Origin of the sequence: Novosphingopyxis sp. YJ-S2-01 (assembly GCF_016093175.1) — a bacterium.
GTDB classification, from domain to species: Bacteria; Pseudomonadota; Alphaproteobacteria; order Sphingomonadales; family Sphingomonadaceae; genus Novosphingopyxis; species Novosphingopyxis iocasae.
Map to the genome: position 1 here is coordinate 2,637,030 of NZ_JAEDAI010000001.1, position 54,985 is coordinate 2,692,014.

Consider the following 54,985-nt stretch of genomic DNA (forward strand, 5'->3'; position numbering starts at 1 on the left):
TTGCTCCGGCCACCCTGCCCGCCGCAGCAGTCCCCACAATTCGAACGAGAGAGCAAATTTCACCCGACGCGGCCACACTGCCAGGCTCGCCCACCCTCCCGGGAGCTCAGGCAAATGGCGCCGCAGCCCTTGCCTCGAACAGCAACGGCGCATCCATTCCCACGAGCGGCCATATGCCAATCGCTCCCCTCGCCGGTGGCAACGAGCCTGCACCCGATAATCAGGTTGCGCGCTCCCCGATCGATGGGCGCGCATCGGCCCCCGCGGCGACTGAGAGCGCCGAAACCGCACCGCCGTCGGTGCGAACAGCGCGTCCGATGCTCGCGGCTACAGCAGATAAGCCTGCCAATATCGCAGCCATGGGCAGCGCCGCCAAGGCACAAAGCACGCAAGTGCTGCAAAGCGCAGATGCTCCCCGCATTCTTGAGACGAATTCTCCGACGGAAGAGCCTGCTGCTAACCGTGGGGCAGAACAAATCGATTCCGCTACGACACCGACAGCCCACGCGCGGCAAACCGGCCAATTCGGCAGCGAACGCCCCGTCGCTGCGCAGCCGGTTTCAATCCCTGCCGCAACCAACGCGACGGAAGCCTTAAGCAGCGCCAGCGTTCTCAACCCGGCCGTTCAGCCCGCAACCGAAAGCGCAGATCCGATCGTCCAAGCAACGCCATCGGCCATCGAGGCAACCGATCCTGTTCGAAAAGAGGAGCAGCGCGGCGACGCGCTCCGGGATGCGAATTCGATGCTGGACAGCAAGGCTTCCGAACGTCCGGTTCAACCGGTGCTCAAGAGCTCCTCCCTTGGCGAAAACGGCCTGCCCCATCGCACGGTGCATTCGGCCCAAGCGCTGGAAACACCCCAGCCGGCAGCTGTCTTTCAGGTCCCGCCCCCGGCGCAGAACGGACCGCAACAGGCCGCTGCCAACGCCCCGACCATCTTCACCGCACCGGCACCCGTTCCGTTCGATGCGCAGTTCGGCCAGCGCGTCAGCGCGGCGATCGGCGCGGCGATGAACGCGATGACGGTGCAGGACGGCACGTTGATGCTACAGATCAGTCCGGACCGCCTCGGCCGGATCGAAATCGCGATCGACCGGGCCAGCGAGCGGCTGCACATCACGACTGAGAACGAGAGTGTTCGCGGTGCCATTGCGCAGGCGCATAGCCGGATCGAGCAGGAACTGCGCGCCGCGGGTCAGCGCATCGGCACCATCGATGTGGCGACGCGCGATCCCTCAACGGGCACCGGCCAGGGCCAGAGCCAAAATCAGGCGCAAGCCGGTACCGACCAGCAGCGCGGACAGCAAAATGCTGCGCAGCAATCCTTCGGTCGTATGGGGATCGACGGCCGCCGCGCCGCGCCTGAGATCGATACTTCCAGCCGGCCTAACGGCCGTCCCTCTTCCAATATTCTTTACGCCTGACACCAGCGCGGAAACCCGGAGACCTGAACAATGTCCGATGAGAAAAAGCCCAAGAAAAAGGGCAAGATGAAGAAGCTGCTGCTTCCGCTCGCCGCGATCGTCATCATCGGCGGCGCGGGCGGCGCGGGGGGCTATTTCTATGCCGATATGTTCGGCGAGCACGAACAAAGCCATGTGGATCCCGATCTGCCCAAGCTCGTCCTGAAGGACGGCACGAAGGTGGATGGGCCCAAGGATGGGAAGGTCCACGACATCAGCATGTACAAGTCGACCTATTTCCCGATCGAGGAAAGCTTCACCACCAACCTGCGTGGCGGGTCCGGCTTTGCTCAGGCGCAGATGGCGGTTTCCACCTTTTACGACGAGAGCGTGGTCGAAGCGCTGACCGAGCATGACATTGCGGTGCGCAATGCCATCGTGATGCAGCTGGCCGATACCGACGCGCTCGAGCTGGAAACGATTCAGGGCAAGGAGCAGCTGGCCGCACGCCTTCGCGACAGCATCAACGATGTACTGAAGCAGAAGACCGGCTTCGGCGGCATCGACGAGGTCTATTTCACCAAGCTGGTGCTGCAGTAATTCCATGACCGACGCCGCCGCCTCCGAAACTTCCGAAGAAAAGAGCGCCGCCATGCCCGCGAGCGCCGCGCACCACTTCCCGCGCCGCGACAGCAGCGAAGCGGATGTAATGCCGATCGCCCGGCGCACAGCGAAACGCCTTGCCAGCGGTCTGCGCACTGCGCTGCAACCTTTGGCCAATGAGCGGCTCAACGTGACCCCCGATCAAGCGCGGCTGGAGATCCATCGCGACTGGCTTTCCGCGCAGGGCAGCTCGATGGGGCTCGCCTTTTACCAGTTGCCGCCGATGAAGGGCCGTATGGCGCTGCGTCTGCCGCACGATCTGATCGCGGCTCTGGTCGATGCGTTCTTCGGCGGGTCGATCGCGCGCGGCAAATCCAAGAAAGCCGATTACAGCGCCACCGACATGCGTCTGATGCACCGCATTGCCGGAGCCATCGCTCCGCAGCTTGGCGCGGCCTGGGCCGAGTTCGGTCCGTTCCGTTGTCTTTCGGCAGGACTGACCGACGATCCGGATGAAGCCAGGCTGGCCAAGCGCGATGAGGACGAACTGCTGATTCAGCCGTTCGAGCTTTCCTATCCCGGCAATGTCCGTTTCATCATCGACCTCGTCTACCCGGTCGACATGATCCAGTCGGCGCGTGAGGAACTGGCCGGTGCGCCGTCTGCCGAGACTATGCCCGCCGACCCCATGTGGCGGCAGGACCTGGGCCGCGCGCTGAACGAGGTTTTCCTGCCTGTCCGATCAGTCCTTGCCCGCCCGACCATGACCCTACCCGAGCTTGCCAATCTGAAGCCCGGCGACATCATTCCCATTCCCCCCGCGCGCAACCTGCCACTGCTGATCGGGGATCGCACCTTCGCGCGCGGAAGCCTCGGCGAACAGAACGGTCTCGCCGCCTTCCGCATCGACACTATCGAGAAAGGATCATTCCATGAATGACATGACAGAGGCAGCCGGCCTCGCCGATGCAGCCCGGCAGGGCGGCGGCAACGGGGCGGCAATTTCTTGCCGCGACGGTAACCATAGTTTTGCCGACGAAAGCGCGGAGCACTACCGCTTCCTTGCGGACATTCCGGTCCGACTTTCGGTGGAAGTCGGTGCGGTATCGTTAAAGCTCTGTGAAATCATGGATTTGGCCGAAGGATCGGTCGTCGAACTGGGTCGCCAGGCGAACGAACTTCTCGATATCAACGTAAATGGCACGCTGGTTGCAAAGGGTGAGGTCGTAACCATCGACGGCCGTTTCGGCATCCGCGTGGCGGAAGTCGTTTCCAAGAACGTCGGAGGTGCGAAAGTTGAAAGGCGTGCCTAGTGACCTACTATATCCTCAAGCTGGTGATCATGCTGCCGCTGATGGCGGGCATGATCGTGGGGGCCTTGTGGTTATACCGTAAATATCAGCCGGGCCTCGCCCAGGGCGCGCGCCAGCAGGATCTCCGGCTGGTCGAGACGCTCTCCATGGGCACGTCCGGCAAGCTCGCGGTCGTCGAATTCGGCGATCAGCGCATTCTGCTCTCGGCGACGCGCGGCAAGATCGATCCAATCTTCTCCCGCCCGATGAGCGAGGAGGAGAAATCCGCCGCCGCATCGCGCGCGCCTGCCAATAGCGACGATGCGGGCGTGTCCGGTGGAGACAGCGGCTTTGCATCGATCATGAACAAGGCGCTCTCCGCGCGCTCCTCCTCCAAGCGGGCCTGATCCGATGCCCGCATTTTTCCGCACATCGGCGCTACGCGCCGCCATCAAACCGGTTTTGGCCGCGTTGCTGCTGGCAATCCCCACGCAGCTGGCCGCACAGGCAGCGGTACCCGCCCCCACCGCGCCCGCCGCGCAGGAGGCCCCGGCGCAGCAAACTCAACAGACCGCACCGGCCGCGCCAGCCAACACGCCCAACGCATCGCAGGCGCTGACCCGCGCGCTCGACGATGTGTCGGGTGACGGCGCACCGCTGACGCTCAGCCTTCAGATCCTTATCCTGATGGGGCTGCTGACGATCCTGCCCTCGCTGGTGCTGATGATGACCAGCTTCACGCGGATCATCATCGTCCTGTCGATCCTGCGCCAGGCACTCGGCCTGCAGCAGACCCCGCCGAACCAGGTGCTGATCGGCCTGTCGCTGTTTCTCTCGCTGTTCGTGATGGCTCCATCGATCGAACAGATCAACACGCGCGCAATCGAGCCTTATGGCGCCGATCAGGTGACGCTGGAACAGGCGGTCGCGACGTCGGGCGAGGTCTTCCACGCCTTCATGGTGAAGCAGACGCGTCAAACCGATCTCAAGCTGTTCATGGATCTGGCCAAGGTGGACGCGGTCGCCAGCCCGCAGGATATCCCCTTCTCGATCCTGCTGCCGGCCTTCGTCACCAGCGAATTGAAAACCGCCTTCCAGATCGGCTTCATGATCTTCCTGCCCTTCCTGATCATCGATCTGGTCGTTGCCTCCACGCTGATGGCGCTGGGCATGATGATGCTTTCACCCACCATCATATCGATGCCGTTCAAGCTTCTCCTTTTCGTCCTGGTCGACGGCTGGGCGCTCACCATGGGCTCGCTCGCCGGCTCTTTCGTCACCTGAGGATCGCTAAATGGAACAGACGGATTTCTTCATCGGCATCGCGCAGCAGACGCTGTGGGTCACCGCCCTCGCCGCCGCGCCGCTCCTGATCCCCGCGCTTGTGGTCGGCATCCTCTTGGGGATGGTACAGGCCGCCACCTCGATCAACGAGGCGACCTTGAGCTTCGTACCCAAGCTGATCGTGGTCGGAATGATGCTGGCCCTGTTCGGCGGGTCGATCCTCTATCTGATCGCCGATTTCACGATCGACACCTTCAACCGTATCCCGGAGCTGCTGGTGTGATCGCCCCCGCCTTCGCCGGTGCAGAAGATCAGCTGTGGCAATGGGCCATGGCGATGATCCGCCCCGGTGCCGCGCTGATCGCCGCGCCGATTTTCGGCGCGCAGCAGGTGCCGCTTCCGCTGCGCATCATCCTGGCGCTGATGATCGGCATCGCCGCCACCGGCCCTGCCGGCGCGACGATGCCGACGGAAACGCTGGCAAGCTTCGCCGGCTTCCTGTTTCTGGCCGGTGAAGTCGTCACCGGGCTGGCCATGGGCTTTGCCGTTCAGATCGGTTTTTCCGCGGCCTTTGTCGCCGGTGAGACGCTCGGCAACGCCATGGGCCTTGGCTTTGCCACCATGAATAATCCGCAGATGGGCGGATCGACCCCGGTGCTCGGCCAGTTCCTCTCGATCATCGCGACGCTCCTGCTGCTCGCGATGGACGGCCATCTCATGCTGATCTCGATCATCGTCGACAGCTATCGCACGCTGCCGCCGGGCAACGCCTTTCCTGGTTTCGCGGCGATCGACGGGCTGGTTCAGTTCGGCGGATCGCTGTTTTCCATGGGTCTCCTGATCGCTCTTCCGGTCGGCGCGGCGCTGATCCTGATCCAGGTGGTCATGGCCATGCTCGCCCGCTCCGCCCCGGCGCTCAATCTGTTCGCGGTCGGCCTGCCGGTCGCGCTGCTATCCGGCCTCGTCCTCCTCGCCATGGCCGCACCGGTGATTGCCGATGGCATCATGCGCGCGCTGGGCGAGGGCCTGGACCAGTCCAGCATGGTAGCGGGGATAGGCTGATATGAGCGGCTCCCCTCCCGGTGGCGGTGAAAAAACCGAAGCCCCAACCGACAAGCGGCTGAAGGACAGCGCCAAGAAGGGCGATGTCCTCCAGTCCAAGGAACTCGGCGTCGCGCTCGTCATGATTGGCGGCGCGGCGATGTTTTCGCTGTTCGGCGGGGAACTGCTCGGCGCCACATCGGACGTTGTACGCTCCGGACTGATGTTCAGCCCGAGCGACATCGAACAGTTCGATATGAGCGAGCGGACGCTCAAGCTGATCGCGCCGCTGGCCCTTCCCTTTGGCGGTCTGGCGCTGCTGCTGCTGATTGCGGCGGTCGGCACGCCCGCCATGCTCGGCTCGCTGGGCTTTCGCTGGTCCGCAATGGCACCCAAACCCTCCAAGATGAACCCCGCATCGGGCCTCAAGCGCATGTTCGGCACGCATGCGCTGATCGAACTCACCAAGGCGCTGGCGAAAGTCGGCGTGATGGGTGCAGTCGGTGCCGTCATCATCTTCAACTCGATCCGGCAGATGGTGCAATTGGGGCTGGGCGATATCCGCGAAAGCCTGTTCGCCTTCGGATCGCTGTTCACCTGGACGCTGCTCGTAATGGCGGGATGCCTGGTCTTCATCGCGATGATCGACGTGCCGGCGCAGATGTTCCAGCGCTCGCAGAAGCTGAAGATGACCAAGCAAGAGGTGAAGGACGAGCACAAGGATAGCGAAGGCTCGCCCGAGGTCAAGCAGGCGATCCGCCAGCGCCAGCACGCGTTGATGAGCGGATCGGCGCGCAAGGCGGTGGAAGATGCCACCGTACTGCTCGTCAACCCGACCCATTTCGCCGTCGCCCTCCGGTACGATCAGGAGCGGGACGCGGCGCCCGTCGTATTGTTCCGCGGGCGCGGCGAGCTCGCGCTCGTCATGCGTTCGCTGGCCGAGGAGGCGAAGGTGCCCGTGCTCCATTATCCGGAGCTGACGCGCGCCATCTACTACACGTCCAAGCCCAACCATATCGTCGACGAGCGGCTGTACATGGCCGTTGCCGCCCTGCTCGCCTTCCTGTTCCGCCTCGACGGAGAGATCGCCCGCGCCGACAAGCCGGACATCGCCGTCCCCGACGAATTGCGCTTCGACGCAGACGGTCGACTTTCGCCCTAAAGTTTCACCGCGAGCTGCCGTTACCCATTCCAAGAAAGGGCGCCCATGCTTTCCAGTATCTCCAATCTCATCAGCGGCCAGTCGGGTATCAACTCGGCCCAGTTGGTCAACGACCTGGTCAACGCAACGCGCCAGCCGCGCGAGGCGCAGATCAATCAGAAGCAGCAGCTGAACAGCGCGCGCATCTCTGCACTCGCTTCGGCCTCCTCTTCGCTGAACACCTTTTCCGACGCCTTGAGCGCGATCCTGGACGGCAAGCGCTTTCTGGGAGACCTCGTCTCCAGCAATGGCGGCGTGGCCACGGCAAGCTTCATCGACGGAAAAACCCCGAGCGGCCTGCCCGTTACCATGGAAGTGAAGCAGCTGGCGTCCGAGCAGCGTCTGCTCTCACGCAATTTTGCGACATCGGCGGATGCGGTAGGCACGGGCACGCTCACTTTGGCAACGAGCAAGGGCTCGTTCGACATCACGATCGACGACAGCAACAACAGCCTCACCGGACTGCGCGATGCGATCAATAATGCGGAAACCGGCGTTACCGCGCGGATCATGACCGACAATCGCGGCACGCGGCTGGTGCTGGAAGGAACCAAGGGTGCCGATCAGGGCTACACCATCTCGGCGACCGCGGGCGGATTGGAGGATTTCGCCTACGCGGACGGCGCGACGACCGGCCTGACGAAGCTCTCCGGTGCCACCGACAGCATCGTGGTCGTCAACGGCGTAGAGCTCATAAACAGCGGCAACCAGATTGAAAACGCGATCGAGGGCGTGCGCCTAAGCCTGCTGGCCGCCAAGCCAGGCGAAGAAATCACGATCTCCAGCGACAAGCCGAAGGCGACGACGCGCGATCTCGTTACCGAATTTATCGATGCCTTCAACACCCTGAAGCGGGGCCTCAACTCCGCCACCGCTCCCGGTGTGGACGGAGAGGCCGGCGGGCCGCTGGCCGGCAACAGCGCCATTCGCGACATGGCCGCGCGGCTTGGCCGGATGAGCTCCACGATGCTTTCGACCGACGGGCCGTTCCGCACGCTGGCCGATATCGGCGTTCGTACCGAGCGCGACGGCACGCTGACACTGGATAGCGCCACGTTCGACAAGGCAATGGCGACCGATGCCGGGGCCGTGGCCTCGATGCTCGATCCGCTGAAGCCCGACGCCAATAATCGCGGGATCGCGGGCGTGCTGGAAGACGTCAAAACCGCGCTGCAAGACAAGAACAGCCCACTGACCCTCGCCAAGGCACGGTTCGAGGCGGTGAGCAAGCAGCTCACCGAAATGCGCGAGAAGCTGAATAGTGACATCGAGCGCTATCAGACCAGCCTTCAGCAGACCTTCTCCAACATGGACCGCCAGCTCGCGGTGCTGAAGCAGACCCAGCAATATGTCGAGCAGCAGACCAAAATCTGGAATGGTAATTACGACTGAGCGCCGTCCGACCGATTGAAAGTACGGCAGTTAATTAGAAGCACGGGAAACCACGACCATGTATTATTCACCCAGCCGCGCCATGGCCCAAACTTACGGAGCGGTGGACAAGAACAGCCGGATTGCAGCGGCCAGCCCGCACGAGCTGGTCTCGATCCTGTTCGAGCAGCTTCTCCTGCGGATCGACCGCGCGGCGCGCTGCGTGGACCGGGGCGACATGGCGGGCATGTTCGAATCGCGCGCCAAGGCCATGGATATCCTGAACGCGCTGGACGAAAGCCTGGATTTCGAGCGTGGCGGAGAGATCGCGACCACCCTCGCCATCGTCTACCGCGAGGCATCCAACCGTCTTGCCAACGCGCATGGCGAGCAGACCGCGGAGCGACTGGCTGCCGCGCGTGAGATCGTCGTGGAAATCGCGGACGCCTGGAACCAGATCGGCAAGCGCTGAGAAGCGCTTGCCGGCAGGGCAAGGACGGGCGCGCTCAGCTGAAGAGCATCATCCGGGCGCGCGGACAGGGCCGATCGATCCGGAGCGGAAAGGACATGGTGTCCGCTGCCGAATATCGGGATTGCCGTGCAGCTTGTCTCGATGAAATTATAATGAAAGTAGGCGGCCAGCTAGCGGAACGTGCGGCCGCAATAGCTTTTACGCTGCCTGCTGGTCTTCGCGGCTGATGCCGTGTCGGCGCATCTTTTCCACGAAGGTGGTGCGCTGAACATCGACGAGGCGCGCAGCCTTGGCGATCACGCCGCCGCATTCGATCAGCGCCTCGATCATCAGGCGGCGCTCTTCCTGCTGCAGGTGGTTCTGCAGCGAGAAACCGTCCGACAGGCTGACCTTGGGAGCCGCTTCCGCAGCAGCGGGAGCAGCGACCGGCTGGTGAACGGCACCAACGCTGCGATGCGTGAGGAGAAGCTCTGCTTCTTCATGGCCGATGGTCTGGCCGGGAAAGAAAATCGCAGCCCGTTCGATCACATTGCGCAGCTCGCGCACATTGCCGGGCCAGCCATAAGCTTCCAGCCGGGCGATGGCTTCGTCGGCGATCACCGGACGCTCAGCGCCGCTATCGATCTTGCCGAGGAAATGGTCGACCAGCGAACGGATGTCTTCGGGGCGCTCGGCGAGCGACGGAATGCAGATCGGAATGACGCAGAGGCGATAGAACAGGTCTTCGCGGAACTCGCCGCAGGCGATCTGGTGATGCAGATCGCGGTTGGTCGCCGCGACGATGCGGACATCGACCGGAATCTGCTTGGTGCCGCCGACGCGGCGGATCGAGCGTTCCTCGATGACGCGCAGCAGCTTTACCTGCAGCGCGAGCGGCATTTCGCCGATTTCGTCCAGGAACAGCGTGCCGCCGTTCGCCTGTTCGAACAGGCCGATATGGCGGCTGGAAGCACCGGTGAAGCTGCCGCCTTCATGGCCGAACAGCTCGGATTCGATCAGTTCGGTCGGGATCGCACCGCTGTTGATGGCGACGAAGGGTCCGTCCTTGCGCTGCGAGGCGTGATGGATGGCGCGGGCGACGACTTCCTTGCCGCAACCCGACGGGCCGGTGATCAGAACCGAGGCGGACGCGTTCACCGAAAAACGGATCATGGTGCGCACCGATGCAATCGCGTCGCTGCTGCCCACCACCATTTCGGAGATCATCTGTTCCGGCATGTTCAAACTACCCTGTCCTCGTTCCTGCCCCTGGCGGATCGGCGCCGGGCATTTCCGCCGCGCCGCTCCGTCGAAACCGTTTTGCGGCAATATGGTTAACAAAACCCTGCGATCCGTTGCCGGGCGGCAATCGCCTGCCGCTTTCGCATTGGGCACCGCGCTTCGATACGCAGTATTTCCGCCATTTAGCAGGACAGGCCCCAAATAAATTGCTTCCGAAAAGGGTTAACAATTTCGTTTCGGCTTGCCGGCGGTACCGTTCCGTCGATCGGTTGCATTGCGCCACGGGCTTTGGTGCCCCACATGACCGGCCTTACCGAACAACCTTCAGGGAGAGACCGAATGAGTGACCATCAGGGCTTGGAACTGCGTTCCACCATTACCGAAGACGGCAAGCTGAAACTGAACCTGGAGCAGGTGGATGTCGGCGCCCCCGCGGCGGACGAAGTCGTCGTGCGCGTGGAGGCGGCGCCGATCAATCCGTCGGACCTCGGCCTGCTGCTAGGCCCGGCCAAGCTTTCGACCATGGAAGCGGGCGGCAGCGACGATCGTCCCGAAGTGACCGCGGACCTGATCGAGGGCGGCAAGAGCGGCGTGAAGGCACGCATCGGCCAGTCCATGCCCGTCGGCAATGAAGGCGCCGGAACCGTGGTCGCCGCGGGCGAAGACGTGCAGGACATGATGGGCAAGCAGGTCGGCATGATGGGCGGCGCGATGTATGCGCAGTACCGCAAGGTGAAGGCCCGCGAATGCATCGTCCTCCCTGAAGATGCGAGCGCGGAGGACGGCGCGTCCATGTTCGTGAACCCGCTCACTTCGCTCGCCTTTACCGAGCAGATGAAAATGGACGGGTTCAAGGCGCTGGTCCACACCGCCGCCGCCTCCAATCTCGGCCAGATGCTCAACAAGATCTGCCTCGCCGACGGCATCCCGCTGGTGAATATTGTGCGCAAGGAAGAGCAGGTGAAGATCCTGAAGGACATCGGCGCGCCGATCGTGATCAACTCGAGCGAGCCGGATTTCATGGCCAAGCTGACCGACGCGATCGCGGAAACCGAAGCCTATCTCGCCTTCGACGCGGTGGGCGGCGGCAAGCTGGCCGGTCACATCCTGAACGCCATGGAAGCAGCCTCGCAGCGCTCGATGAGCGAATATAGCCGCTACGGTTCCGATCAGGCCAAGCAGGTCTATCTCTACGGCGTGCTGGACACGAGCCCCACGGTGCTGGAGCGCGGCTTCGGCATGGCCTGGAGCATCGGCGGCTGGCTGCTCCCACACTTCCTCGGCCGCGCAGGTCAGGAGACCGCGAAGCGCATGCGCCAACGCGTGAAGGACGAGCTGAAGACCACCTTCGCGAGCCACTACACCCAGCGCATCTCGCTCGCCGAAGCGCTGCAGCCCGACACCATTCGCGCTTATCAGAGCAAATCGACGGGCGAGAAATATCTGATCGTGCCGACGAAGTAAGCCGCCGGGCATAACATCGTCATTGCGAGCCGCAGGCGAAGCAATCCAGAGCCGGTGCAGCGCTGCATTCGCCCTGGATTGCTTCGTCGCCTGCGGCTCCTCGCAATGACGTAGGACGTAGAGGGAAGCCCTACCCCTCGATCGCTCGCTCGCCGACGATGGAGAGGCCATAGGCGTCCAGGCCGACCAGGCTGTGGTGCGAGTTGGTGAGCAGGATCATGTCGTGCACGCCCAGCTCGCTCAGGATCTGCGCACCCGCGCCGTAATCGCGTAGCTCTTCGGGCTGCGCGGTCGGCTTGCCCTGCCGCGCATCGATCGCCTTGCTCATATAAGTCGGCGTGGCGCGGTTCAGAATTACGACGACGCCCGAACCTTCCTCCGCGATCAGCTCCATCGAACGGGCCAGCATCCGGCTGCGATCCCCCGCCTCGCCCAAGATATCGGCGAAGGGGGAGAGCTGGTGCATACGCACGAGCGTGGGCTTTTCGGGATCGATCTTGCCCTTCACCAGCGCCGTCTGCTCGGTACCGGTGGCCTTGTTGTAATAGGCCGTGCAGGTCCACTCCCCGCCCCAGCGGCTCTCGAACCGCTCCTCGGCGCGCTTCTCGACCAGCCGGTCATGCTGGCGGCGATAGGCGATGAGATCGCGGATCGTACCGATCTTCAGATTGTGCCGCCGCGCGAAACCGACCAGATCGTCGAGCCGCGCCATAGTACCGTCATCGCGCATGATCTCGCAGATCACGCCCGACGGGTTGAGCCCTGCGAGCCGCGAAACGTCCACCGCCGCCTCGGTATGGCCGGCACGGATCAGCACGCCGCCTTCGCGCGCCACCAGCGGGAAGACATGGCCCGGCGTCACGATATCCTCGCGCCCCCGATTGGGGTCGATCGCGACATTGATGGTGCGCGCCCGGTCGCCCGCGGAGATGCCGGTGGTCACCCCCTCTTTCGCTTCGATCGAGACGGTAAAGGCGGTCGACATGCGGTCCTCGTTGCGGCGGACCATCAGGTCCAGTCCCAGCTCGTCCACGCGCTCCTTCGTCAGCGTCAGGCAGATAAGGCCACGGCCATGGGTTGCCATGAAATTGATCGCATCGGGCGTCGCCATCTGCGCGGGGATGACGAGATCGCCCTCATTCTCCCGATCCTCATCATCGACCAAGATGAACATACGTCCGTTCACCGCCTCGTTAATGATTTCCTCCGGCGTCGCCATCACGCTGCCGCCGTCGCTGGCAAGATAGGCCTCCAGCTTGTCGAGCGTTTCGCCGCTCGGGTTCCAGTCGGGCGTGCCGAGATGGCGCAGCGTGTTGGCATGCAGCCCGGCGGCGCGGGCAAGCCCGGCGCGGGTCATACGACCGGAATCGACGAGGGCGGTGAGGCGAGAGCGGAGTGTCTGTGTCATGGGCGCGATATCACAGCGCGATGTGAGAAGCGCAAGGAGCTTTTCACATTTTCGATGTGGCCGCCCTCTAATCGCTCAACCAGTCCGCCGTGATCTTCCCCCTATGCCCTTCCGGCGCCAGCGACGCGCGCAGGGCCTCAATCAGCGGCGGCAGCGCCTGCGTGAAAGCGTAGGGCGGATTGACGATGAACAGGCCGGCACCGTTGTAGATATCGGGCTGATCGGCATCATACAGCCAATGTTCGACGTTGAAGAATTTCGGGATGCCCAGATTGCGCAGCTTGTTTTTCCACTGTCGATGCGTTCCGCGGTCTTTCAGCGGATACCAGATCACCGTCACGCCATGCGCCCATTTGCGCTGGGCGGCGGCAAGCGTGGCGGTGATGCGCTCGCGTTCGTCCGTTTCCTCATAAGGCGGATCGACCACCACCACGCCGCGCGGCGTTCTGGTCGGCAACATCGCCAGCCACAGCTCATAGGCATCGCGCTGGTGAATGGCCGCAGACGTATCGCGCATCGCGCGGCGCAGGGCCTGCACGTCGTCGGGATGCTTTTCATTCAGGATCAACTGGTCCTGCGGGCGCAGGAGCTGCGCCAGAACCTCCGGTGACCCGGGATAGAGGCGCGGGCCCTCGGACCCTTCCGCCCCGTTGTTCACCGCTTCCACGGCAGCGCGGTAATCGTTCAGCAACGGGTTCCGGTCGGCAAAGACGCGCAGCACACCCTGCGCGGCTTCGCCGGTTCGCCCCGCCTCGTCGCCCTGAAGGTCGTAGAGTCCGCAGCCGGCATGGGTGTCGATCAGGGTCAGCGCGGACGGCTTGTTCTGCAAGGTTCGGACGAGCGCGATCAGCAGGCCGTGCTTTACGACATCGGCGCTGTTTCCGGCGTGGAAAGAATGGCGATAGTTCATGGAAATTCAAAGTCCTGACGATGGTCCTGCACGATCGGTCGTCTGTGCCTAGGCGGAGACCTCAGCGAAACTGCCCGGCTCTATTCCGTCGACGGTCCAGTCGCCGATCGACCAGCGCACCAGCCTTAGGGTCGGAAAGCCGGCGGCGGCCGTCATGCGACGCACCTGCCGGTTACGCCCTTCGCGGATGGTGAGTTTCAGCCAGCTGTCGGGGATCGATTTGCGTTCGCGGATCGGCGGATCGCGCGGCCACAGATCCGGCGCGTCGATACGGGCCACTTCGGCCGGCAAGGTCATGCCGTCCTTCAGCTGCACGCCCTGCCGCAAGCGATCCAGCGCCGGTTCCTGCGGATCGCCTTCCACCTGCACCAGATAGGTCTTGGGCAGCTTGAAGCGCGGATCGGCGATCCGCGCCTGCAACCGCCCGTCATCGCACAAGAGCAGCAAGCCTTCGCTGTCCCGGTCCAACCGCCCGGCGGGATAGACGCCCTTCACGGCGATGAAATCCGACAAGGTCGCGCGCACCGTCGGCGATCCGCGATCGGTGAATTGCGACAATACGCCGAAGGGTTTGTTGAACAGAAGCAGCCGGGCCATGCCTTGCCCATACCGCCCGATGGCGGACATGTCTTCAAGACCATGAACCTGACGAATTATGCCGCCGCGCAGACCGCGCGCTGTCCTACACGCGCTGTACTCGGCTAGACCGGCCCAATGCAGCGCCCTCATTTTCTGCAGATCCAGCGACACTCCTCTCACCGCCGCCAGCACTCGCCTCATCCGAATTCCGAGGGGGGTGTCCCGTGACCGGTGCGGCCTTTCGGATCGCGGCTCGCGGCGCTCGCGGCTGTAAATCGTCGCGCCCGCCACGCCGCGCCCCTTGGCATCCCCCTGCCCCGCTCCTATGCCGGTATGGCATCCGGCGTCCCCGCCATTCGGCATCGCGGCGCCCCATCCGATGGAGAGTGATATGGCGGGCATGGCCCCTTTCGACTGGGAAGACCCCTTCCGGCTCGACGAGCAGCTGACCGATGACGAGCGGATGATCCGCGACACCGCAAATGGCTATGCGCAGGACAAGCTGCAGCCGCGCGTGCTGGAAGCGTTCGAGAAGGAAGAGACCGACGTCGCGATCTTCCGCGAAATGGGCGAACTCGGCCTGCTCGGCATCACCGTGCCGGAAGAATATGGCGGCGCGGGCGCTTCCTATGTTTCCTACGGCCTAGTCGCGCGCGAAGTGGAGCGGGTGGATTCGGGCTATCGCTCGATGATGAGCGTGCAGAGCTCGCTGGTCATGTACCCGATCCAGGCCTTCGGCTCGGAAGAGATGAAGAAGCGGCTGCTGCCCAAGCTGGCGACCGGCGAATATATCGGCTGCTTTGGATTGACCGAGCCCGATGCGGGCAGCGACCCGGCCGGCATGCGCACCACCGCGAAAAAGGTGGACGGCGGCTACAAGCTGTCCGGCTCCAAGACCTGGATCAGCAACGCACCCTTTGCGGATGTATTCGTCGTCTGGGCAAAATCCGAAGCGCATGGCGGCAAGATCCGCGGTTTCGTGCTGGAAAAGGGCATGGACGGGCTGGAAGCGCCCAAGATCGAAGGCAAGATGAGCCTTCGCGCCTCCACCACAGGCATGATCATGATGGACGAGGTCGAAGTGGGCGAAGACGCGCTGCTCGACGTGGAGGGGCTGAAGGGTCCGTTCTCCTGCCTCAACCGGGCGCGCTACGGCATCAGCTGGGGCACCATGGGCGCGGCGGAATTCTGCTTCCACGCGGCGCGCTCCTACGGCCTGGAACGTCATCAGTTCACCCGGCCGCTGGCATCCAACCAGCTCTATCAGAAGAAGCTTGCGGACATGATGACCGAGATTGCGCTGGGGCTGCAGGGCAGCCTTGCGGTTGGGCGGCAGATGGACGCGGGGACCTTTGCGCCGGAGATGATCTCGATCGTCAAGCGCAACAATTGCGGCAAAGCGCTCGATATCGCGCGCATGGCGCGCGATATGCACGGCGGCAACGGCATCAGCGCGGAATATCACGTGATGCGCCACATGGTGAACCTGGAGACGGTGAACACCTATGAAGGCGCGCACGATGTCCATGCGCTGATCCTGGGCCGCGCGATCACCGGGATCGCGGCGTTCTGATATGCCCTGGCCGAAACTCGATTGGGAGACGCAGCCGACCGGGCCTCTGAAGGGCATCCGCGTGGTTGACATGTCGACGGTGGTGCTCGGCCCGCTTGCCACGTTGATGATGGCGGACATGGGCGCGGAGGTGATCAAGATTGAGAACCGGCAGGGCAACACGCCGGGCGACATGATGCGCTATGCCGGCTGGTCCCCAACCGGCGATCTCGGGCCGATCTTTTCCGCGCTCAACCGTAACAAGAAGGGCCTGGAGCTGAATGTGAAGGAGGAGGACGGCAAGCGCCTCCTCACCGATCTGATCCGGGATGCGGACGTGTTCTTCCACAATGTCCGCATGGCCGGGATGGAACGGCTTGGCTTCGATTACGAAGCGGTGAAGGCCATCAATCCGCGCATCGTTTACGTTCACTGCGCGGGCTTCGGCGCGGGCGGGCCGCATGAGCACCGCCAGGCCTATGACGATCTGATCCAGGGCGCGTCGGGCTTCGCCTCGCTTTTCGAGGAGCGCGACGGCGGACGCCCCGCTTATGCGCCCTCGCTCCTGGCGGACAAGACGGTGGGGCTGTTCGCCAGCAATGCGACGTTGGCCGCGCTGCTACATCGCGAGCGAACCGGCGAGGGCCAGTTCGTGCAGGTGCCGATGTTCGAAAGCTTCACTTGGTTCAACATGGCGGAGAACCTCTACGGTGCCACGTTCGACGAAGGCGACGGCAAGCTGGGCTATACGCGCAGCATCAACCCGCGCCGCCGCCCCTACCCCACGGCGGACGGCTTCATCGGCATCATGCCCTATTCGGACAAGCAATGGGCTACCTTTTTCGAACTGGGCGGACGGCCCGGCACGATGGAGGACGAACGTTTCGCCACCTATCCGCGCCGTACCGAACATACCGCCGAGCTCTACACGCTGATCGAGGAAGTGGCGGCCAGCAAGACGACGGACGAATGGATGACGCTGCTCGACGAGAACAACATCCCGGCGATGCGCTACAACCGCATGGCAGATGTGCTGGAAGAGGAGCATCTGGCGGCGACGGGCTTTTTCGAGCGCCGCGAGGGCGAGCATATGGGGCGCTATCGCTCCATGCGGCACCCGGTCAACTTCTCGGCCACGCCCGCCAACACCTACGGCGATCCGCCCCGGCTCGGGCAGCATGATACCGAGATCAAAAAGGGTGAGTAGCGCAAGTTTCCCCGCCGCCTAAGCATTAGCCAAGGCGGCGGGGTTGGTTCAGCGGGCGATCAGCGCGGCGCCATGCGGATCGCGCCGTCGAGGCGAATGTCCTCGCCGTTGATGTAGTTGTTCTCCAGCAGCGTCAGCGCGAGATGCGCATATTCGTCCGGCTGGCCGAGGCGCTTGGGGAACGGCACGGACGCGTTCAGCGCCTCGATCGCCTTTTCCGGCAGGCCGCGCAGCAGCGGAGTCTCGAAGATGCCCGGTAGAATCGTGTTGATGCGGATGTTCTCATTCATCAGATCGCGCGCGATCGGCAGCGTCATCCCGACAACACCCGCCTTCGAAGCGGAGTAGGCCGCCTGACCGATCTGGCCGTCCTCGGCCGCGACGCTGGCGGTATTCACGATGGCCCCACGATCGCCATCTTCCAGCGGATCGAGCGTCAGCATGCCCGCCGTCGATTTGGCGATGCACCGGAACGTGCCGACGAGGTTGATCTGCACCACCCAGTCGAACGCGCTCACGGGGAATTCCTTCACCTCGCCCGTCTCGCGGTCGCGCTTCACGGTCTTGATCGCGTTACCGACGCCCGCACAGTTGACCAGGATACGCTCCTGCCCATGCGCCGCGCGCGCCTTCTCGAAGCCCGCGTCCACATCCTCGTCGCTGGTAACGTTGACCTTGCAGAACACGCCGCCGATTTCCTTGGCGACTTCCTCGCCCTTCTCCGCGTTCATGTCGAACAGGGCCACCTTGGCGCCCTTGCTGGCGAGAAGACGTGCGGTGGCGGCGCCGAGGCCGGAGGCGCCGCCGGTGACGATGGCGGCGATCTGGTCGTTGATGATCATACTGTATGTCTCCTGATGGTGAGCCGAAGTCCTGAGCCTGTCGGAGGACGTATCTCGGCCGATAGACACCCTTCGACAAGCTCAGGGCTAACGGTGTTAGGAAAGCTCGATCCGTTCAACCGAGCCGTTCGATGATGGTGACATTGGCCTGGCCGCCGCCCTCGCACATGGTCTGAAGGCCGTATTTGCCGCCCTTCTGTTCCAGCGCATTGAGCAGCGTCGCCATCAGCTTGGTGCCGCTGGCGCCCAGCGGATGGCCGAGCGCTATGGCCCCGCCATTGACGTTGAGTTTGGAGGCATCGCCGCCGATGTGCTTCAGCCACGCCAGCGGCACCGGCGCAAAGGCTTCGTTCACCTCGTAAAGATCGATGTCGCCGATCTTCAGCCCTGCGCGCTCCAGCGCCTTTTCGGTCGCGAATAACGGCTCTTCCAGCATGATGACGGGATCGCCCGCGGTGATGGTGAGATTGTGGATACGTGCGCGCGGCGTCAGGCCGTGCTCCTTCAACGCACGCTCGGAAACGATGAGCACCGCAGAGCTGCCATCGCAGATCTGGCTGGCATTGGCGGCGGAGATCATGCCGCCCTCCTGCAGCGTCTTGACCGACTGGATGCCCTCCAGCGTCGCATCGAAGCGGATGCCCTCGTCCACATCGTGGCAGATCTCGCCCTCGGGCGTTTCCACCTCGATCCCGACGATCTCCCTGTCGAAGCGCCCGGCCTTGGACGATTCGGCCGCCTTGCGGTGCGATTCCAGCGCGAATTCGTCGAGATCGTCCTTGGTGAAGCCGTGCTTCTTGGCGATCATCTCCGCGCCCATGAACTGGCTGAACATGACCTTGGGATAGGCCTCCTCCAGCCGCGGGCTTTTGTAGTTGCCCATCCCTTCCTTCATGTAGAGCGAGGCGGTGGAGCCCATCGGCACGCGCGTCATGCTCTCGATGCCGTTGGCGATCACCATGTCCTGCGTGCCGCTCATCACCGCCTGGGCTGCGAACTGCATCGCCTGCTGGCTGCTGCCGCATTGCCGGTCGATCGTCACCGCGGGCACGCTTTCGGGCAGGCTGGAGGCGAGCACCGCGTTGCGCCCGACATGCACGGCCTGCTCGCCGCCCTGCATCACGCAGCCGGTGACCACATCCTCGATCGCCTTGGGATCGATGCCCGTGCGCGCGACCAGCTGGTCCAGCACATGCGCGCCAAGATCGACCGGGTGCACGCCCGCCAGCTTGCCGCCGCGCTTGCCTCCGGCGGTGCGGATGGCGTCTACGATATAGGCTTCTGGCATGGGGCTCTCCTCGTGATGACCGGATTCGGTTTCTGCGTGCAACCTACAGGCCACTTGACGTTTACGTCAATGCGCGAGCGGCGCGGAACGGGCCCGTTTGGCTTGTCACGTTTGTCGCCGGCACGCGGTTTCGCGCGAACATGTTCGCAACAAATGCCTTCCGGGCGGCGGCGCTTAAACGGTGAAAGGAGGGCAGCGCGCGTCATAAGCCCCGGAATATCATGGCGGCTATGCTGTAGGACAGCGATAAGCGCGAAGTTTTCAATTTCCCCCTTGCAATCCCGGCATCGCCCGGAGTAGAGGCGTCGCTCCCAAGGGACATAGCCGCTCCGATTTGCGGCGCACGGGGCCTTAGCTCAGCTGGGAGAGCGCTACAATGGCATTGTAGAGGTCAGCGGTTCGATCCCGCTAGGCTCCACCATTTCCGACTACGGAAAACCATCCGGGGGATGGTTTTCGGTCGGAAATCCCAAGCGAAGCGCCGGGCCTCCCCTTTTGCCGAAGGGAATCCTGCACAGGGCATATCGGAAGTCAGCGGGCGCATCCGGCTGGGCTACGCGATATTTCGCAAGGCGGTGTCGACAAATTCGCCCGTATCGATTGTCCGCTATCGAGCAACCTACAGATGACGCCCGATGACCGAAAATTGGGTGGGAAGCGGAATGGCAGCTGTCCATGACATTCGAACGGAGCTAAGGATAAGAACATGACCATAAAGATCGCTTTTGCCGCCTCGGCTATCGCAATGGCATGGGGGGCACCGGTGGTCGCCCAAGCATCATCGTTGGCGGACGCTCAGACGGTTCTGGCAGATCGTTCGGAATGCACGACATTCAGTTGGCTACCCAATCCCAACGGTGATGAGCGCGGTGCGATAACTGTGCCCGTATCGGTCAATGGCGAGACACTGAATTTACAGCTCGATACCGGAGCCAATGCGACCATCTTGTATGGAAGCAAATCTGAGGACGCTGGCTGGACCTCTCCGGACGCGGAGAGTTTCCGCACACATCAGTTCTCCATCGGCTCAACGGCAGTTGATCGCCCCGCGATTTACCTAGACCGCAATATGACGGCCGGCGACGAGGTGGCCGGCACATTAGGATTGGCAGAACTCGTAGGGCGGGTGTCCGTAATCGATTATCCAGGTCGGCGATTTTGCCTGTTTGCGGATGCCGATCTTCCGGATGTGCTCCGCGATATTCCCGGGGTCCGTGGAACGCTCCGCAACGGCAAGCTGTTTGTGCCCGTGAAGGTTGGCGATGTAGCCAGCGACGCAATGGTTTTCGACACAGGTTCCAGCGAATTGCCGTTATGGGTCGATCTCGAGCTTTGGCAGAAACTGACAGGTCTCGATAATACCACGTCTGCGCCACGAACGTTTGAAGGCAGCTCTTGGGGGACTAAGATCACGTTGTCCGGAGCATCTACGAAGTCTCCGGTAATGCTCGGTGCCATAGCATTGGGACCCCAGAACGTGTTCACCAATGCCGCTAAGCCGGACTCGTTCAAAAGCTGGCCTTTCCGCGCCGACGGCGTCCTTGGCAACGCGCCATTGTGGGACGGTATGTTGGTTTTGGATCTGACTGGCCGGGTGCGTTTAGGATTCACTCGGTGATCCCCATGTTCGGGATCAGCACTCGCTAAGGTCGGTCTTGTAGACTTAGAGCGAGAGTTTCTAGCATTCAGGTAGGCGATACCACAGTTCATGGCTGCCATTTTGTAATTTCAATCCAAAGTTCTTTGTAGAGCTTGGGCCGGTGCAATAACGTCTGCAAAGGGGTCGTTAGCAGATAGTCCGCTATTCGGCGCGTCAAGTGCGATAGCCTCCTGCTAGACGTCGCCTCAGAGCTTCCGAATTTCGCATTCAGGGTGGATCGCAGACACACTGATCTTCGTTCACTGTGAACGCTTCGGGTTGCGTGCCATCAGCGCGCTGACTCTTTTCCCCAACGCTGGCTAGCATAAATTGTCCAAATGGAAGTCAGCAGAATGACGACGGGAACTCCAGCGCCTTCCTTCCCTTGGCCGATGAGAAAGCCGATCCCGGCAATTGCGAGAGCTACGACAAGAAACAGGAAAGGCCTTTTATTGCTGCTCATTTTCATGATCTTTCGAAACTTGCCTAATCGGCGAGATACGATGAGCCGAGAATGTCTGCAATGGGACCGTTTCCCAAAGGGTCGGTTTTAGTAAAGGAAGCGGTGATAGCGGACAGGGGGATGGCGAGCGGAATTTGCCAACACGGCTTAGATGAAGTTCCGAGTGGAACGCTGGGCATCGCAGCACCTCACCGACCCATCATCCGTTCGGGCTGAGCCTGTCGAAGCCCCGTCCTTCTTCCGCGACAATAGCGGAAACAGTACAGCCCTTCGACAAGCTCAGGGCGAACGGGTTTTTGTAATTTCGAGAAGCCCACGGCGAACGGGTTTTGCCATTTCGGCAAGGTTCAAGGCAAACCGGGCTTCGACAGGCTCAGCCCTTGCGGAGCGTGGTTGGCTCTTCGCGTCCCGTCCCCGCCTCCAAACGCAAAAACGCCGGACCATAAGGCCGGCGCTCGCTTTTGTCGCAGATGTCGTCAGGCAGGGCCTGCGCCCTGCCCTTCGATCACTCGTCCTTGTCGTCGTCGTCGTCGCTGGACTTGGTGACGCCCAGATCGTCGTCGTCGCCAAGATCCACGTCGCTGTCGGGCGTATCGTCCGAATCGACCTCGTCGACATCGATGTCGAGATCGTCGTCCTGATCCTCGTCCTTTTCCTTCTTCTTGTCCTTTTCCTCATAGGGAATCGGCTGCTTGGATTTCAGGACGGGCTCGGGCTCCCACTTCTCGCCGCACTCGATGCACTCGACGGGATCGTCCTTGCCCAGATCGTAGAAGCGCGTGCCGCAGTTCGGGCAGGTACGCTTTTGTCCCCATTCGGCTTTGGCCATGTGGCTCTCTTTCCTTGAACGTGAAGATTGGTGGCCGCGCGGGATCGCAGCGGCGTGTGAAACAGTAAGTGGCGCGCGCGCTCTTAAATGACAAGGGCGCTTTGGCAAGGGGGGTTCCGCAGATGGCAAGCTCCGTCGGCGTTGACAGCGCCGCGCCGCGCCGCGAAGCACTGGCGCCATCATGACCACCGCGCCCACCCGTTTCGCCCCTTCCGGCCCGCTGACCGGCACCGTCTCCGTTCCCGGCGACAAGAGCATCTCGCACCGATCGCTGATGCTGAGCGCGCTTGCGGTGGGGGAAAGCCGCATCACCGGACTGCTGGAGGGCGAGGACGTGCTGGCCACCGCCGCCGCCATGCGCGCCATGGGTGCGGACATCGTGCGCGGCGATGACGGCGTGTGGACAGTGCATGGCGTTGGCGTCGGCGGCCTGATGCAGCCGGGGCAAGCGCTCGACATGGGCAATAGCGGTACCTCGACGCGCCTCCTGATGGGCCTGGTGGCTAGCCATGCGATCACCTGCACCTTTACCGGAGACGCTTCGCTCAGCCACCGCCCGATGGGCCGCGTGATCGAGCCTTTAAGCGCCATGGGGGCGGATATCAGCGCCACGCCCGGCGGCCGCCTGCCGCTGATGGTGCGCGGCCTCGCCCCCGCCGTGCCGCTGGAATATCGCCTGCCCGTCGCCTCCGCGCAGGTGAAATCCGCGGTGCTGCTGGCCGGGCTCAACACGCCGGGCGTCACCCGCGTGATCGAACCGGTGGCAACGCGCGATCATAGCGAGCGGATGCTGAAAGGCTTCGGCGCGGACATTTCGGTGGAGACCGATGCGGACGGCGCGCGCATCATCTCCATCACCGGCGAGGCGGACTTGAAGCCGCAGACCATCGCGGTGCCGGGCGACCCCTCCTCTGCCGCCTTCCCCATCGTTGCCGCGCTGATCGTTCCGGGATCGGACGTGACCCTGACGGGCATCGGCATGAACCCCACCCGCGCCGGGCTGATCGGCGTGCTGCGCGACATGGGCGGCGATATCGAGACGCTGGACGAGCGGGAGGTGGGCGGCGAGCCGGTGGCGGATCTGCGCGTACGCCACAGCGCGCTTTCCGGCATCGACGTGCCGCCGGAGATCGCGCCGAGCATGATCGACGAGTTTCCGGTGCTGTTCGTCGCCGCCGCCTTCGCCAAGGGCACGACGCGCACCAGCGGGCTCGACGAACTGCGCGTGAAGGAATCGGACCGGATCGCGGTGATGGCGGCGGGCCTCGCCGAAATCGGGGCGCAGGTGGAAGAGGCCGAGGACGGCCTGACGATTACGGGAACGGGCGGCGATATGCTGCCCGGCTCCGCCCACCCCATCGCCAGCTCGCTCGATCACCGCATCGCCATGAGCTTTGCCGTCGCCGGGCTGCATTGTCGCGAAGGCGCGAGCGTGGACGACATGCATCCGGTGCAGACCAGCTTCCCCACCTTCGAACCAATGCTGCGCGGGCTGGCGGCAGTCTGATGGCGCTGGATATCTACACCGTCATCGGCTTTGTCGGCATGGCCTGCATCGTGGCCGCCTATGCCTATCTGACCTGGCAGAAGAACCCGAACCCCTGGGTGCTGCACGGCACCAATCTGGCGGGTGCCGTGCTGCTCGCGATCTCGCTGGTGGTGCACACCAACTGGCCGAGCCTCATTCTGGAAGGTTTCTGGGGCGCCATCGCGATCTACGGCCTGATCAAGGCCACGCGCAACCGGGCGAGCGCGCAAGGTGAGGAGCAAGCGGTATGAAACATCTAATTTTTTCGCTGATAGCGCTGTTGGCGTTCAGCGCCGCTCCTGCTGCCACGCGGCAGGAAACAACGGCGGCGCAAACTGCCGCCTCGACTATTCCCCCAAGTCCGGCGGCATGGTCCAAACCGCAGCGCGAGATGATGGTCCCGGTCGAGGGCGGGCGCGTCTGGGTGCGCATCGACGGCGATCTGGCCAGCGGCGCGACGCCCGCCATCATGATCCACGGCGGGCCCGGCGGCACGCACATGACCTTCGGCAAGCTGTTCGGTCTGGCCGGTGATCGCCCGGTGATCGCCTATGATCAGCTCGGCAGCGGCCTGTCAGATCGGCCGAGCGATCCAGCAGCGTTCACGAAGGGCGGCGATGTCGATCGCTTCGTGCGCACGCTGGAGAAGATCCGCAAGACGCTGGGCATCGAACGCTGGCACGTTATCGGCCACAGCTGGGGCTCCGCGATCGCGCTGCGTTATGCCGCCGAATATCCCGATCACACCGCCTCCGCCGTACTGATGGGCACCTTCATCTCCACCCCACACTGGATCATGGGCACCAACCTCCTGATCCGCGATCTGCCCGATGCGGTGCAGGCGGACCTGATCGCGTGCGAGAGCGATAGCCCGCCGGACGATGCCACCTGCACGGCGGCCAACCGCGCCTTTTACGCCGCCTATAATGGCCGCCCCGATCGCCCTGCCCCCACGCCCGCCGAAGAAGCCTATCGCGCGGCCTATGGGGGCCAGGGCTTCAACGCGGACCTTTACAATTACATGTGGGGGCCGAGCGAGTTTTCCGCGACCGGCACGCTGCTGACCTATAACGACGTGCCGCTGCTCTCCAAAGTGGACGGCAAGCGCATCCTGTTCCTGATCGGCCAGTATGACGAGGCGCGGCTCGTTACGGTGCAGAATTTCGTCAAGTTGACGCCGGGCGCGGAATTCGGCGTCGTACCCGGCGGATCGCACGCCTTCCCGAGCGAACGACCGATCGAAACGCAAGCCATGCTGCGCGCTTGGATGGAGCGCCTGGACCGGGCCGAGGAGCCGACATCATGATCGTCGCCGTCGATGGCCCCACCGCGTCGGGCAAGGGCACCATCGCCCGCGCTTTGGGGGAGCATTTCGACCTGCCCGTGCTCGACACGGGCCTGCTCTACCGCGCCGTGGGCCATGGCGTGGCCGCGGCCGGAGCCGATCCGGAGGATGAGGACGTCGCGCTCGCGCATGTCGATTTCCCGGACGCGCTGCTCGCCGATCCGGCGCTGCGGTCCGAGCGGATCGGCGGCTTTGCCAGCAAGGTGTCCGCGCACCCCAGGGTCCGCCAGGCCCTGTTCGACCGGCAGGTGGCGTTCGCGGCGCAGCCCGGCGGCGCGGTGCTCGACGGGCGCGACATCGGCACGGTGATCGCACCGGATGCGGACGCGAAGCTGTTCGTCACCGCATCGGTCGATGCACGCGCACGGCGGCGTTTTCAGGAGATGCGCGGGCGCGGCGAGGATGTGACGCTGGCAGCCATCTCGGACGATCTGCGCGCACGCGACGCGCGTGACAGCGGACGCGCGGCATCGCCGCTCAAACCCGCCGACGATGCGCTCTTGCTCGATACTTCGGACATGACTATAGACGAAGCCGTCCGGCAGGCGATTGCCCTGGTGGAGCGAAAGACAGAGAGCCGGCGCTAATCCGGCCCGATCACGACAAGGTGCGCGGCGGCTTCCCACTCGGAGGTCTGCCTGGCGCGCCTTTTTGGCTTTGGAAAAGGCGCAGCGATCCGCGCCGTCCCAGGCTTTCGCCCCGCCCGGAATTTTGCCCGAAGGATGCCGCCTGCCGCACTCGGCGCGGGTGGCAGTTTGGCCAAAGACCGCCGGATTCAACCGGCTGGCCAGCAAAATGTGAACAAGGACCGTAACTCTATGGCCACTATGGCAAATCCGAGCCGCGACGATTTCGCAGCGATGCTCGAAGAAACACTTCCTTCCGATCAGGGCTTCGAAGGCCGCGTCGTGAAGGGCACCGTCACCGGCATCGAGAATGACCTCGCCGTGATCGACGTAGGCCTGAAGTCCGAAGGTCGCGTCCCCTTACGCGAATTCGCCAGCCCCGGCCAGAAAGCGGAAATTTCCGTTGGCGACGAAGTCGAGGTTTATGTCGACCGCGTCGAAAACGCGCATGGCGAAGCCCAGCTCAGCCGCGATCGCGCCCGCCGCGAAGCCGCTTGGGACAAGCTGGAAGCCGAATATGACCAGAGCGCCCGCGTCGAAGGCACCATCTTCGGCCGCGTGAAGGGCGGCTTCACCGTCGATCTCGGCGGCGCCGTGGCCTTCCTTCCCGGCAGCCAGGTCGATGTGCGCCCCGTGCGCGACGTCACCCCGCTGATGGACATTCCGCAGCCCTTCCAGATCCTCAAGATGGACCGTCGCCGCGGCAATATCGTCGTCTCGCGCCGCGCCATTCTGGAAGAAACCCGCGCCGAGCAGCGTTCGGGCCTCATCCAGTCGCTCACCGAAGGTCAGGTGATCGAGGGCGTGGTCAAGAACATCACCGATTACGGTGCGTTCGTCGATCTGGGCGGCATCGACGGCCTGCTCCACGTCACCGACATGAGCTACAAGCGCGTCAACCACCCCACCGAAATCCTGAACATCGGCGACACGGTGAAGGTGCAGGTGATCCGCATCAACCGCGAGACGCAGCGCATCAGCCTGGGCATGAAGCAGCTGGAAGCCGATCCGTGGGACGGCGCGCAGGCGAAGTATCCGGAAGGCATCAAGCTGAACGGCACCGTCACCAACATCACCGAATATGGTGCGTTCGTGGAGCTGGAGCCGGGCATCGAAGGCCTCGTCCACGTGTCCGAGATGAGCTGGACCAAGAAGAACGTGCATCCCGGCAAGATCGTCTCGACCAGCCAGGAAGTCGAAGTGGTCGTACTCGAGGTGGATACCGAAAAGCGTCGCATCTCGCTCGGCCTCAAGCAGGCGCAGGGCAATCCGTGGGACGATTTCGCCGAGAAGTATCCGGTGGGCTCCACGGTCGAGGGCGAAGTCAAGAACGCCACCGAATTCGGCCTGTTCGTCGGCCTCGACGGCGATGTGGACGGCATGGTTCACATGTCCGACATCGCGTGGGGCATTTCGGGCGAGGACGCGCTGCACCTGCACCGCAAGGGCGAGATGGTTCAGGCCGTCGTGCTCGACGTCGATCCGGAGAAGGAGCGTATTTCGCTCGGCATCAAGCAGCTTGAGCGCGGTGCGCCGCAGGCCGGCGCCGGCGACGATCTGCGCCGCGGCTCCACCACCACCGTCACCGTGCTCGAAGTGCGCGACGGCGGCCTGGAGGTTCAGGCGGGCGACGATGGCGCTACCGGCTTCATCAAGCGCAGCGACCTTGGCCGTGACCGCGACGAACAGCGTCCGGAGCGCTTCCAGGTCGGCCAGAAGTTCGACGCGATGGTCACCGGCTTCGATCGCTCGAAGAAGCCGAACTTCTCGATCAAGGCGCTGCAGCTCTCAGAAGAGAAGCAGGCTGTCGAGCAGTACGGCTCGACCGACTCGGGCGCATCGCTCGGCGACATCCTCGGCGAAGCGCTGAAGAAAAAAGAAGACTGATCCCTGACAGGATCGAACATAAGCGGCCCGCCTCTCCATCGAGAGGCGGGCCGTTTCGCGTTTACGACGGGGCAACTGCGTATTGTTTAGACGAGCGTCACTCCAACCTGTATGATCGTAGCGGAGGGGAAACGGTTGCACCGGCGCTAATCCATGTTAGGGGGCGACGGAATTTTTGGTATCCCTAAGCGCGTGGAGTAACCGCGAATGATCAGATCGGAACTGATCAAGAAACTGGAAGATGAAAATCCCGAGCTCAAGGCTCAGGAGATAGAGAAGATCGTAGATCTGTTTTTCAATCAGATCGTTCAGCGATTGGCAGACGGCGGCCGCGTGGAACTGCGCGGTTTCGGCGCCTTTTCCACCCGCCAGCGCGACCCGCGAAAGGGACGCAATCCGCGCACGGGAGAGACGGTCGACGTGCCAGCCAAACGCGTGCCCTATTTCAAGCCGGGCAAGGAAATCCGCGAGAAACTAAACGACGACTGAGGGCAAAGCGGGCCGAGTGCCCGGAACATACCTGCTCGAGGAACTCCCGTCGTTCTCCATTTACGTCACCCCGGACTTGATCCGGGGTCCAGCTTTACTCGCATCAGGCGGCGCTCGTACGATAGGGCCGTGCAATCGCGTCATAGCTGGACCCTAGGTCGGCGCCCGGGGTGACGAGTTTCGGAGCAGGCGCAGCGCCGCCGCTTAAGGCCTTCGCGTCTTTGCGGCTTTGCGTGAGCCCGGCCCGGTCTCCGCGACCGCTATCGCAGCAGCGGCATGACATCGACGAGCTTCACATCGCGCATCAAGCCAAGATAGGCCTCATAATAGCCTTTGTGGGACGCGCCCACGATGGCCAGCATCCGCGTGCCCGGTCGGCGCCCAAGCACCTCGCGCATGTTCGCGACCATGCGCAGGTTGCGCGTTTCCCAATAGGCGACATAGCGCCGCCCATAGCCCTGCGGCGACGGCTCGGCGAGTGCGGGGCCCCAATCCGAACGATAGGCCTGCGCGGCATAGGATGGATCGTTGGAAGCGCGGTACAGCGCCAGCAGCGCCCCCGGCTCCCCGAGGCGGGCGTTCAGCGCGTCGCTCTCTTCCTGCCGCGCCTTGGTGGCGGGATTGTCCCACGCCGCCATGATGGCCTTTCCATAGGCCTCTTCATCGTCGAGCGGGCCCATGTCCGTCGCCTGATCGTCGACGCTCCATAAGCGTTCGAGGCCCGCTAGGGCAGCGACGCGGGCGGCTACCAGATCGGTCTCGTTTTTCCGCCCAATCCGCTTTTCGAGCTGCGCGACCAGGTCGTCGTTGAGATCGTCCCCGGCATGGCGTTCGCCCTCGGGCAGGCGCAGCCACTGGACGAGCGCGGACCCCGGCTCACCCGCCGCGAGGAAGACTGCCGCGAGTTTACGGTGCATCGCGGGCGCGGGGTCGGCGGGCCAATCGGCCAGCATCCGCGCCGCCTGCGCATTGGCCGAGGGTACATCCAGGCCCGTGGCTCGTCCGGCCTCGCTGGGATCGTAGCAATAGGTTTCGATATCCGCCGGATCGAAGCGCGGGGACTGCGCCCGCATGCTGTGACACAAGAGGCCGGAAAGCTGCTCGACCGCAATGGCCGTGGGCTTCCAGGCAGCAAGCCTCTCGACCAGCGGCTCGGCCATGTTCGGCTGGAAACTGTCGGGCAGGTTGGAGAGATGCGGCGTGCCGAGCACCAGCACCTCGTTAGGTTGGCCCGCAGGGTGATCCGTCATCGCCCCGGGCTGGAAGCTCGGACGATAGTCCTGCGCCAAAACCCCCTGCCCCGCCCCGCTCGCAACCAGCGCCAGGCAAAGCGTACCGATCCAGCCCGTTCTCATCCCGCACCCTCCGTTCGAAACGGATGCTACGGGCGGGTGCGCCATCACGCAATTGCCGAAACGGACGCGGGCCGGCTCAGCTTTTCAGGCGATATCCGGTGCGGAACATCCAGTAGATGACGGCGAGGCACAGGATCAGGAACAGCGCTAACGCGCCCAGACTTATGCCGATGGACACATCGCCCGATCCGAAAAAGGTCCAGCGGAAGCCGCTGATGAGGTAGACCACCGGATTGAACAGCGTCAGCGTCTGCCAGAAGGGCGGCAGCATGTTGATGCTGTAAAACGCGCCGCCGAGAAAGGTGAGCGGATAGACGACGAGCAGCGGGATCACCTGCAATTGCTCGAAATTCTTCGCCCAGATGCCGATGATGAAGCCGAACAGGCAGAAGGCGATGGCGATCAGGATCATCATGCCGAGCATCAGGATCGGATGGTCGATCCGGGGCTCCACGAACGCCGTGCTGGTGGCCAGGATGATTAGGCCGATGATGACGGATTTGGTGGCCGCGGCGCCCACATAGGCCAGCACCGTCTCGAACGCGCTGAGCGGCGAGGACAGCAGTTCGTAGATCGTGCCGGTCCATTTGGGCATGTAGATGCCGAAGCTGGAATTGCTGATGCTCTCGGTAAACATCGACAGCATGATCAGGCCGGGCACGATGAACGCGCCGTAGCTGGTGCCGCCCACATCGCCCATGCGCCCGCCGATCGCGGAGCCGAACACGATGAAATAGAGCGCTGTGGTGAGCACCGGCAGCACCAGCGATGTCCAGAAGGTACGGCGGAAACGGGCCAGTTCGAACTTGTAGATCGCCCAGACGCCGCGGAGATTGTTGTCGCTCATGCCGCGTCCTCCTTCCGGTGGACCAGCTCCACGAAAATATCCTCCAGCGAGCTTTGGCGCGTATTGAGATCCGAGAAGCCGATGCCGAGATCGCTGACGCGGCGCAGCAGCGAGGGTACACCGGTATGCTCCGCCTTAGCATCGAATTCATAGACCAGCTCATGACCTTCGGCCGCCAGCTGCGGGTCCCATTCGGCCAGCTCGGGCGGCACCGCGTCCAGCGGCGTATCGAGGTTCAGCGTCAGCCGCTTGCGGCCGAGCTTCTGCATCAGCGCGTTTTTCTCCTCCACCAGGATCAGCTTGCCGCCGGTGATGACGCCGACGCGGTCGGCCATTTCCTCTGCCTCCTCGATATAATGGGTGGTGAGGATGATGGTGACGCCGCGCTCGCGAAGGCCGCCCACCATGCGCCACATGTCCCGGCGCAGCTCGACATCGACGCCCGCGGTCGGCTCGTCCAGGAACAGGATATCGGGCTCGTGGCTCAGCGCCTTGGCGATCATCAGGCGGCGCTTCATGCCTCCGGACAGCTCCTGCACCTGCGCACGGCGCTTGTCCCACAGCGAAAGGTCGCGCAGCAGCTGCTCGATATAGGCCGGATCGGCGGGCTTGCCGAACAAGGCGCGGCTGAAATTGATGGTATCGAGCACCTTTTCGAACGCATCGGTGTGCAGCTCCTGCGGCACCAGCCCAATCTTGCGCCGCACCTTGCGGTAATCCGAGCGCCAATTCTCTCCCTCCACCGTCACGCTGCCCGATGTGGGCGTCACCAGCCCGCAAACGATACCGATCATCGTGGTCTTGCCCGCGCCATTGGGGCCGAGCAGCGCGAAGATCTCGCCCCGCTCGATCGACAGATCGACATGATCCAGTGCAACCGTGCCACCGGAATAGGTTTTGGAAAGTCCGCTGATTTCTAGGATGGCCATGTCAGATGGCTCTACTGCAGCGCAGCGCCGTGCGATAGATAGCTTGACCGGACATGGTCCGTTTGCCAGCATTTGGCTGCAAAAAAGGGGGGGAAATATGATCAGGCAGACAGTGTCGGCCGCTTGGCTACTCTTGGCGGTCCTCATCGGCCTTGGCGGATGCGCCCAGGCCGTTCGGGAATATATCTACCAGCCGTCAGCTCTTGCCGAAACCCCGGTAACCTTCGCGGGAGCGCAGCCGCGCTCGGTTTCCACAACAACAGCCGACGGCCTTACGCTGAACGGATATTACTGGGCACCCAGCAAGCCGGACGGCGATATGGTGGTCTACTTCCACGGCAACGGCTTCAACCAGCTGGTCGCCGCGGCGCGGGCGGAACCGCTTGCCGCCGATGGCCATGGCGTGCTGGTCGCCTCATATCGCGGCTATGGCAACAATCCCGGATCGCCGAGCGAAAGAGGCCTCTTCGCGGATGGCGATTCGTGGATGGAGAGGGCGCGCGCGCTGGCACCTGGATCGCGTATCTTCGTCTTTGGGCACTCGCTCGGCGGCGCGGTGGCGCTGGAGATGTCGGCGCGCCATCGCGTCGATGGCGTGGCAACGCTGGGCACGTTTTCGCGGCTCGCCGCCGTGGCCCCGGCAGTTTCGCGCGGCGTCCTGCCGGACCGTTTCGACAACATCGCGGCATTGCAGCGGATCGATGCGCCCGTTTTCCTGTTTCACGGCACCGCCGACGAAACCATTCCGTTCACGGAGGCCGAAAAGCTTGCCGCGTCCAGTTCAGCGGCGGCGCTGCTACCATTGCCTAATGGCAAGCATCATATCAGCATGAAAATGCTCGCCCCGTTCGTCTGGCAAGCCTTCGAGACCGGCACGCTGGACCCTGCGCTATTGCGCTGACCGACTCGTGGGCCTTGACCGCGCAGGCCTTATGCAGCCATTCGGCATCAAGCCCACGACATATGCGGACGTGGCGGAATGGTAGACGCTGCGGACTTAAAATCCGCTTGCCCAGTGCAGTGCGGGTTCGAGTCCCGCCGTCCGCACCAGAATGAAAGCAGCCGGCGCGCATCCTGATGCAAGGAGCCCCGGCTTGCGCTACAGCGATGGCATGAGCCGCCCTGTCCTCTCCTTAGCCATCGGCGCCGTTCTGATCCTGACAGGCTGCGGCGGCGCGGTGGACAATGAGAGTATTGCCGTCACTGCGATCGACCGGGGCGAAAAGGACCTCAATATCGGGCGGCTTCCGCTCGGCACCGGTGCGGGCCTGTTGCGCGCGGCTACGGCGCAGGGGCTGGTGAGCTTCGACAAGGAGGGCCGCATCAACCCCGGCCTGGCCGAACGCTGGATCGCCAGCGAGGACGGCCTCAGCTACATTTTTCGCATCGGCGATGCGCAATGGATCGACGGCGGCGAGGTGAGCGCCCGGCAGGTGGCGACGATCCTGCGCCAACGCATCGGCGAGCTACGCCGCGGCGGCTTTTCCGCAGACCTGGCGCTGATAGGCGATATCAACGCGATCACCGGGCATGTGCTGGAAATCCAGCTGGAGCGCCCCCGCCCCAATCTGCTCGAATTGCTCGCCCAGCCGGAATTCGGCATCGTGCGGCGCAGCGACGGCTCCGGTCCGATGATCTCTGCCCGCGAGGGCAAGGGGATGACGCTCCTCCACCGCAGCTTCAATCTGGAAGACGGCGGGGAGGAGGCGGTGCCGCCGCGCATCCGGCTGCGGCGGCGCGAGGCCGCCCGCGCCGTTGCCGCCTATCTTTCCGGCGTCGCCGACGTGGTGGAAGGTGGCCGCTTTCAGGAACTGCCTTTGGCGGCGGCGGGTCAGATCGAAGCCGCAGCGATCAGTATCGACCCGACCGACGGTCTGTTCGGCCTGATGGTGGTAAACGACAGCGCGTTTCTGGCCGACAGCAGCAACCGCGCGGCCATCGCCATGGCCATCGATCGCAGCGCGGCGCTTGCCGATTTCGAGCGACCCGAATGGACAACGCGGGAGAGCATTTTTCCGGACGGCCTTTTCGGTAACCTGATCCTGCCGGCCCCGGAGTGGACCGGGCTGAGCGTGCCCGATCGCGCAGCGAAAGGCGCGCGGCGCATCGCCGCATGGTCCGCCGAAAATCAGGCACCGCCGACGCTGCGGATCGCAATGCCCAAGGGCGCGGGCGGACGCATGCTGTACGCCCGGATCGCGGCGGACCTTGCCGCCATCGGCCTCGCCACCCGCCGCGTGGGGCCGCAAGAAGACGCTGACCTGCGTCTCATTGATCAGGTGGCCGATTATGACGGGCCGATCTGGTATCTTGCCCGCCTCACCTGCCCCGCCACACCGCTGTGCGATGAGGAAGCCGATGCGCTTGTGGAGCAGGCCCTTGCCGCGCCGTCGCTTGCCGAGCGCCGGCTGTTGCTGCGCGATGCGGCCGCGCAGATTCAGGCCGCGAACCGGTTCATTCCCATCGCCACACCCCTTCGCTTCTCGCTGGTGCGGCCGGGAATCGAAGGGCACGCGCCCAATTCGCGCGGGTGGCATCTGTTGCAATATCTGGGCGGCGGACCCATTTCCTGATCATCGACATCCGGATTGATCGGGAGGCATGGTCAAGCAATGAAAGTCAACAGCGCACAGATGGACCGCTTCAGCGAGCTAATGGGTTCGGCCGCGCGCGATCCGCATGCGATCAGGCAACGTATCGAGATCATGGAGCATCTGCTCGAGGGCATGTTCGTCCTGCCGGGCATCAAACGTCGCATTGGGCTCGATTCGATCATCGGCCTCATTCCGGTAATCGGCGACATCGTCACTGCCGCGATGGGTGCCTATATCGTCTGGGAAGCGCGCAATCTGGGCATGTCCAAATTTCATCTGGCACGCATGGCCGGCAATATCGGTATCGATACGCTGATCGGCGCGGTTCCCTTCGTAGGTGACGCCTTCGACCTTCTTTACCGCTCGAACACGAAGAACCTGCGGATCATCCGGAAGCATCTCGACAAACACCACCCGCAAACGGTGGTAATCGAGGGCTGACGTTCCGGCGCTTAGCCGCCGCGCCAGATCTTTACCTTTGTGGTTCCGGGTAGAGGAGGTGCGGCGCAGGCCGTGGGGCGAAAACGCAGCCCAAGGCACAGCCGTACTTCGGTGAGCCAGCCGCGCCGGTTCAGTTTCAGCCGTACGGCGCTTTCCGGCAGGGCCGGATTGGCTTGTGCAAACGCCGCCCGAACGGTGCCAGCCGTGGGCTCTTTTCGGCTAAGCCGGTCCATATCGGGAAATTCCAGCGCATCGAACAGCACGGCAGAGGCGCGAAAATAGGCGCTCGGGCGCGCGGTCATGCAGCTTCCGTGCTTGGCCCATTCGTGGTTGAGCAGGCCAACCGAGGGCGTGCGGCAGATTTGTTCGCGAAGATCGGCGGGCGGCACTGGCTTTACCGGCCGGCAATATTGCGGCCACGGCGCCTGGCCCTGCCCCTGCGGCCACAGGCCGTGCAGGACAAAGCCGAAATCGCCGATCCGCCCCGCCGAGCATTGCAGCGCGTCGCGTGCGCTGCTGGTGCGCGTCCGGCAATATTCGGGCGACCAGCTGAGGCTGAGCACATAGCCGCCCGTCGGCACCCGCCGCACCGGCTCGGCGGGCGGACGCGGGGCCGCTTCACTGCGCGGAAGCGATCGAGGCGCGCGGCACTGCCAGCCCTGCGCGGCAACGGGGCCAGCGGCGGTCAGCAGCGCAAGCGATGCCAGACGGAGCATCGCGCGCCCCGACATCGCTCAGTCGAACGTCCGGTCGAGCGTCTCCGGATCGTCCACAGTATCTCCCGCGAACCACGCCCGTGCGTCCGGCTTGAAGAGGAAGTAGACACCGGCGACGCTCAGGATCGTGCTCGCCAGGCCGATGAACTTGTTGAGGTTGAACTCACCTACAAAGACGGACGGCAGACCGATCAGGCCGATGAGCGTCAGGACCACGAGGATCCACTTGGCGATGTTGCTCGCCCGCCGCGAAATCAGATACCAGAGCAGCAATGTCAGCGCGTAAGTGATGACGGTGATGACCACGAGTGTCGTCGGCGTCAGCATCGTGCCCGCGGCCTGAACTTCGATGCTGCTGAAATTCATGATGGTGCCGATCAGTCCGACGAGGATGCTCGCCAGATAGAGAATATCGAATTTCTTGATGGATTCCGGGCGCATCGGCACCTCCCCTTTTCAGACGCCTTGAACAGGAGCCTGACGTGCCCGCAAAAGCGCGCGCGATCAAGCGGGGGCGTAATCCAGGCCGATATCCGCAGCCGGGGCCGACTGGGTAAGCCGCCCCACCGAAACATAGGTGACGCCCGTCGCCGCCTTGTCGCGGATGGTTTCCAGCGTGATCCCGCCCGAGGCTTCTGTCGGCACGCGCCCGCCTACCTTGTCCACCGCCTCTCGCAAGGTGGGCACGTCCATATTGTCGAGCAGGAGATGCGTCGCGCCGGCATCGAGCGCGGGCGCGATCTGATCGATCCGGTCCACCTCGACGATGATGTCCGCGATGCCCGCATCCGCCGCGCGCTTCACCGCGGTCGCGACATCGCCCGCGACGGCGACATGATTGTCTTTGATCATCGCCGCGTCCCACAGGCCCATGCGATGGTTCTGCGCGCCGCCCATGCGGGTGGCGTATTTTTCCAGCGCACGCAGGCCGGGAATGGTCTTGCGCGTATCGAGCAGGATGCAGCCGGTGCCATCGATAGCGTCCACATAAGCGCGCGTCATCGTGGCAATGCCGGTGAGATGCTGCACGGTGTTGAGTGCGGCGCGCTCCGCCGTCAGCATGCCCCGCGCCTTGCCGGACAGCATCATCAGATCGGTGCCAGCAGGCACATGCGCGCCGTCTTCCAGCAGCCGGTCGATCTCGACATCGGGATCGAGCCGGCGGAAAAATGCCTCCGCAATCGCGAGGCCGGCGATCACGGCATCGTCACGGCTGTCCATCACCGCGCGGAAGCGCGTGTCCGCTGGGATAACGGCCTCGGACGTTACATCGGTTTTGCCGAGCAGGTCCTCCTCCAGAACCGAGGAGACGAAGGCGTCGCAATCAAAATGATCGATCATGCGCACCGGCCTAGGCGCGCGAACGCTTCTCTTCAACCGCTGCGGCCGCAGCGGCATAGGCTGCTGCGATATCGCGGCGGTCCGCGTCCAGGCTTGCGCGCAGTTGCGCATGATCGCGCATCTGGCCGGCCCACTCGATCATCAGTTTTTGAATATCGGCGGGCACTTCGTCCCGCTCGCAAATCGTTGCCGCCCGCCCGAGCATCTGGATAAACCGTACCGCGACGCTCGGATAATCCGCAGCGGCCTGACGGAACGCCGCAATCGGGTGCGCGAACAGGCCCTCGAAGCTATGATCGGCCAGATAGACCCGCCCGCCGATCCAACCCGGCTGCCGTGCGGCGCGCGCTTGCGCCGCCAGCACTGCACCGAGCCGGTCACAACAGGCGATCCCGGTATAGAAATCGTTGATCGCAGGAGACAGCGCGCGGGCACCAATCTCGACCAGCAGCCGCAACTGGAAAACCACGCCCTGCGCATCGGCCCTGAAATCGCCATAGGAGAATTGCCGGGCAATCTGCATGCAGCTTTCCGGATCGCAATGATCTTCGAACCGGCCAAGATGCTCGCCTTTCAGCACATAGCGGCCCACGCCGATGTCCAGGCGCAGCCGGCGGCCATGCTCCTGCGCGATCTCGATTATGCGATCGAAATCGATGCCCTCGATATAGCCTTCGCGTACCGCCATAATCGGTGCGCCGACAAAATCGGGCCGCGCACCCGGCTCGGTTTCCTGGAAGAAACCGCGATCGGCGCTTCCGTCCTTGCCCAGCTCGGCTACGGCGGTATCGACATGGATCGCGCGGGCGAGGTCATGGAGCGCCGCGGCAAGCCAGCCGATCACCAATAGCGTGTAAATCAAGAGCGCCGTCAGCGTGCCGCGCGCCACATGGGCGCCGCTTGCATCCGGATCGACGGACCACAAAGTCATCAGCGCCCAGCCGAGCCCGCCCAGCAGTAACCCCAGCGTGAACCGCGTCATCCGCCGCGCGATCCAGCGGTCAATCAGGCGGATGCCGAGATTGCTGGCTGCAAGCGTCAGCACCAGCAGCGTGATCGAGAAATACAGCGTCAGGAACGCGGCATGGACGCCCACCAGCGTGCTCGCGAGCTCCTGCGCGCTCTTGCCGGCTATGGAGAACGGCCAGTCCTGAGCGCCAAGCCAGGCAGAAAGACCTGCGGCGTCTGCGTATAACAGCCCGCCTGCTGCCACCAGAGAAGCAAGCAATATCAGGATCGGCAGGAACCAGAAGCTCCCCACTACCAGAGCGATAAGCCATTGCAGCGGAGAACGGCTGGAACGCTTCATGACCTAGGATCTTTCAAGCAAATCGGCTCACGGGCAGATCGGCTCACGGAACATCATGTCCGCTCGTGCTTCCGAAAGGCGGGCGACGATCATTCCCGAGCAGCGCCGCCCCGCGCTTCTCCAGTTCATATAATGCAGGACCGCTCAACGCCTCACGCGCCTGATCCAGCAGCCGGCGCACCTGCATGCGGAGCGGTTCATCCCTTCCGTTCTTCTCGGCCACCAGCATCACCGATCCCATCGCATCGACATAGAGCTTGGATGCCAGATCGTTCGCGGCGGCACTGGCGCGCATCGCGCCGAAGCTGCGCTCCACGAAATGGGCGAAATCGTCGGCAAGGCAGTAAACACCGTCTTCGCCATAAGGCCGCCCGTCCGCATCCCGGTCCAGATCGCGGTCGACCAGCGCGACCAGCACCGCGGAGAGCCAGTGCATGCAGGTGATTGCGGTGAACGGATCGTTGATGCCGGGCGACAGCGCGCGCAGACCGATCTCGACCAGCTCGTCGATCGCAAATTCGATATCCTGGGACTGCGTGCGACTGGTACCGACGGCAAAGGCACCGCGGAGCAGGCCCGGGCTGTCCTCACCCATGGTGCCCTCCACCCAGAGCAGATCGACGCCGGGATGCACGAAATCGCCCGCTCTCAGCGCAAGGCGCACAGTAATGCCCTGCGATTGCGCGACCTGTCCCAGCGTTTCGTAATCGATCACCTCGACATAACCGGTGCGATGCGCGCGCACCGGTTCACCGATCCGGGTATCGCGCTCCGTCCAGTCCGCGCCGTCATGCTCGTCCGGATAACGCTTTTCGATCCGGCTGATCGCAGAGCGACCGATATCCGCAACCACATTGTTGATCTGGATGCTGTGGGGCACATGGTGGAGGAAATAGACCAGCACCGCCACCGACAGCAGCGCCAGCGCAAGCGCGACGAGCATCGATATCTGCGGCACAAACTGGCCGCTCGGCGCCGAGAAGAACCCATTGCTGTTCGCCAGCCGCACAACGCGCAGGATCATCAGAGAATAGACGAATGACGCGATGAAAATGCCCAGAGTGAACTGGTTGCCGCGATCGTTCATGAAATTGCTGAGCAGCCGTGGGCCGTAGCTGCCGGACGCATAGACCACCGCCGCGATGGTGATCGAGAACACGGTGCCAGCGACGCCGATGGTCGATCCGGCGATGGTGGAGAGCAGCGAGCGCGCGCCTTCCGGCTTAGTGGCGCGCAAAAAGCTCACATTGTCGAGCCAAGTGGAGCCCATTTTGGTGTCGAGATAATAAGTGACGATAGACAGCAAAAGCGCGCCCACCGTCAGCACTGCCGGTAGAAACCAATAGCTGCCGCGCAGCTTGATCGCCGTTTGACGCAACCAGGCGCGCATGCCGTCTGCCCCTATCTACGAAGCGTCAGGACTGCGGAGCGGGCTTCAGACCCATTTCGCCGAGATCGCCCTTGCCCACCGTGCCCGATGCCATCTCCAGCATCCGGTCCAGGCTCTTCTTCGCCTTCAACCGCATATCCTCGTCCAGCTCGATCTGCGGTCGCAGGTCACGCAGCGAAACATACAGCTTTTCCAGCGTGTTGAGCGCCATATAGGGGCAAATGTTGCAATTGCAGTTGCCGTCGGCCCCGGGCGCGCCGATGAAGGTCTTCTCCGGCACCGCCTTTTCCATCTGGTGGATGATATGCGGTTCGGTAGCCACGATCACCGTGTCGCTGTCCGTATCCTTGCTGAATTGCAGGATCGAACTGGTCGATCCGACATGGTCCGCATGGTCGATGATTGAGGGCGGGCATTCCGGGTGCGCCGCAATCGGCGCGTCTGGGTGCTCGGCCTTCAGCTTCAACAGCTCGGTTTCGCTGAACGCCTCGTGCACGATACATACGCCCGGCCAGAGCAGCATGTCGCGGCCGAATTTGCGGTTCAGATAGCCGCCCAGATGGCGGTCCGGGCCGAAGATGATTGGTTGGCTTTCAGGGATCTGCTGAATGATCGTCTCGGCCGAGCTGGACGTGACGATGATGTCGCTGAGCGCTTTCACCGCGGCGGAGCAGTTGATGTAGGTGAGCGCGATATGATCAGGATGCTGGCGGCGGAATTCGGCGAATTTTTCCGGCGGGCAGCTATCTTCCAGGCTACACCCGGCCTTCAGATCCGGCAGAATCACCGTCTTTTCCGGCGAGAGGATTTTCGCCGTTTCGGCCATGAACTTCACGCCGCAAAAGGCGATGACGTCGGCCTCGGTCTCGGCGGCCTTGCGACTTAGCTCAAGAGAATCTCCGACGAAGTCCGCAAGATCCTGAATTTCCGGCTTTTGATAATAATGCGCGAGGATGACGGCATTGCGCTCCTTGCGCAGCCTGTCGATTTCGGCGCGAATGTCCACGCCTGCGAAACTTTCGCGCTGTCCGGTTTGTGCGTTCATGAATTGCCCTTTCGCTTCATGAACATGTGAGCGCCCGCGCCCGTTCCATCAAGGGGTTTACATGTCGTGCGCAGCTCACAGGCGCGCAGCCGCGCTACCGCTGTTTCACCTCGCGGTATACATCCTCGGGCCGCCGGCTGACATCCACCGCGTCGCGTGCGGCGTCCCGGCGTTCCTGCGGGAAAGTTACCACCACCCGTGCATCGCCATAGCCCAGCGTATCGAGCGGCAGACGCATCGTCCGGGCCACCACAGAGCGGGCCGCCTCGCGCGCCTGCGCCATGCGTTCAGGTGACTGCGCCTCGCGCGCCACCTTGCCCGACGCCCCGGCAGAGGTGCGTTTGCTGAGCGCTTCCGCCGCCTCGCGCGTCACGATCAACCCGTCGGTGCGCACCAGCGAGCGCTTAGCTTCGTCGATATTGGGCTTTTCCACCGTCACGTCCGGCGCATCGACGATCAGCGTGCGCGTATCGGGCACCCATTCGAGATCACCCTCGGAAAGCTTTGAAAGATCGACATAATAGCCCACGCTATAGGGCATTTTCACGATCTGCTCGGACTTCAGCAGGCCGAAGCCGCGCACATCCTGCGCATTGGCCTGCACCGTGCCGTTCAGCGTGGCGACCCTCAGCTGGCTCACGCCGCTCATCTTGGCGGAGACGAGCCGGGTGATGGAGGTGCCGTTATCCTCCTCCGTTACCGTATAACGTTCCTGATAGTTGCTCCACACCAGCCAGGCGAGCAGGCCTGCGCTAAGCGCAAGAAACGCGATCACGACGCCGCGAAAGACGCTGTTGCTCAGCTTGCCGTCCATGCCTCACCGTCCTTCTGCGCCACCATGCCGCGCCGCTCCAGATCGACCAGATGGGCAAGGACCGACCGCTCCGCTGCACCGTGGAGGCGCGGATCCAGGCCCTTGTACATAATGTCGACCAAAGCGGCGATCGGCCGCGCTTCCTCGCCGGTCAGCTTCAAAATCTGCTTTTCGCGCGATTTGCGATGGCCCATCATGCCGCGCACGAGTTGCTGCGGCTTTTCCGCCGCAGGGCCATGGGCGGGATAATAGACACGGTCATCGCGCTCATAGAGCTTCTTCAGGCTCGCCATATAATCGCCCATGTCGCCATCGGGCGGGCTGACCACGCTGGTGGACCATTTCATCACATGATCGCCCGTAAACAGCGCCTTGGTCTCGCGCAGCGCGAAGCACAGATGGTTGGACGTGTGGCCGGGCGTCGCGACGGCTTCCAGCGTCCAGCCCTCGCCGGTCACGACTTCACCATCCTGCATTACATGGTCGGGAGCATAATCCCGGTCGAACGCGGCATCCGCGCGCGGGCCGTTATCTTCCAGCACCAAGGGCGCACAGCCCATGATCGGCGCGCCCGTTCGCACCTTCAACGGGCGTGAACCGGGGCTGTGATCGCGGTGCGTGTGGGTGATGAGGATCGCGGTGATCGCAGCATCACCCGCGGCGCGCAGGATCGCATCGATATGCTCCTCATCCGCCGGGCCGGGATCGATCACCGCAAGCTCGTCCCCCGCGCCGACAAGCCAGGTTTGGGTGCCGGTATAGGTGTAAGGCGATGGGTTGGGCGCAAGTACGCGGCGCACCAGCGGTTCAAGCTGCTCGGTCTCCCCGGCATGGATGCTGTCTGGCCATTTCATGAGACCGATGTGGCAGTTGCAACGGTGCGATGGAAGGGACCGATCGCAAAAAGGCGCGCAGGCAATGGGCACATGGCATTTACCGACCCGGGCCAGGCAGCCCCCAATCGGTCCACGATGGTCACTGTCGGAAATATTGACAGCCACTTACTATTTAATCGAAAATTAACCGTCTAAATGCTTGAAGAAGCGAACTTCGGGCAAATGGCACAAAGCGTGCACCATGAAGTTTGCTTCCAGTCGCGGGTGTCCGGCGGGCCGCTATTTTCTGGTCTCGCGCCCTTCCGTACCCGCGACACCCCCCTTTGCAAACCAGTCCAGCACGCCGCGGCGTTGTTCGGCCAAGCGCTCATCCCGCGCAGAAAAAGCGTGCGGATAGATGCGGTTGAACAGGGTATCGAAGGTTTTCTGCCAAGTGAAGCGCTCGCTCACCAATGCGCGACCGGCCTCACCCATGGCGGCGCGATTGCCATGCCACACCTTGCGGATGTTAGCAGCCATAGCGGACGGATTGTCGATGGGGCCGAGCAGCCCGGTGCCCTCGGGCACACGGTCGATCATCGCGCCGCTGCGCACGCCGACGATGGGCAGCCCCGCCGCCTGCGCCTCGACAATCGACATGCCGAACGTTTCATAAGGGTGCGCGGAGACATAGATATCGGACGAAGCCAGCGCCTCGCCCAATGCCTCGCGATTGTCGAGATAGCCCGGCATATGCAGCACGCCGTTGGTGCCGTCCGCGATTCGGTCGTCGCGCCATTTGCCCTGCCCCAGGATCAGCAGATGCGCGCCGAGCTCGGGCGGCAACAGTTTGAACGCTTCCCAAACCTTGGCAACGCGCTTCTCACGGTCCAGCCGGCCAGCATAGACCAGCAAGGGCGCATCGTCCGGCACGCCGAGCTTGCGGCGGAATTCCATGTTGCGGCGGCTCGGCTGGAACTGCGAAAGATCAGCCCCCAGCGGCATGCGCTCGACATTCTCCACACCCACCGCACGCAGCCGCTCCACACTGTCGCTACCAAGGCCGAAGACATTGTCGAACTGCCGGTAAAGCTTGCCCGCATAGGCATCGGCAATCCGCGCGGATGTGGGCGCAAAGGCGCGCCCGCCCAGCGGAAAGTCATGGATGAAGAATTCACCGATATGCGCGCGCGGAAAATCGGTGTGGTAACCCGCGATTACAGTGGTTTCAGGATGCCGCTTGCGGTGCTTCAACGCCGCCCAGGGCAGATTATAGGGATCGAAGGTCTCGATAAGATCAGGACGAAACCGCTCCAACACTTCGCGCACCGCGCCGTTGCGCAGCAAAAAACGATAATTGGGGGAATGCGGCAGCGTGGGGCTTCTCACCTCCGCGCGCACGAACTGCCCGTTTTCGACGATCCGGTCTTCCTCGCCGGGCACCACCAGCAGATGGCGCGCATCGCTATTGTCGGCGATCCAGGATTGTTTGCGGCGGATATAGCTGCCGATTCCACCACCGGAGGCGGACCAGCCTTGCGTCACGTCGCACAGCAGCATTCCATCGATGGATCGCAAAAGTTCGCCCCTCCTGTTCGGGCGAACCGATTTCGCCGTCAGGGCGTTCGCCCTAACAGCATGGGAACGACGATTTTGTGGTGCAATTATGGCGCGCCGTCTTATTCGGCGCGCCGCCCGGGCATCATTCGGCGCGCGCGACCGATTTTTCGTCCATCAGGCTCTTCAGCTCGCCCGCCTCGTACATCTCCATCATGATGTCCGATCCGCCGACGAATTCACCCTTCACATAAAGCTGCGGGATGGTGGGCCAGTCCGAATAGGTCTTGATGCCCTGGCGCACGTCCATGTCCTGCAGCACATCGACGCTGTCATAGTCCACGCCCAGATGATCGAGGATCGCGATCGCGCGGCTGGAAAACCCGCACTGCGGAAACAACGGCGTGCCCTTCATGAAAAGGACCACGTCCTTGGCCTTCACCATGCTGTCGATACGGGAATTAATGTCGTCGGCCATGAATTATTCTCCTTGGGATGCGGAAGCGCCGGCGGGCACCGCGGTGGTGAGTTGCAACGCATGCAGCTCCCCACCCATGCGGCCGCCCAGCGCGGCATAAACCGCCTGATGCTGCTTGACGCGGCTCATGCCCCGGAAGCTTTCGGCCTCGACATGCGCGGCATAATGATCGCCATCGCCCGCCAGATCGTCGATCCGCACATTCGCGTCCGGAATCGCCTGTTTGATCAGCTTCTCGATGTCGTCTGCTGCCATCGGCATATCGTTAAACCTGTCCTTCAGCTGCCTTCGATGAGTTGGCGGCGCGCTTCGATGAGCTTTTCGTCCATCGCCTGACGCACCGTCGCCGCATCAGTCTCTACTCCGGCGGAGGTAAGGTCGCCCACTACCTTGCGCAACACGTCGTCGTCGCCCGCTTCCTCGAAATCGGCCTGAACGACTTCGCGCGCATAGCTGTCGGTCTCTTCCGGCGTCAGGCCCATCTTGCCCGCAGCCCACTGGCCGAGCAGGCGGTTGCGGCGCGCCATGACCTTGAACTGCACTTCCTCATCGCGCGCGAACTTGTTTTCGAACGCCTTTTCACGATCATCGAAACCGGTCATCGATCTATTCCCTTGAAGCAGCTGTATCGGTGCGGCCCCAGCCAACAAAAGCCGGGGCCGTTCCACCGCCCCATGGCGCAAGTGCAGCGCTTCGACAAGCGCGTGACGTGCGGAAAAGACCGAATCCCTAGCCGATCTCGACCACCAGCTTGCCCACCGCCTCGCGCGCGCCGACCTTGCGGATCGCCTCGGCCGCATTTTCGAAGGCATAGGTTTCGGACACCGGCGGCGCGATCTTGCCGGCTTCCCACAGATCGAACAGCTCGGCGATGTTGGCGCGGTTCTTATCGGGGAAGCGCGCGGCGAAGGCGCCCCAGAAAACGCCGCAAACGTCGCAGCTTTTCAGAAGCGTCAGGTTCAGCGGCAGCTTGGCGATGCCCGCCGGGAAACCGGTGACCAGGAACCGCCCTTCCCAACCGATCGCGCGCACCGCGGGCTCCGAATAATCGCCACCGACGATATCGTAGACGATGTCGTATCCGTCCTTCTCGCACGCTTCCTTGAACTTGTTGGCCAGCGCCTTGGAGGCATCCTTGTCGAACGGCGCCCGGTCGTAGATCACCACGGCGTCCGCCCCGGCGTCGCGCGCCATCTGCGCTTTTTCCTCGCTCGACACGCCCGCAACGACGCGCGCGCCATAGGCCTTGGCCAGCTCCACGCCGGAGATGCCGACGCCGCCCGCCGCGCCCAGCACCAGCACCTCGTCCCCTTCCGCGATGCGACCGCGATCCTTCAGCGCGTGGATCGAGGTACCGTAGGTCATCAGCAGCGATGCGCCCTGCGCGAAGCTGAACTTTTCGGGCAGATGATAGCAATTGGCCGCGCGCCCGATCGCCTGTTCGGCGAGGCCGCCGAAGCCGGTGCCGGTGATGATCCGGTCTCCCACGGAGAAGCCTTCCACGCCCTCGCCCAGCTTGGCGACGGTGCCCGCCACTTCGCTGCCGGGCGCGAAGGGCCGCGGCGGCTTCACCTGATATTTGTCCTCGATGATCAGCGTATCGGGGAAGTTGATCGAGCAGGCCTTCACGTCGATCAGGATCTCGCCTTTGCCCGGTTCGCGATCGGGCAGCTCCCCGAATTCCAAGGTTTCCGGTCCGCCGGTTTCGCGCGAGATGAGGGCCTTCATGCGTGCTTCTCCTGTATTCGGTATGGCGCTGCCGTAGGCGGTGGACCCGGCGCTGGCAAGCGATTGCGGATGCGATTCGCACAGCACGGAACGAGCGGACTTCGATGCCGCGAAATCGACCGCCCTAGAGACCTCCAAAAGACTTGGCGCTATCATCGGCCCGCCAAACATCCTACATTCCGTAGCGATGCCCGCCCTGAACACCACCCGCACGAACCGAAGCGAGCCTGCGCGCCTGCAGACGCTGGTGGGCCTTTCGCTTGCAGCCGGGATTTTCGGCCTGTGGCTGGCGAGCCATATCTACGGCGTGTTCTTCTTTCCGCTGGAAGGCTGGAACTGGCTGGCGGCGCCGTTTCTGATCGCGCTGCAGAGCTGGTGCTTTGTGGGCCTGTTCATCATCGCGCATGACGCGATGCACGGATCGCTCGCCCCCGGGCGCCCGCGGCTGAACGACCGCATCGGGACCGTCCTTCTGTTCCTCTATGCCGGCTTCGCCTATGGCAAGCTGCGGGGCGCGCATTTCGACCATCACAAGCATTCCGGAACGCCGGGCGATCCGGATTTCGATGCCGACCATCCGCGCAGCGCGGCGCGCTGGTACGTTACCTTCTTCAAGCGTTATTTCGGCTGGCTCAGCGTGCTCTATGTCAGCGCCGTCGTGACGAGCTATGTCGTACTGCTGGGCGCAAGCCTCTGGAACGTAACCGTCTTTTACGGCATCCCGGCGATCCTCAGCAGCGTGCAGCTGTTCTACTTCGGCACCTACCGCCCGCACCGGCACGAGGATAATCGCTTCGCCGATCGGCACAATGCGCGCAGCCTGGATTATTCCTGGCTTGCATCGCTGGCGAGCTGTTTCCATTTCGGCTATCATCGGGAGCATCACATCGCTCCGAAAACGCCGTGGTGGGGCCTGCCTGCCCTGCGCCGCGACCGGGGCGAACAACCGAGACGAACGATATGAACTGGCTTTCCGCAACGCTCATCACGCTCGCCACCGCCGCGGCCATGGAGTTCGTGGCGTGGTTCAGCCACAAATATATCATGCATGGCTTCGGCTGGGCCTGGCACCGCGATCATCACGAACCGCACGACAACAAGCTGGAAAAGAACGATCTGTTTGGCATTTTCGGTGCCGCGCTCTCGATCGCGCTGTTCACGATCGGCAATCCGATGGTGATCGGCGATGCGGCCTGGCCCCCGGCCTTCTGGATGGGTGTGGGCGTGCTGCTTTACGGCATCATCTATACCTTCATTCATGACGGGCTGGTGCATCAGCGCTTCTTCAAATGGGTGCCCAAGCGCGGCTATGCCAAGCGCCTCGTCCAGGCGCACAAGCTGCACCATGCCACCATCGGCAAGGAAGGCGGCGTCAGCTTCGGCTTCATGATCGCGCGCAGCCCCGCCAAGCTGAAGGCGGAACTTGCCGCCCAGCGCGACAGCGGCAAGGCCCGGCTCCGCAGCAAGATCTGAGCGCCCAACCGCGCGCAGCCATCTCGTCGCGCTTTCGCGCGATCCCTCTTTGATTTTTCTCCCGCGACGACGCACAGTCGTGACGAGAATAAAACGGGTGCCGCGCGCGCCGGAGAGAGGAGCTGCCCCATGGATATCGTCGCAGAAGGATTGCGTTTTCCCGAAGGCCCCGTGGCCATGGAGGACGGCAGCGTCATCCTGGTGGAGATCGCCGCGGGCCGCATCACGTGCGTTAAACCGGACGGATCGACCGAAACGGTGGCCGAGCCCGGCGGCGGACCCAATGGCCTGGCCATGGGTCCGGACGGCAAGCTCTATTGCTGCAACAATGGCGGCTTCGCCTGGGCCGCGAGCGGCGAGACGCTGGCCCCCCACGGCATCGCTGCCGATTATAGCGGCGGGCGGATCGAACGGATCGACCTGCAGACCGGCGCGGTGGAAGTCCTCTACAAGTCTGGCGATCATGGCTGCACCCTGCGCGGCCCCAACGACATCGTGTTCGACGCGCATGGCGGCTTCTGGTTCACCGATCACGGCAAGGTGGATTATGAGGCGCGCTGCCATGACGTGGTCGGCATCTTCTACGCCAAGACCGACGGCAGCCATCTGGAAGAGGTGATCTTCCCCTCCATGAACCCCAATGGCATCGGCCTCTCGCCGGACGGCAAGACGCTGTACGCGGCCGAAACCTACACCTGTCGCCTGATGGCGTTCAACGTCATCGCACCGGGAAAGGTGGACGATGCCGCAGGGCCCGGCGGCCCCGGCATCCCGGTCTATCGCCCCGCGGGCTACAAATTCTTCGACAGCCTGGGCGTGGAGGAATGCGGCAATATCTGCGTCGCCACCATCGGCGAATCCGGCATCAGCGTGATCAGCCCGCAAGGAGAGCTGGTCGAGTTCGTCGAAACGCCGGATATCTTCACCACCAACATCTGCTGGGGCGGCGCGGACCGACGCGATGCGTACATCACGCTGTCGGGCACCGGAAAGCTTGCGAAGATGCGCTGGCCGCGGCCGGGGCTGAAGCTGGTCTATTGAAGCGGACTAGGCGTTGTTGACCCGCCCGCCTTTCCGCCTGTATCGCCTCCACCTGTAACGCCACAGCGGAGCTTTCCCATGCAGAAAATCTATCCCGATGCCGCCGCCGCCCTGGACGGCCTGTTGTTCGACGGCATGCAGATTTGCGCGGGCGGCTTCGGCCTTTGCGGTATCCCCGAGCGGCTGATCGACGCGATCCGCGATGCGGGCACGAAGGACCTCACCATCGCCAGCAACAATGCGGGCATCGACAATGAGGGCCTGGGCAAGCTGCTGCGCACGCGGCAGGTGAAGAAGATGATCAGCTCCTATGTCGGCGAGAACAAGGAGTTCGAACGCCAGTTCTTGGCCGGCGAGCTGGAGGTGGAGTTCTGCCCGCAGGGGACGCTGGCCGAACGCTGCCGCGCAGGCGGCGCGGGCATTCCCGGCTTCTACACCAAGACCGGCGTCGGCACGCAGGTGGCCGAGGGCAAGGAAGTGAAGACCTTCGACGGGCAGGATTACATCCTGGAGCGCGGCATTTTCGCCGATCTTGCCATCGTGAAGGGCTGGAAGGCGGACAAGGCGGGCAACCTCATGTTCCGCAAGACCGCGCGCAACTTCAACGCGCCGATGGCCACCGCGGGCAAGGTCTGCGTGGCCGAAGTGGAGGAAATCGTCGAAGTCGGCGAGCTGGACTCCGATTGCATCCACCTGCCCTCGATCTACGTGAACCGCATGATCGTCGGCGCGCCCTACGACAAGAAGATCGAGTTCGAGACCGTCCGCGAGCGCGAATACGCCTGATGCGCCGCGCTGCGCTTTCGCTGGCGGCGCTGGGCGCGGCCACGCTGCTGTCCGGCTGCGTCGCGGGCGCACTGCCCTATGCGGCCGAGGCGGTGGCGCGCAATATGGGGCAGCGCCAGCAGGCGGCCGCTGCGCCGCTGCTGCCCGAGGCTCCGCCCGTCGATCAGGCGCCCGATACGATGCGCTGGCTCTACGGCTCTGGCGAAGCCGCTGCGCTGTCGATCCAAGTCTTTCGCGGGCTGGCGGATTACGCGATCGCTGCTGCCGCTTCGAACCCCGCCGACAGCGTGATCCTGGCCGAAGGCGCGACACCGGACCTACCGCGCTTCGTGCCCTGCGGAAGCAAGCCCAAGGCCGCCGTGTTCGATGTGGACGAAACCGTCCTCATGAACCTCGGCTACGAATATTGGGCCACGAAGACGCGCCGCGGCTATGTATCCGAGGTGTGGGACGAGTGGGAGCGGACCGGTTATGATGCCGTCGCACCCGTCCCCGGCGCGGTCACTGCGCTGCGCCGCCTGCGCGACGCTGGCATCACCGTCGTCTTCAACACCAATCGCAAGGCTGCCAACGCCGCCTCTACCGAGCGCGCGCTGGTGAACGCCGGGCTCGGCCCCGCGGTGCATGGCGAAACGCTGTTCCTCAGCGGCGATGCGCCCGGCGGCAGCGCCAAGGACCCGCGCCGCGCGATCATCGCCAGCCGCTACTGCGTGATCGCGATGGGCGGCGACAATCTCGGTGACTTCTCGGACGCCTTCAACGCCAAGACGCTGGCGAGCGGCGCCCGCCGCGCACTGGCCGGTTCCGGCGCTCCGGCGCAGCGCCTGTGGGGCGAAGGCTGGTTCGTCCTGTCCAACCCCGTCTACGGCCCTTCTCTCGCCGGCAAACTGGACGAAACCTTCCCGGCCAATGTCCGCTGGGAACCCGCAACCACCACCACCCCGCCTTCATCCGGAGATACGCAATGACCTGGGACCGCAATCAGATGGCCGCGCGCGCCGCGAAGGAGCTGAAGGACGGCTATTACGTCAATCTGGGCATCGGCATCCCGACCCTGGTGGCGAACCATATTCCGGAGGGCGTCGAGGTGACGCTCCAGTCCGAAAACGGCATGCTCGGCATCGGCCCCTTCCCCTATAAGGAAGATATGGACGCGGACCTGATCAATGCGGGCAAGCAGACCATCAGCGAACTGCCGCAGTCGGTCTATTTCGGATCGGACCAGAGCTTCGCCATGATCCGCGGCGGGCATATCGACCTGACCGTGCTCGGCGCGATGGAAGTGGCCGAAAATGGCGACATCGCCAACTGGATGATCCCCGGCAAGATGATCAAGGGCATGGGCGGCGCGATGGACCTGGTCGCGGGCGTCAAGAAGATCATCGTGGTGATGGACCACAATGCCAAGGACGGCAGCCCGAAGTTCATTCCCGAATGCACCCTGCCGCTGACCGGCACCAATGTGGTGGACATGATCATCACCAACCTCGCCGTGTTCCAGCGGCCCGACCATGACAGCCCGTTCCAACTGATCGAGCTGGCACCGGGCGTAACGGCGGAGGAAGTTGCCGAAAAGACCACCGCGCGCTACACCCCCATGGAGGGGTGAGCGCCGGGCTCGGGGGAGCCGGCGCGGCTGGGAGTATCAAAGTGACGAAATCGTTGATCCGATGGAGCGGCGGCGCGATCCTGACGGTGGCGGCGCTCGTGCTGATCTACGAACTGGCGTACCGCGTCGGTTTTCTGGCCGGCTCTCTTGGCTGACGAAGCCGTTCCCGCCGGAGCCAGGGAGAGCGCGCCCTTCCGTCTGAACGCCCGCATGATCGCCTATGCGATTGCCGCGGCCGCGCTGCTCCTGGTTGCCTGGACCTTCTACCGGGCCTTCGCGCATCAGGATGAGGCATGGGCCCCGGTCGCCACCTCGGTGATCGGCAAGCCCCCGCCCCCGCTGCCCACCACGCCCGATCTCTGGCACGGGCGAATCGATTACAGGCTGATCGACCAGCGGCTGCAAACCCTTGCCGCCCAGCCCGAAATGGCGGGCCTTGCCGTTGCCATCGTAGAGGATGGCAAGCTGAGCTTCGTGAAGGGCTACGGCGTCACCGATTTCGAGACGAACACGCCGATCGCGCCGGGCACCGTTTTCCGCTGGGCATCGCTCTCCAAGGGCGTCGCGGGCACCATGGCGGCGCTGCTGGCGTCCGAGGGCAAGCTCTCGCTGAACGATACCGTCGCGCAATGGGGCAGCACGCTGCGCCTGCCGGGCGGCGCCGAACAGAAGCTGACCATCGGCCAGCTCCTGTCGCATCAGACGGGCCTCACCAAGAACGCCTATGACGGGCGGCTGGAGGGCGGCGCCAATCCGGCGGCGCTGCGCATGGGGCTTGCCGCCGCGCCGCAGCAATGCGCGCCGGGCACCTGCCACAGCTATCAGAATGTCGCCTTCGATGCGGCTAGCGAGATCGAGGGCAAGGCGGGCGGAAAGCTCTATGGCCAGCTCGTCGAGGAGAAGCTGTTCAAGCCGCTCGGCATGAAGCGCGCGGGCGTGGGCATGGACGCGCTGATCGGCTCCGAGAACTGGGCCAAGCCGCATCGCGGGCATCAGGAACGGCCAGTAGTGGAATCCTATTTCCGCGTGCCCGCCGCCGCGGGCGTCAGCTCCAGCATCCTCGATCTGGAACGCTGGATGGAAGCGCAGATGGGGCTGTGGCCCAAGGTGCTGAAACCCGCCGTGGTGCATGAGGCGCACCGCGTCTGGGTGCCCACGCACCGCGTCTATGCCGGACGCCTCGCCCGCGCGCTCGACGATCCGGGCTATGGTCTGGGCTGGCGCAGCTTCACCTATCAGGGGCACCTCCTGCAGGGGCATAGCGGCGCGGTGGACGGCTACCGATCCACCATGGTGTACGATCCCAAGGAAAAGACCGGCATCGTCATGCTGTGGAACAGCAATTGGGGCCGCCCCTTTGCCTTCCCGCTGGAGCTGTTCGACAATTATTACAGGATCGATCCAACCGACTGGCTCGATCTGCCGCCGGGTTCGACCATCCTGCCCGCGGGCGCCGCTCCCGCGCAGACGAACCCACAGGATATGGCGGCGGAAGACGTCCAGTCGGGCGATGTCGCCGAGGCTCCGGCACAGCGGAAAAAGCGGTGAAGACGCTGCGCCACTGGATCGGCGGTTTGTTGCTGCTCGCGACAACGGCATGCAGCGGGCCGGGCCTGCTCAACAGCGTTGACGGGATCACCGGCGGCGGATCGGGCGTGCACCGCGCGGCGGAGGGCCTTTCCTTCGGCAGCCACGGCCAGAAGCTCGACGTCTGGGTGCCCGATGGCACACCGCCTGCGAACGGCCGCCCCGTCCTCATCTTCTGGTATGGCGGCGGCTGGGCGGAGGGAAAGCGCCAGCAATATGGCTTCGCCGCCCGCGCCTTCGCCGATGAAGGCTTCACCGTGGTGCTGCCCGATTACCGGAAGGTGCCGGACGTGCGCTATCCCGCCTTTCTGGAGGACGGCGCCCAGGCGGTGGCCTGGACGCGCGACCATGCAGCCGATTTCGGCGGCGATCCCAACCGCATCGGCGTGGCCGGTCACAGCGCGGGGGCCTATATCGCGGTGATGCTGGCGCTCGATCCGCGCTGGACGGAGGCGGCGGGCGTGCCGGACGGCACGATCAAGGCGGGCGTCGGCCTCAGCGGACCTTACGACTTCTATCCGTTCGACCAGAAACGCTCGATCGACGCCTTCGCCGGGACGCCCGATCCCGAAAGCACCCAGCCGATCAACCAGGTAAGCGCGGGCGATCCCCCGCTGCTACTTGTCACCTCGACCGACGACACGGTGGTGCGGCCCTACAACGCCTATAATCTCGCCAAGGCGATGCGCGCGGCGGGCGTGCCGGTGGAGCTGAAGGATTATCCGGGCCTGACGCATGAGGAGGTAGCGATGGCGCTATCCACCACCTTCCGTGGCAAGGGGCCGGTGCTGTCCGACAGCGCGGCGTTTTTGAAGGCAAGGATGCCGTAAGTCGCGGGAGCGAATTCTGTTTGCCGCTTCCCTGTCCGCTGTCAGCGCTTTCTTTTTCGAAATCGGTCCGTGGGGAAACGTTTCCATTGCGGGCATATTGATTTTCTTATAGCGAAAACTGATGCGTTACTTATTCCTTTTCATTTGTGCTTGCATGACCGCGGGATGTGCAACGGCGAGATCAAGCGTTCTTGAATCGAGCAGCTTCACGCTAAGTCCCGAGATTTCAAGGTCTTTGGACCTGCGAGCTCGTAACGGTATCTCGACGCCGGAAAGTGCGACCATTATTTATATCGACAGCGTTGCAGTCCATCATACTTATAGTGAAGCAAGTACAATAGCTTGGCGAGACGATGCTGGACGCTGGCACTGGAGCCAAGCAAGTGAGCGCGGTCCCGGTGGGTTTCTCCCGATCCAACGAGAACTCGAGTATTTTAGGGAAAGAGACATTTCGGTTTCCCAAGGGCAAGCGCTCGACCGATTAATTCAGTCAAAAGAAATATATAAGCGGGAAGCTCAAACCTCGGGAAACATAGATGTTAGCGCGCCTATGCATTGGATGTCTGTCGTGTCACCATACGGGCAAGTTAACATCAACTGGAACGCTAGATTGGTCGGAGATCTCGGAGAAATCGCCGATATCTTGCTTGGCCAAGCCTAAACGTCCGCTTCCCACCCCAAGTTCAGTCATCGGGCGTAGTTCGCACCCCCGCCCGATAACGGACACTCAGTGCCGCCGGAAATTGCCAAGCGGCCTCCCCATCTTCGCGCAACCATAGCGATATGGCCCCCGGGTTGCCTTTCGCGCTCCCCGGCCTTAATAGTCCGCCACGCTGCACTGCAGCAAATCCGACATTTTGATGCCAGCGCGCCGGCCCGGTCTGCGCCTCAACGCTTTGCGAGTCCGATATGCCCATTCAGAACAACATCCGCCGCGACTGGCTGAGCAATCCGAAGACCGAGTTTCTCGCCGGCCTCGTCGTCGCGCTGGCCTTGATCCCGGAGGCGATCGGGTTCGCGATCATCGCCGGGGTCGACCCGCGCGTCGGGCTTTATGCCAGCTTCTCGATCGCGGTAATCATCAGCATCACCGGCGGGCGGCCCGGCATGATCAGCGCGGCCACCGCCGCCGTTGCCGTGCTCGTGCTTCCGCTGGTGCGCGATTACGGCGTAGAATATCTGTTCGCGGCCACGGTACTGATGGGCGTGTTTCAGGGCATCGCGGCGCTTTTGCGGCTCGATCTGCTGATGCGCTTCGTCTCCCGCTCGGTCATCACCGGCTTCGTCAATGCGCTCGCCATCCTCATTTTCATGGCGCAGCTGCCGCAACTGACGGGCGTGGGCTGGGAAACCTATGCCATGGTGCTCGCCGGCCTCGCCATTATCTACGGCCTGCCGCGCATCACCAGCGTCGTGCCCGCTCCGCTCGCCGCGATCGTGCTGCTCGCCGTCGTCGCCGTCCTCTTCAACGTCGACGTGTTTACCGTCGGCGATATGGGCGCGCTGCCCGACAGCATCCCGTTGCTGCACATCCCCGAGGTGCCGTTCACCTTCGAAACGCTGCGCATCATCGCGCCCTATTCGCTCGCCATGGCCGCCGTCGGCTTGCTCGAATCGCTGCTGACCGCCTCGATCGTTGACGACATGACGGAGACGCGCAGCGACAAGCGGCGCGAGACGCTGGGCCAGGGCATCTCCAACTTCTTCACCGGCTGGATCGGCGGCATGGGGGGTTGCGCCATGATCGGCCAGTCGGTCATCAATGTGAAGTCCGGCGGCCGCCGCCGCCTTTCCACCTTTGTGGCGGGCGCCATGCTGCTGTTCCTGATCGTCGTGCTGGGCCCCTGGGTCGCCCGAGTACCGATGCCCGCGCTCGTCGCCGTGATGATCTTCGTCTCGATCAGCACCTTCCGCTGGCAGAGCTTCCTCGAAATCCGCCACCATCCCTGGCAGTCCACCACCGTCATGCTGGCGACCGTCATCACCGTGGTCTGGACGCACGATCTGTCCATCGGCGTGCTGGTCGGCGTGCTGCTGAGCGGCATCTTCTTCGCCGGCAAGGTGCGCGAGCTGATGACCATCACCAGCGAGCGGGAGGGCGCCACGCGCCGCTACACCCTCACCGGCCAGATCTTCTTCGCCAGCGCGGACCGCGTAACCGAGGCGGCCTATTTCAATGAGGACGGCGTGGACAATGTCGTGATCGACGTCACCCACGCGCATTTCTGGGACATCAGCTCCACCGGCGCGCTGGACAAGGTGGTGCTGCGGCTACGCGCCGAGGGCAAGAATGTGGAGGTGATCGGCCTCAACGAAGCCAGCGCGACGATGGTGGAAAAGTTCGGCGAGCACGACA

57 protein-coding genes and 2 tRNA genes (2 of these 59 only partly in view) are annotated in these 54,985 nt (G+C 63.5%); 35 read left to right on the plus strand and 24 right to left on the minus strand.

The window, feature by feature from the left end; all coding sequences use genetic code 11:
• The 11 genes from I6A82_RS12915 to fliS all read left to right on the plus strand — a co-directional run.
• Nucleotides 1-1,424 carry the 3' portion of a flagellar hook-length control protein FliK gene (locus tag I6A82_RS12915; RefSeq protein ID WP_198095204.1) on the plus strand. 37 nt of this gene lie to the left of the window's left edge, so 1,424 of the gene's 1,461 nt are visible here — the last part of the coding sequence; its start codon lies off the left edge, out of view; it ends in the stop codon at nt 1,422-1,424.
• Between the two features lie 30 nt (nt 1,425-1,454).
• A complete protein-coding gene (locus tag I6A82_RS12920; RefSeq protein ID WP_187336757.1) occupies nt 1,455-2,003 on the plus strand; it encodes a flagellar basal body-associated FliL family protein in 549 nt (182 codons plus the stop codon).
• A 4-nt stretch (nt 2,004-2,007) separates the two neighbouring features.
• Entirely contained in the window at nt 2,008-2,946 is a 939-nt protein-coding gene (locus I6A82_RS12925) for a FliM/FliN family flagellar motor switch protein (protein WP_198095205.1), read from the plus strand.
• A complete protein-coding gene (fliN, locus tag I6A82_RS12930; protein WP_232343447.1) occupies nt 2,939-3,319 on the plus strand; it encodes a flagellar motor switch protein FliN in 381 nt (126 codons plus the stop codon). Before I6A82_RS12925 ends, fliN begins: the two co-directional genes overlap by 8 nt.
• The gene (locus I6A82_RS12935) at nt 3,319-3,705 is read left to right on the plus strand and encodes a FliO/MopB family protein (protein WP_198095206.1); all 387 of its coding nucleotides are present in this window, start codon (nt 3,319-3,321) and stop codon (nt 3,703-3,705) included. Before fliN ends, I6A82_RS12935 begins: the two co-directional genes overlap by 1 nt.
• Nucleotides 3,706-3,709: 4 nt before the next feature.
• Entirely contained in the window at nt 3,710-4,582 is an 873-nt protein-coding gene (gene fliP, locus I6A82_RS12940; protein WP_232343448.1) for a flagellar type III secretion system pore protein FliP, read from the plus strand.
• A gap of 10 nt (nt 4,583-4,592) precedes the next feature.
• Nucleotides 4,593-4,865 (plus strand): flagellar biosynthetic protein FliQ, encoded by a 273-nt coding sequence (locus I6A82_RS12945; RefSeq protein ID WP_198095207.1) that lies wholly within the window; start codon nt 4,593-4,595, stop codon nt 4,863-4,865.
• The gene (gene fliR, locus I6A82_RS12950; protein WP_198095208.1) at nt 4,862-5,644 is read left to right on the plus strand and encodes a flagellar biosynthetic protein FliR; all 783 of its coding nucleotides are present in this window, start codon (nt 4,862-4,864) and stop codon (nt 5,642-5,644) included. The genes I6A82_RS12945 and fliR overlap by 4 nt, the downstream gene beginning before the upstream one ends.
• Nucleotide 5,645: 1 nt before the next feature.
• A complete protein-coding gene (locus I6A82_RS12955) occupies nt 5,646-6,785 on the plus strand; it encodes an EscU/YscU/HrcU family type III secretion system export apparatus switch protein (RefSeq protein ID WP_198095209.1) in 1,140 nt (379 codons plus the stop codon).
• A 45-nt stretch (nt 6,786-6,830) separates the two neighbouring features.
• Nucleotides 6,831-8,216 carry a flagellar filament capping protein FliD gene (gene fliD / locus I6A82_RS12960; RefSeq protein ID WP_198095210.1) on the plus strand — a complete coding sequence of 462 codons (1,386 nt, stop codon included), beginning with the start codon at nt 6,831-6,833 and terminating at the stop codon, nt 8,214-8,216.
• An 82-nt stretch (nt 8,217-8,298) separates the two neighbouring features.
• Nucleotides 8,299-8,667, plus strand: coding sequence for a flagellar export chaperone FliS (fliS, locus tag I6A82_RS12965; RefSeq protein WP_232343449.1), 369 nt, complete (start codon nt 8,299-8,301; stop codon nt 8,665-8,667).
• Nucleotides 8,668-8,865: 198 nt separating this feature from the next.
• On the opposite strand, the gene I6A82_RS12970 is transcribed toward fliS, so the two are convergent.
• Nucleotides 8,866-9,885: a sigma-54 interaction domain-containing protein gene (locus tag I6A82_RS12970; protein ID WP_198095211.1), complete on the minus strand. Its 1,020-nt coding sequence runs from the start codon at nt 9,883-9,885 to the stop codon at nt 8,866-8,868.
• 342 nt (nt 9,886-10,227) lie between these two features.
• On the opposite strand from I6A82_RS12970, the gene I6A82_RS12975 reads away from it, so the two are divergent.
• Nucleotides 10,228-11,352: a zinc-binding dehydrogenase gene (locus tag I6A82_RS12975; protein WP_198095212.1), complete on the plus strand. Its 1,125-nt coding sequence runs from the start codon at nt 10,228-10,230 to the stop codon at nt 11,350-11,352.
• A 130-nt stretch (nt 11,353-11,482) separates the two neighbouring features.
• On the opposite strand, the gene ribB is transcribed toward I6A82_RS12975, so the two are convergent.
• The 3 genes from ribB to I6A82_RS12990 all read right to left on the minus strand — a co-directional run bounded on the left by ribB (nt 11,483) and on the right by I6A82_RS12990 (nt 14,267).
• Entirely contained in the window at nt 11,483-12,760 is a 1,278-nt protein-coding gene (gene ribB / locus I6A82_RS12980) for a 3,4-dihydroxy-2-butanone-4-phosphate synthase (RefSeq protein ID WP_198095213.1), read from the minus strand.
• A 67-nt stretch (nt 12,761-12,827) separates the two neighbouring features.
• Nucleotides 12,828-13,670, minus strand: a complete 843-nt coding sequence (locus I6A82_RS12985; RefSeq protein WP_198095214.1) for a 23S rRNA (adenine(2030)-N(6))-methyltransferase RlmJ — start codon at nt 13,668-13,670, stop codon at nt 12,828-12,830.
• 48 nt (nt 13,671-13,718) lie between these two features.
• Entirely contained in the window at nt 13,719-14,267 is a 549-nt protein-coding gene (locus tag I6A82_RS12990; protein WP_198095215.1) for a pseudouridine synthase, read from the minus strand.
• A gap of 373 nt (nt 14,268-14,640) precedes the next feature.
• On the opposite strand from I6A82_RS12990, the gene I6A82_RS12995 reads away from it, so the two are divergent.
• Nucleotides 14,641-15,822 (plus strand): acyl-CoA dehydrogenase, encoded by a 1,182-nt coding sequence (locus I6A82_RS12995; protein WP_198095216.1) that lies wholly within the window; start codon nt 14,641-14,643, stop codon nt 15,820-15,822.
• A 1-nt stretch (nt 15,823) separates the two neighbouring features.
• Nucleotides 15,824-17,008 (plus strand): CaiB/BaiF CoA transferase family protein, encoded by a 1,185-nt coding sequence (locus tag I6A82_RS13000; protein WP_198095217.1) that lies wholly within the window; start codon nt 15,824-15,826, stop codon nt 17,006-17,008.
• A gap of 59 nt (nt 17,009-17,067) precedes the next feature.
• On the opposite strand, the gene I6A82_RS13005 is transcribed toward I6A82_RS13000, so the two are convergent.
• Both I6A82_RS13005 and I6A82_RS13010 read right to left on the minus strand, forming a co-directional pair.
• A complete protein-coding gene (locus tag I6A82_RS13005) occupies nt 17,068-17,850 on the minus strand; it encodes an SDR family NAD(P)-dependent oxidoreductase (RefSeq protein ID WP_187336776.1) in 783 nt (260 codons plus the stop codon).
• Nucleotides 17,851-17,965: 115 nt separating this feature from the next.
• Complete coding sequence (locus tag I6A82_RS13010; RefSeq protein WP_198095218.1) at nt 17,966-19,138, minus strand: acetyl-CoA C-acetyltransferase; 1,173 nt, start codon at nt 19,136-19,138, stop codon at nt 17,966-17,968.
• 345 nt (nt 19,139-19,483) lie between these two features.
• Between I6A82_RS13010 and I6A82_RS13015 the strand changes: the two genes are divergently transcribed.
• Nucleotides 19,484-19,559: transfer RNA gene (locus tag I6A82_RS13015), tRNA-Ala, on the plus strand.
• 285 nt (nt 19,560-19,844) lie between these two features.
• Nucleotides 19,845-20,756, plus strand: coding sequence for a hypothetical protein (locus tag I6A82_RS13020; protein ID WP_198095219.1), 912 nt, complete (start codon nt 19,845-19,847; stop codon nt 20,754-20,756).
• Between the two features lie 310 nt (nt 20,757-21,066).
• On the opposite strand, the gene I6A82_RS13025 is transcribed toward I6A82_RS13020, so the two are convergent.
• Both I6A82_RS13025 and I6A82_RS13030 read right to left on the minus strand, forming a co-directional pair.
• On the minus strand, nt 21,067-21,240 hold the full coding sequence (locus tag I6A82_RS13025) for a hypothetical protein (RefSeq protein WP_198095220.1): 174 nt from the start codon (nt 21,238-21,240) through the stop codon (nt 21,067-21,069).
• Nucleotides 21,241-21,745: 505 nt separating this feature from the next.
• The gene (locus I6A82_RS13030; protein ID WP_187336779.1) at nt 21,746-22,069 is read right to left on the minus strand and encodes a TIGR02300 family protein; all 324 of its coding nucleotides are present in this window, start codon (nt 22,067-22,069) and stop codon (nt 21,746-21,748) included.
• A gap of 181 nt (nt 22,070-22,250) precedes the next feature.
• Here I6A82_RS13030 and aroA point away from each other — a divergent pair, with 181 nt between their 5' ends.
• The 6 genes from aroA to I6A82_RS13060 all read left to right on the plus strand — a co-directional run bounded on the left by aroA (nt 22,251) and on the right by I6A82_RS13060 (nt 27,944).
• Complete coding sequence (gene aroA / locus I6A82_RS13035) at nt 22,251-23,576, plus strand: 3-phosphoshikimate 1-carboxyvinyltransferase (protein WP_198095221.1); 1,326 nt, start codon at nt 22,251-22,253, stop codon at nt 23,574-23,576.
• Complete coding sequence (locus tag I6A82_RS13040) at nt 23,576-23,848, plus strand: CBU_0592 family membrane protein (protein ID WP_198095222.1); 273 nt, start codon at nt 23,576-23,578, stop codon at nt 23,846-23,848. The genes aroA and I6A82_RS13040 overlap by 1 nt, the downstream gene beginning before the upstream one ends.
• Entirely contained in the window at nt 23,845-24,903 is a 1,059-nt protein-coding gene (locus I6A82_RS13045) for an alpha/beta fold hydrolase (protein ID WP_198095223.1), read from the plus strand. Before I6A82_RS13040 ends, I6A82_RS13045 begins: the two co-directional genes overlap by 4 nt.
• Entirely contained in the window at nt 24,900-25,529 is a 630-nt protein-coding gene (gene cmk / locus I6A82_RS13050) for a (d)CMP kinase (RefSeq protein WP_198095224.1), read from the plus strand. The genes I6A82_RS13045 and cmk overlap by 4 nt, the downstream gene beginning before the upstream one ends.
• A gap of 135 nt (nt 25,530-25,664) precedes the next feature.
• Nucleotides 25,665-27,455 carry a 30S ribosomal protein S1 gene (rpsA, locus tag I6A82_RS13055; RefSeq protein ID WP_187336783.1) on the plus strand — a complete coding sequence of 597 codons (1,791 nt, stop codon included), beginning with the start codon at nt 25,665-25,667 and terminating at the stop codon, nt 27,453-27,455.
• A gap of 207 nt (nt 27,456-27,662) precedes the next feature.
• Nucleotides 27,663-27,944 (plus strand): integration host factor subunit beta, encoded by a 282-nt coding sequence (locus I6A82_RS13060; RefSeq protein WP_187336784.1) that lies wholly within the window; start codon nt 27,663-27,665, stop codon nt 27,942-27,944.
• A 260-nt stretch (nt 27,945-28,204) separates the two neighbouring features.
• Here the strand turns inward: I6A82_RS13060 and I6A82_RS13065 are convergent, their stop codons facing one another.
• The 3 genes from I6A82_RS13065 to I6A82_RS13075 all read right to left on the minus strand — a co-directional run bounded on the left by I6A82_RS13065 (nt 28,205) and on the right by I6A82_RS13075 (nt 31,075).
• Nucleotides 28,205-29,299 carry a DUF5694 domain-containing protein gene (locus I6A82_RS13065; protein WP_198095225.1) on the minus strand — a complete coding sequence of 365 codons (1,095 nt, stop codon included), beginning with the start codon at nt 29,297-29,299 and terminating at the stop codon, nt 28,205-28,207.
• Between the two features lie 76 nt (nt 29,300-29,375).
• A complete protein-coding gene (locus I6A82_RS13070; protein WP_198095226.1) occupies nt 29,376-30,146 on the minus strand; it encodes an ABC transporter permease in 771 nt (256 codons plus the stop codon).
• Nucleotides 30,143-31,075, minus strand: a complete 933-nt coding sequence (locus I6A82_RS13075; protein ID WP_198095227.1) for an ABC transporter ATP-binding protein — start codon at nt 31,073-31,075, stop codon at nt 30,143-30,145. Before I6A82_RS13075 ends, I6A82_RS13070 begins: the two co-directional genes overlap by 4 nt.
• A gap of 97 nt (nt 31,076-31,172) precedes the next feature.
• On the opposite strand from I6A82_RS13075, the gene I6A82_RS13080 reads away from it, so the two are divergent.
• The 4 genes from I6A82_RS13080 to I6A82_RS13095 all read left to right on the plus strand — a co-directional run bounded on the left by I6A82_RS13080 (nt 31,173) and on the right by I6A82_RS13095 (nt 34,110).
• Nucleotides 31,173-31,976, plus strand: a complete 804-nt coding sequence (locus I6A82_RS13080) for an alpha/beta hydrolase (protein ID WP_198095228.1) — start codon at nt 31,173-31,175, stop codon at nt 31,974-31,976.
• Nucleotides 31,977-32,040: 64 nt separating this feature from the next.
• Nucleotides 32,041-32,125 (plus strand) — tRNA-Leu (locus I6A82_RS13085).
• Between the two features lie 44 nt (nt 32,126-32,169).
• A complete protein-coding gene (locus tag I6A82_RS13090; protein WP_198095229.1) occupies nt 32,170-33,648 on the plus strand; it encodes an ABC transporter substrate-binding protein in 1,479 nt (492 codons plus the stop codon).
• A gap of 39 nt (nt 33,649-33,687) precedes the next feature.
• A complete protein-coding gene (locus tag I6A82_RS13095) occupies nt 33,688-34,110 on the plus strand; it encodes a DUF4112 domain-containing protein (protein WP_187336790.1) in 423 nt (140 codons plus the stop codon).
• A gap of 11 nt (nt 34,111-34,121) precedes the next feature.
• Here the strand turns inward: I6A82_RS13095 and I6A82_RS13100 are convergent, their stop codons facing one another.
• From I6A82_RS13100 to I6A82_RS13160, 13 genes are all read right to left on the minus strand, one after another.
• Entirely contained in the window at nt 34,122-34,826 is a 705-nt protein-coding gene (locus I6A82_RS13100; RefSeq protein ID WP_198095230.1) for a ribonuclease T2 family protein, read from the minus strand.
• 18 nt (nt 34,827-34,844) lie between these two features.
• Nucleotides 34,845-35,267, minus strand: coding sequence for a hypothetical protein (locus tag I6A82_RS13105; RefSeq protein WP_198095231.1), 423 nt, complete (start codon nt 35,265-35,267; stop codon nt 34,845-34,847).
• Between the two features lie 63 nt (nt 35,268-35,330).
• A complete protein-coding gene (nadC, locus tag I6A82_RS13110; protein ID WP_198095232.1) occupies nt 35,331-36,167 on the minus strand; it encodes a carboxylating nicotinate-nucleotide diphosphorylase in 837 nt (278 codons plus the stop codon).
• 10 nt (nt 36,168-36,177) lie between these two features.
• Nucleotides 36,178-37,476, minus strand: a complete 1,299-nt coding sequence (locus I6A82_RS13115) for a DUF2254 family protein (protein WP_198095233.1) — start codon at nt 37,474-37,476, stop codon at nt 36,178-36,180.
• A gap of 43 nt (nt 37,477-37,519) precedes the next feature.
• Nucleotides 37,520-38,866, minus strand: coding sequence for a DUF2254 domain-containing protein (locus I6A82_RS13120; protein WP_198095234.1), 1,347 nt, complete (start codon nt 38,864-38,866; stop codon nt 37,520-37,522).
• Between the two features lie 25 nt (nt 38,867-38,891).
• Nucleotides 38,892-39,911 (minus strand): quinolinate synthase NadA, encoded by a 1,020-nt coding sequence (gene nadA / locus I6A82_RS13125; protein WP_187336796.1) that lies wholly within the window; start codon nt 39,909-39,911, stop codon nt 38,892-38,894.
• A 94-nt stretch (nt 39,912-40,005) separates the two neighbouring features.
• A complete protein-coding gene (locus tag I6A82_RS13130; RefSeq protein WP_198095235.1) occupies nt 40,006-40,725 on the minus strand; it encodes a DUF4230 domain-containing protein in 720 nt (239 codons plus the stop codon).
• Nucleotides 40,710-41,579 carry an MBL fold metallo-hydrolase gene (locus I6A82_RS13135; protein ID WP_198095236.1) on the minus strand — a complete coding sequence of 290 codons (870 nt, stop codon included), beginning with the start codon at nt 41,577-41,579 and terminating at the stop codon, nt 40,710-40,712. Before I6A82_RS13135 ends, I6A82_RS13130 begins: the two co-directional genes overlap by 16 nt.
• Before the next feature lie 261 nt (nt 41,580-41,840).
• Nucleotides 41,841-43,118 (minus strand): glycosyltransferase, encoded by a 1,278-nt coding sequence (locus I6A82_RS13140; protein ID WP_198095237.1) that lies wholly within the window; start codon nt 43,116-43,118, stop codon nt 41,841-41,843.
• A 124-nt stretch (nt 43,119-43,242) separates the two neighbouring features.
• Complete coding sequence (grxD, locus tag I6A82_RS13145) at nt 43,243-43,575, minus strand: Grx4 family monothiol glutaredoxin (protein WP_187336800.1); 333 nt, start codon at nt 43,573-43,575, stop codon at nt 43,243-43,245.
• A 3-nt stretch (nt 43,576-43,578) separates the two neighbouring features.
• Complete coding sequence (locus I6A82_RS13150) at nt 43,579-43,836, minus strand: BolA/IbaG family iron-sulfur metabolism protein (protein ID WP_187336801.1); 258 nt, start codon at nt 43,834-43,836, stop codon at nt 43,579-43,581.
• A gap of 17 nt (nt 43,837-43,853) precedes the next feature.
• Nucleotides 43,854-44,177 carry a DUF1476 domain-containing protein gene (locus tag I6A82_RS13155; RefSeq protein ID WP_198095238.1) on the minus strand — a complete coding sequence of 108 codons (324 nt, stop codon included), beginning with the start codon at nt 44,175-44,177 and terminating at the stop codon, nt 43,854-43,856.
• 127 nt (nt 44,178-44,304) lie between these two features.
• Nucleotides 44,305-45,303, minus strand: a complete 999-nt coding sequence (locus I6A82_RS13160) for an NADPH:quinone oxidoreductase family protein (RefSeq protein WP_198095239.1) — start codon at nt 45,301-45,303, stop codon at nt 44,305-44,307.
• Nucleotides 45,304-45,490: 187 nt separating this feature from the next.
• Here I6A82_RS13160 and I6A82_RS13165 point away from each other — a divergent pair, with 187 nt between their 5' ends.
• The 9 genes from I6A82_RS13165 to I6A82_RS13205 form a co-directional block, all read left to right on the plus strand.
• Nucleotides 45,491-46,267 (plus strand): fatty acid desaturase, encoded by a 777-nt coding sequence (locus tag I6A82_RS13165; RefSeq protein ID WP_198095240.1) that lies wholly within the window; start codon nt 45,491-45,493, stop codon nt 46,265-46,267.
• Nucleotides 46,264-46,776 (plus strand): sterol desaturase family protein, encoded by a 513-nt coding sequence (locus I6A82_RS13170; RefSeq protein WP_198095241.1) that lies wholly within the window; start codon nt 46,264-46,266, stop codon nt 46,774-46,776. The genes I6A82_RS13165 and I6A82_RS13170 overlap by 4 nt, the downstream gene beginning before the upstream one ends.
• A 129-nt stretch (nt 46,777-46,905) precedes the next feature.
• Nucleotides 46,906-47,817 (plus strand): SMP-30/gluconolactonase/LRE family protein, encoded by a 912-nt coding sequence (locus I6A82_RS13175; protein WP_198095242.1) that lies wholly within the window; start codon nt 46,906-46,908, stop codon nt 47,815-47,817.
• Between the two features lie 78 nt (nt 47,818-47,895).
• Nucleotides 47,896-48,603: a CoA transferase subunit A gene (locus I6A82_RS13180; protein WP_198095243.1), complete on the plus strand. Its 708-nt coding sequence runs from the start codon at nt 47,896-47,898 to the stop codon at nt 48,601-48,603.
• The gene (locus I6A82_RS13185; protein WP_198095244.1) at nt 48,603-49,571 is read left to right on the plus strand and encodes a 5'-nucleotidase, lipoprotein e(P4) family; all 969 of its coding nucleotides are present in this window, start codon (nt 48,603-48,605) and stop codon (nt 49,569-49,571) included. The genes I6A82_RS13180 and I6A82_RS13185 overlap by 1 nt, the downstream gene beginning before the upstream one ends.
• Nucleotides 49,568-50,212, plus strand: coding sequence for a 3-oxoacid CoA-transferase subunit B (locus I6A82_RS13190; protein ID WP_198095245.1), 645 nt, complete (start codon nt 49,568-49,570; stop codon nt 50,210-50,212). Before I6A82_RS13185 ends, I6A82_RS13190 begins: the two co-directional genes overlap by 4 nt.
• 147 nt (nt 50,213-50,359) lie before the next feature.
• On the plus strand, nt 50,360-51,760 hold the full coding sequence (locus I6A82_RS13195; RefSeq protein ID WP_198095246.1) for a serine hydrolase domain-containing protein: 1,401 nt from the start codon (nt 50,360-50,362) through the stop codon (nt 51,758-51,760).
• Nucleotides 51,757-52,629, plus strand: a complete 873-nt coding sequence (locus I6A82_RS13200; protein ID WP_198095247.1) for an alpha/beta hydrolase — start codon at nt 51,757-51,759, stop codon at nt 52,627-52,629. The genes I6A82_RS13195 and I6A82_RS13200 overlap by 4 nt, the downstream gene beginning before the upstream one ends.
• 909 nt (nt 52,630-53,538) lie before the next feature.
• Nucleotides 53,539-54,985 carry the 5' portion of a SulP family inorganic anion transporter gene (locus I6A82_RS13205; protein ID WP_198095248.1) on the plus strand. 35 nt of this gene lie beyond the right edge of the window, so 1,447 of the gene's 1,482 nt are visible here — the first part of the coding sequence; the start codon lies at nt 53,539-53,541; the stop codon falls past the right edge of the window.

Excerpts from the sequence above, each read along its gene's own strand:
- I6A82_RS13155 (WP_198095238.1), bottom strand. The coding sequence starts at position 44,177 with ATGACCGGTTTCGATGATCGTGAAAAGGCGTTCGAAAACAAGTTCGCG.
- I6A82_RS13000 (WP_198095217.1), top strand. The coding sequence starts at position 15,824 with ATGCCCTGGCCGAAACTCGATTGGGAGACGCAGCCGACCGGGCCTCTG.
- I6A82_RS13105 (WP_198095231.1), bottom strand. The coding sequence starts at position 35,267 with ATGCGCCCGGAATCCATCAAGAAATTCGATATTCTCTATCTGGCGAGC.
- I6A82_RS13130 (WP_198095235.1), bottom strand. The coding sequence starts at position 40,725 with ATGGACGGCAAGCTGAGCAACAGCGTCTTTCGCGGCGTCGTGATCGCG.
- nadC (WP_198095232.1), bottom strand. The coding sequence starts at position 36,167 with ATGATCGATCATTTTGATTGCGACGCCTTCGTCTCCTCGGTTCTGGAG.
- I6A82_RS13020 (WP_198095219.1), top strand. The coding sequence starts at position 19,845 with ATGACCATAAAGATCGCTTTTGCCGCCTCGGCTATCGCAATGGCATGG.
- I6A82_RS13005 (WP_187336776.1), bottom strand. The coding sequence starts at position 17,850 with ATGATCATCAACGACCAGATCGCCGCCATCGTCACCGGCGGCGCCTCC.
- I6A82_RS12925 (WP_198095205.1), top strand. The coding sequence starts at position 2,008 with ATGACCGACGCCGCCGCCTCCGAAACTTCCGAAGAAAAGAGCGCCGCC.
- I6A82_RS13180 (WP_198095243.1), top strand. The coding sequence starts at position 47,896 with ATGCAGAAAATCTATCCCGATGCCGCCGCCGCCCTGGACGGCCTGTTG.
- I6A82_RS13040 (WP_198095222.1), top strand. The coding sequence starts at position 23,576 with ATGGCGCTGGATATCTACACCGTCATCGGCTTTGTCGGCATGGCCTGC.
- I6A82_RS12970 (WP_198095211.1), bottom strand. The coding sequence starts at position 9,885 with ATGCCGGAACAGATGATCTCCGAAATGGTGGTGGGCAGCAGCGACGCG.
- I6A82_RS13115 (WP_198095233.1), bottom strand. The coding sequence starts at position 37,476 with ATGAAGCGTTCCAGCCGTTCTCCGCTGCAATGGCTTATCGCTCTGGTA.
- I6A82_RS13120 (WP_198095234.1), bottom strand. The coding sequence starts at position 38,866 with ATGCGCGCCTGGTTGCGTCAAACGGCGATCAAGCTGCGCGGCAGCTAT.
- I6A82_RS12955 (WP_198095209.1), top strand. The coding sequence starts at position 5,646 with ATGAGCGGCTCCCCTCCCGGTGGCGGTGAAAAAACCGAAGCCCCAACC.
- nadA (WP_187336796.1), bottom strand. The coding sequence starts at position 39,911 with ATGAACGCACAAACCGGACAGCGCGAAAGTTTCGCAGGCGTGGACATT.
- fliP (WP_232343448.1), top strand. The coding sequence starts at position 3,710 with ATGCCCGCATTTTTCCGCACATCGGCGCTACGCGCCGCCATCAAACCG.
- fliS (WP_232343449.1), top strand. The coding sequence starts at position 8,299 with ATGGCCCAAACTTACGGAGCGGTGGACAAGAACAGCCGGATTGCAGCG.
- I6A82_RS13075 (WP_198095227.1), bottom strand. The coding sequence starts at position 31,075 with ATGGCCATCCTAGAAATCAGCGGACTTTCCAAAACCTATTCCGGTGGC.
- I6A82_RS13045 (WP_198095223.1), top strand. The coding sequence starts at position 23,845 with ATGAAACATCTAATTTTTTCGCTGATAGCGCTGTTGGCGTTCAGCGCC.
- I6A82_RS13025 (WP_198095220.1), bottom strand. The coding sequence starts at position 21,240 with ATGAGCAGCAATAAAAGGCCTTTCCTGTTTCTTGTCGTAGCTCTCGCA.
- I6A82_RS12975 (WP_198095212.1), top strand. The coding sequence starts at position 10,228 with ATGAGTGACCATCAGGGCTTGGAACTGCGTTCCACCATTACCGAAGAC.
- I6A82_RS13190 (WP_198095245.1), top strand. The coding sequence starts at position 49,568 with ATGACCTGGGACCGCAATCAGATGGCCGCGCGCGCCGCGAAGGAGCTG.
- I6A82_RS13060 (WP_187336784.1), top strand. The coding sequence starts at position 27,663 with ATGATCAGATCGGAACTGATCAAGAAACTGGAAGATGAAAATCCCGAG.
- I6A82_RS12990 (WP_198095215.1), bottom strand. The coding sequence starts at position 14,267 with ATGGCCCGGCTGCTTCTGTTCAACAAACCCTTCGGCGTATTGTCGCAA.
- I6A82_RS13065 (WP_198095225.1), bottom strand. The coding sequence starts at position 29,299 with ATGAGAACGGGCTGGATCGGTACGCTTTGCCTGGCGCTGGTTGCGAGC.
- I6A82_RS13170 (WP_198095241.1), top strand. The coding sequence starts at position 46,264 with ATGAACTGGCTTTCCGCAACGCTCATCACGCTCGCCACCGCCGCGGCC.
- I6A82_RS13185 (WP_198095244.1), top strand. The coding sequence starts at position 48,603 with ATGCGCCGCGCTGCGCTTTCGCTGGCGGCGCTGGGCGCGGCCACGCTG.
- I6A82_RS12920 (WP_187336757.1), top strand. The coding sequence starts at position 1,455 with ATGTCCGATGAGAAAAAGCCCAAGAAAAAGGGCAAGATGAAGAAGCTG.
- I6A82_RS13030 (WP_187336779.1), bottom strand. The coding sequence starts at position 22,069 with ATGGCCAAAGCCGAATGGGGACAAAAGCGTACCTGCCCGAACTGCGGC.
- I6A82_RS12995 (WP_198095216.1), top strand. The coding sequence starts at position 14,641 with ATGGCGGGCATGGCCCCTTTCGACTGGGAAGACCCCTTCCGGCTCGAC.
- aroA (WP_198095221.1), top strand. The coding sequence starts at position 22,251 with ATGACCACCGCGCCCACCCGTTTCGCCCCTTCCGGCCCGCTGACCGGC.
- I6A82_RS13095 (WP_187336790.1), top strand. The coding sequence starts at position 33,688 with ATGAAAGTCAACAGCGCACAGATGGACCGCTTCAGCGAGCTAATGGGT.
- I6A82_RS13165 (WP_198095240.1), top strand. The coding sequence starts at position 45,491 with ATGCCCGCCCTGAACACCACCCGCACGAACCGAAGCGAGCCTGCGCGC.
- I6A82_RS13150 (WP_187336801.1), bottom strand. The coding sequence starts at position 43,836 with ATGCCGATGGCAGCAGACGACATCGAGAAGCTGATCAAACAGGCGATT.
- I6A82_RS12945 (WP_198095207.1), top strand. The coding sequence starts at position 4,593 with ATGGAACAGACGGATTTCTTCATCGGCATCGCGCAGCAGACGCTGTGG.
- rpsA (WP_187336783.1), top strand. The coding sequence starts at position 25,665 with ATGCCGCCTGCCGCACTCGGCGCGGGTGGCAGTTTGGCCAAAGACCGC.
- I6A82_RS13080 (WP_198095228.1), top strand. The coding sequence starts at position 31,173 with ATGATCAGGCAGACAGTGTCGGCCGCTTGGCTACTCTTGGCGGTCCTC.
- I6A82_RS13175 (WP_198095242.1), top strand. The coding sequence starts at position 46,906 with ATGGATATCGTCGCAGAAGGATTGCGTTTTCCCGAAGGCCCCGTGGCC.
- fliD (WP_198095210.1), top strand. The coding sequence starts at position 6,831 with ATGCTTTCCAGTATCTCCAATCTCATCAGCGGCCAGTCGGGTATCAAC.
- I6A82_RS12985 (WP_198095214.1), bottom strand. The coding sequence starts at position 13,670 with ATGAACTATCGCCATTCTTTCCACGCCGGAAACAGCGCCGATGTCGTA.
- I6A82_RS13160 (WP_198095239.1), bottom strand. The coding sequence starts at position 45,303 with ATGAAGGCCCTCATCTCGCGCGAAACCGGCGGACCGGAAACCTTGGAA.
- I6A82_RS13010 (WP_198095218.1), bottom strand. The coding sequence starts at position 19,138 with ATGCCAGAAGCCTATATCGTAGACGCCATCCGCACCGCCGGAGGCAAG.
- ribB (WP_198095213.1), bottom strand. The coding sequence starts at position 12,760 with ATGACACAGACACTCCGCTCTCGCCTCACCGCCCTCGTCGATTCCGGT.
- grxD (WP_187336800.1), bottom strand. The coding sequence starts at position 43,575 with ATGGCCGACGACATTAATTCCCGTATCGACAGCATGGTGAAGGCCAAG.
- cmk (WP_198095224.1), top strand. The coding sequence starts at position 24,900 with ATGATCGTCGCCGTCGATGGCCCCACCGCGTCGGGCAAGGGCACCATC.
- fliN (WP_232343447.1), top strand. The coding sequence starts at position 2,939 with ATGAATGACATGACAGAGGCAGCCGGCCTCGCCGATGCAGCCCGGCAG.
- I6A82_RS13100 (WP_198095230.1), bottom strand. The coding sequence starts at position 34,826 with ATGCTCCGTCTGGCATCGCTTGCGCTGCTGACCGCCGCTGGCCCCGTT.
- I6A82_RS13070 (WP_198095226.1), bottom strand. The coding sequence starts at position 30,146 with ATGAGCGACAACAATCTCCGCGGCGTCTGGGCGATCTACAAGTTCGAA.
- I6A82_RS13135 (WP_198095236.1), bottom strand. The coding sequence starts at position 41,579 with ATGAAATGGCCAGACAGCATCCATGCCGGGGAGACCGAGCAGCTTGAA.